The 57,671-nt window shown below is 31.9% G+C and carries 45 protein-coding genes and 1 pseudogene (2 of these 46 cut by a window edge); 21 read left to right on the top strand and 25 right to left on the bottom strand.

The features are described from left to right. The 15 genes from EOD40_RS11220 to EOD40_RS11150 form a co-directional block, all read right to left on the bottom strand. Positions 1–73 carry the beginning of a trypsin-like serine peptidase gene (locus EOD40_RS11220; protein ID WP_128195553.1) on the bottom strand. The gene continues 695 nt to the left of window position 1, outside the view, so the window shows 73 of its 768 coding nt (coding positions 1–73); it begins with the start codon at positions 71–73; its stop codon lies beyond the left edge, outside the window. A gap of 311 nt (positions 74–384) precedes the next feature. Further along, positions 385–1,077, bottom strand: a complete 693-nt coding sequence (locus tag EOD40_RS11215; protein ID WP_128195551.1) for a M48 family metallopeptidase — start codon at positions 1,075–1,077, stop codon at positions 385–387. 1 nt (position 1,078) lies between these two features. Beyond that, entirely contained in the window at positions 1,079–4,207 is a 3,129-nt protein-coding gene (locus tag EOD40_RS11210; RefSeq protein WP_196781435.1) for a type I restriction endonuclease subunit R, read from the bottom strand. A gap of 7 nt (positions 4,208–4,214) precedes the next feature. Beyond that, positions 4,215–4,568: a hypothetical protein gene (locus EOD40_RS11205; RefSeq protein ID WP_128195549.1), complete on the bottom strand. Its 354-nt coding sequence runs from the start codon at positions 4,566–4,568 to the stop codon at positions 4,215–4,217. Between the two features lie 2 nt (positions 4,569–4,570). Next, a complete protein-coding gene (locus EOD40_RS11200) occupies positions 4,571–5,338 on the bottom strand; it encodes a GGDEF domain-containing protein (RefSeq protein ID WP_164905471.1) in 768 nt (255 codons plus the stop codon). Positions 5,339–5,401: 63 nt separating this feature from the next. Further along, positions 5,402–6,733: a restriction endonuclease subunit S gene (locus tag EOD40_RS11195; protein ID WP_128195545.1), complete on the bottom strand. Its 1,332-nt coding sequence runs from the start codon at positions 6,731–6,733 to the stop codon at positions 5,402–5,404. A 3-nt stretch (positions 6,734–6,736) separates the two neighbouring features. Further along, entirely contained in the window at positions 6,737–8,296 is a 1,560-nt protein-coding gene (locus EOD40_RS11190) for a nucleotidyltransferase (RefSeq protein ID WP_128195543.1), read from the bottom strand. Positions 8,297–8,299: 3 nt separating this feature from the next. Continuing rightward, entirely contained in the window at positions 8,300–9,451 is a 1,152-nt protein-coding gene (locus tag EOD40_RS11185; protein WP_128195541.1) for an SAVED domain-containing protein, read from the bottom strand. 3 nt (positions 9,452–9,454) lie between these two features. Next, positions 9,455–10,846: a Fic family protein gene (locus tag EOD40_RS11180; protein WP_128195539.1), complete on the bottom strand. Its 1,392-nt coding sequence runs from the start codon at positions 10,844–10,846 to the stop codon at positions 9,455–9,457. 10 nt (positions 10,847–10,856) lie between these two features. Beyond that, positions 10,857–12,368 carry a type I restriction-modification system subunit M gene (locus tag EOD40_RS11175; RefSeq protein ID WP_128195537.1) on the bottom strand — a complete coding sequence of 504 codons (1,512 nt, stop codon included), beginning with the start codon at positions 12,366–12,368 and terminating at the stop codon, positions 10,857–10,859. Continuing rightward, a complete protein-coding gene (locus EOD40_RS11170) occupies positions 12,361–12,945 on the bottom strand; it encodes a restriction endonuclease subunit S (protein WP_128195536.1) in 585 nt (194 codons plus the stop codon). The genes EOD40_RS11175 and EOD40_RS11170 overlap by 8 nt, the downstream gene beginning before the upstream one ends. Positions 12,946–13,274: 329 nt before the next feature. Beyond that, positions 13,275–13,895, bottom strand: coding sequence for a hypothetical protein (locus EOD40_RS11165; RefSeq protein WP_164905470.1), 621 nt, complete (start codon positions 13,893–13,895; stop codon positions 13,275–13,277). Positions 13,896–13,998: 103 nt separating this feature from the next. Then, positions 13,999–14,622 (bottom strand): P-loop NTPase family protein, encoded by a 624-nt coding sequence (locus EOD40_RS11160; RefSeq protein ID WP_128195534.1) that lies wholly within the window; start codon positions 14,620–14,622, stop codon positions 13,999–14,001. Between the two features lie 103 nt (positions 14,623–14,725). Then, positions 14,726–15,604, bottom strand: coding sequence for a transcriptional regulator (locus EOD40_RS11155; protein WP_128195532.1), 879 nt, complete (start codon positions 15,602–15,604; stop codon positions 14,726–14,728). A gap of 46 nt (positions 15,605–15,650) precedes the next feature. Continuing rightward, positions 15,651–15,956, bottom strand: a complete 306-nt coding sequence (locus EOD40_RS11150) for a helix-turn-helix domain-containing protein (protein WP_128195530.1) — start codon at positions 15,954–15,956, stop codon at positions 15,651–15,653. A 419-nt stretch (positions 15,957–16,375) separates the two neighbouring features. Here EOD40_RS11150 and EOD40_RS11145 point away from each other — a divergent pair, with 419 nt between their 5' ends. Continuing rightward, the gene (locus EOD40_RS11145) at positions 16,376–16,546 is read left to right on the top strand and encodes a hypothetical protein (protein ID WP_164905469.1); all 171 of its coding nucleotides are present in this window, start codon (positions 16,376–16,378) and stop codon (positions 16,544–16,546) included. Here the strand turns inward: EOD40_RS11145 and EOD40_RS11140 are convergent. The 6 genes from EOD40_RS11140 to EOD40_RS11115 form a co-directional block, all read right to left on the bottom strand. Next, positions 16,523–18,013, bottom strand: coding sequence for a hypothetical protein (locus EOD40_RS11140; RefSeq protein WP_128195528.1), 1,491 nt, complete (start codon positions 18,011–18,013; stop codon positions 16,523–16,525). The two genes, EOD40_RS11145 and EOD40_RS11140, sit on opposite strands and share 24 nt — an antisense overlap. A gap of 438 nt (positions 18,014–18,451) precedes the next feature. Then, on the bottom strand, positions 18,452–19,093 hold the full coding sequence (locus EOD40_RS11135) for a sigma-70 family RNA polymerase sigma factor (protein ID WP_128195527.1): 642 nt from the start codon (positions 19,091–19,093) through the stop codon (positions 18,452–18,454). Between the two features lie 83 nt (positions 19,094–19,176). Then, positions 19,177–19,560 carry a hypothetical protein gene (locus EOD40_RS11130; protein ID WP_128195525.1) on the bottom strand — a complete coding sequence of 128 codons (384 nt, stop codon included), beginning with the start codon at positions 19,558–19,560 and terminating at the stop codon, positions 19,177–19,179. A 177-nt stretch (positions 19,561–19,737) separates the two neighbouring features. Beyond that, complete coding sequence (locus tag EOD40_RS11125; protein ID WP_128195523.1) at positions 19,738–21,036, bottom strand: HlyD family secretion protein; 1,299 nt, start codon at positions 21,034–21,036, stop codon at positions 19,738–19,740. Further along, the gene (locus EOD40_RS11120; RefSeq protein WP_128195521.1) at positions 21,029–23,239 is read right to left on the bottom strand and encodes a peptidase domain-containing ABC transporter; all 2,211 of its coding nucleotides are present in this window, start codon (positions 23,237–23,239) and stop codon (positions 21,029–21,031) included. The genes EOD40_RS11125 and EOD40_RS11120 overlap by 8 nt, the downstream gene beginning before the upstream one ends. A 199-nt stretch (positions 23,240–23,438) precedes the next feature. Then, positions 23,439–25,070: a vitamin K epoxide reductase family protein gene (locus tag EOD40_RS11115; RefSeq protein WP_128195519.1), complete on the bottom strand. Its 1,632-nt coding sequence runs from the start codon at positions 25,068–25,070 to the stop codon at positions 23,439–23,441. 712 nt (positions 25,071–25,782) lie between these two features. Here EOD40_RS11115 and EOD40_RS11110 point away from each other — a divergent pair. The 6 genes from EOD40_RS11110 (at position 25,783) to EOD40_RS11085 (ending at position 31,911) form a co-directional block, all read left to right on the top strand. Beyond that, positions 25,783–26,034, top strand: a complete 252-nt coding sequence (locus tag EOD40_RS11110) for a hypothetical protein (RefSeq protein WP_128195517.1) — start codon at positions 25,783–25,785, stop codon at positions 26,032–26,034. A 70-nt stretch (positions 26,035–26,104) separates the two neighbouring features. Beyond that, a complete protein-coding gene (locus tag EOD40_RS11105; RefSeq protein WP_128195515.1) occupies positions 26,105–28,588 on the top strand; it encodes a hypothetical protein in 2,484 nt (827 codons plus the stop codon). An 82-nt stretch (positions 28,589–28,670) separates the two neighbouring features. Further along, entirely contained in the window at positions 28,671–29,324 is a 654-nt protein-coding gene (locus tag EOD40_RS11100; RefSeq protein ID WP_128195513.1) for a glycosyl transferase, read from the top strand. A gap of 5 nt (positions 29,325–29,329) precedes the next feature. Further along, positions 29,330–29,998 (top strand): hypothetical protein, encoded by a 669-nt coding sequence (locus tag EOD40_RS11095; protein ID WP_128195511.1) that lies wholly within the window; start codon positions 29,330–29,332, stop codon positions 29,996–29,998. 95 nt (positions 29,999–30,093) lie between these two features. Continuing rightward, entirely contained in the window at positions 30,094–30,915 is an 822-nt protein-coding gene (locus tag EOD40_RS11090) for a beta-1,6-N-acetylglucosaminyltransferase (RefSeq protein WP_128195509.1), read from the top strand. A gap of 219 nt (positions 30,916–31,134) precedes the next feature. Further along, positions 31,135–31,911, top strand: coding sequence for a DUF3405 domain-containing protein (locus EOD40_RS11085; protein WP_128195507.1), 777 nt, complete (start codon positions 31,135–31,137; stop codon positions 31,909–31,911). Positions 31,912–31,926: 15 nt separating this feature from the next. Here the strand turns inward: EOD40_RS11085 and glf are convergent, their stop codons facing one another. Beyond that, positions 31,927–33,036 carry a UDP-galactopyranose mutase gene (glf, locus tag EOD40_RS11080; RefSeq protein WP_128195505.1) on the bottom strand — a complete coding sequence of 370 codons (1,110 nt, stop codon included), beginning with the start codon at positions 33,034–33,036 and terminating at the stop codon, positions 31,927–31,929. Positions 33,037–33,038: 2 nt separating this feature from the next. After that, the gene (locus tag EOD40_RS11075) at positions 33,039–33,680 is read right to left on the bottom strand and encodes a DUF707 domain-containing protein (protein WP_128195503.1); all 642 of its coding nucleotides are present in this window, start codon (positions 33,678–33,680) and stop codon (positions 33,039–33,041) included. A gap of 520 nt (positions 33,681–34,200) precedes the next feature. Here EOD40_RS11075 and EOD40_RS11070 point away from each other — a divergent pair. The 4 genes and pseudogenes from EOD40_RS11070 (at position 34,201) to EOD40_RS11055 (ending at position 40,082) form a co-directional block, all read left to right on the top strand. Next, positions 34,201–36,168, top strand: coding sequence for an alpha-L-fucosidase (locus EOD40_RS11070; RefSeq protein ID WP_231129614.1), 1,968 nt, complete (start codon positions 34,201–34,203; stop codon positions 36,166–36,168). 137 nt (positions 36,169–36,305) lie between these two features. Beyond that, the gene (gene nagB / locus EOD40_RS11065; protein WP_196781434.1) at positions 36,306–38,219 is read left to right on the top strand and encodes a glucosamine-6-phosphate deaminase; all 1,914 of its coding nucleotides are present in this window, start codon (positions 36,306–36,308) and stop codon (positions 38,217–38,219) included. 478 nt (positions 38,220–38,697) lie between these two features. Then, positions 38,698–38,934, top strand: a pseudogene (locus tag EOD40_RS18335) (IS982 family transposase); the annotation flags it as partial. 44 nt (positions 38,935–38,978) lie between these two features. Then, positions 38,979–40,082, top strand: a complete 1,104-nt coding sequence (locus tag EOD40_RS11055; RefSeq protein WP_128195499.1) for a PAS domain-containing sensor histidine kinase — start codon at positions 38,979–38,981, stop codon at positions 40,080–40,082. A gap of 305 nt (positions 40,083–40,387) precedes the next feature. Here the strand turns inward: EOD40_RS11055 and EOD40_RS11050 are convergent, their stop codons facing one another. Continuing rightward, positions 40,388–41,101: a LytR/AlgR family response regulator transcription factor gene (locus tag EOD40_RS11050; protein ID WP_128195497.1), complete on the bottom strand. Its 714-nt coding sequence runs from the start codon at positions 41,099–41,101 to the stop codon at positions 40,388–40,390. A 66-nt stretch (positions 41,102–41,167) separates the two neighbouring features. Beyond that, positions 41,168–42,226: a sensor histidine kinase gene (locus EOD40_RS11045; protein ID WP_128195495.1), complete on the bottom strand. Its 1,059-nt coding sequence runs from the start codon at positions 42,224–42,226 to the stop codon at positions 41,168–41,170. A gap of 127 nt (positions 42,227–42,353) precedes the next feature. On the opposite strand from EOD40_RS11045, the gene EOD40_RS11040 reads away from it, so the two are divergent. The 10 genes from EOD40_RS11040 to EOD40_RS10995 form a co-directional block, all read left to right on the top strand. After that, complete coding sequence (locus EOD40_RS11040; RefSeq protein WP_128195493.1) at positions 42,354–44,591, top strand: GH92 family glycosyl hydrolase; 2,238 nt, start codon at positions 42,354–42,356, stop codon at positions 44,589–44,591. Between the two features lie 34 nt (positions 44,592–44,625). Continuing rightward, positions 44,626–46,503: a sodium:solute symporter family protein gene (locus EOD40_RS11035; RefSeq protein WP_128195491.1), complete on the top strand. Its 1,878-nt coding sequence runs from the start codon at positions 44,626–44,628 to the stop codon at positions 46,501–46,503. Between the two features lie 80 nt (positions 46,504–46,583). Then, the gene (locus EOD40_RS11030) at positions 46,584–47,549 is read left to right on the top strand and encodes a glycoside hydrolase family 130 protein (RefSeq protein WP_128195489.1); all 966 of its coding nucleotides are present in this window, start codon (positions 46,584–46,586) and stop codon (positions 47,547–47,549) included. A 19-nt stretch (positions 47,550–47,568) separates the two neighbouring features. Beyond that, the gene (locus tag EOD40_RS11025) at positions 47,569–48,621 is read left to right on the top strand and encodes a carbohydrate-binding family 9-like protein (RefSeq protein WP_317127912.1); all 1,053 of its coding nucleotides are present in this window, start codon (positions 47,569–47,571) and stop codon (positions 48,619–48,621) included. Between the two features lie 35 nt (positions 48,622–48,656). Next, entirely contained in the window at positions 48,657–49,811 is a 1,155-nt protein-coding gene (locus EOD40_RS11020) for a glycoside hydrolase family 18 protein (protein WP_128195486.1), read from the top strand. A 114-nt stretch (positions 49,812–49,925) separates the two neighbouring features. Further along, a complete protein-coding gene (locus tag EOD40_RS11015; protein WP_128195484.1) occupies positions 49,926–52,160 on the top strand; it encodes a GH92 family glycosyl hydrolase in 2,235 nt (744 codons plus the stop codon). Positions 52,161–52,173: 13 nt separating this feature from the next. Next, positions 52,174–53,193 (top strand): isoaspartyl peptidase/L-asparaginase family protein, encoded by a 1,020-nt coding sequence (locus EOD40_RS11010; RefSeq protein ID WP_128195482.1) that lies wholly within the window; start codon positions 52,174–52,176, stop codon positions 53,191–53,193. Between the two features lie 52 nt (positions 53,194–53,245). Further along, positions 53,246–55,552: a glycoside hydrolase family 20 protein gene (locus EOD40_RS11005; protein WP_128195480.1), complete on the top strand. Its 2,307-nt coding sequence runs from the start codon at positions 53,246–53,248 to the stop codon at positions 55,550–55,552. Between the two features lie 22 nt (positions 55,553–55,574). Then, complete coding sequence (locus EOD40_RS11000; protein ID WP_128195478.1) at positions 55,575–57,440, top strand: glycoside hydrolase family 35 protein; 1,866 nt, start codon at positions 55,575–55,577, stop codon at positions 57,438–57,440. A gap of 30 nt (positions 57,441–57,470) precedes the next feature. Continuing rightward, positions 57,471–57,671 carry the 5' portion of an alpha-L-fucosidase gene (locus EOD40_RS10995; protein WP_128195476.1) on the top strand. Its footprint extends 1,284 nt past the window's final position, so 201 of the gene's 1,485 nt are visible here — the first part of the coding sequence; the start codon lies at positions 57,471–57,473; its stop codon lies off the right edge, out of view.

Here is a 57,671-nt window from a genome sequence, read left to right as displayed (position 1 = left end):
ATCCATTAAAAATTTTATCACAATTGTTTTGTGAGTAACAAATTACAGAAAAGAACAATAATAATAGTTTCATTACATTCAATTTTATAAATGATATTGAAAATTACGGATTTTTTTTAATAAAAAAACAAAATATTAGAAATAGCTTTGGGTAGATAATAAAAAAGAATCGAACATACTTTTAAGATTTGGAGTAGTGGGAAGGAATAGCAAATGAAACCTAAAAGATTAATCTACAACTAAATGAAAAAACGTTCTCACAATTGTTTTAATAACAATTTAGATTAATGAAAGACAACACACTTCAGTTTTTATCTAAAGGTTTACATAGTATTTAAAAATCTATTTTCTACAATTCAATGGAATTCTAATTTTTTTCATGATTTAAATTTTCTCTAATTTTAATTTCCAATGCTTCCAATCAGGAGCTATGTTTTCTAATAGATTATAGAACTTTTTTGAGTGGTTTCTTTCGATTAGATGGCATAATTCATGTATTATCACATATTCAATACAAGCTGAAGAGACTTTTATTAATTCGGGATTGATTACTATTTTACCTGAAGAAGTATAGCTGCCCCAGCGCTTTTTCATGCGTTTAATTTGCAATTCCGGTTTTTGAATTTTGTACTGAATGAATTTTCTATATGCTTCTTCATACATTTTTTCAAAGATTTTAGAAGCTCTCTTATAATACCACTCTGTCATTAAATGTTTCACTTCTTCAGCAGTACTTTTGGTCGTAAATACAACTAAGTAACTACCTTGAATTTTTACTTTGTTTTCTTGAGAATTGATGATTTTTAAAAGATAATTTCTCCCTAAGTATTTATGAGTTTCTCCAATTACATATTCTCTTTTTGGAGTTTCTGGCAGGAATTGTTCAAAGTATTTTTGTTGTGTTATTATCCATCTTGAACGTTTTGACACTACTTTCTTGATTGTATCAATAGAACAATCTAAAGGTGCTTTTATTTGTACAGAAGTATCAGGGTGTACCTCAACGGCAATACTTTTCCTTTTCTTTTCTGCTACTGAAAATGTGATTTGTTTTGTACCGTACTGAATGTGATGCATCTTAAAAATTGTTTTTTGCTACTTTTAAACATTTGTCTAGTATGACATCTAAATCATCAAATGTGATATCAATACCTAATGATTTGCGATGTGCCATTAGATAATCTTCCACCTCGTTTTCCATTTCTTTGATTACATCGATATTTTTTTTCCAATCTCTAATGACTAGTTTTTCAATAATTTTTGAAATGTCAATTCCAATATTGGCCAAAACATCTTTTTGTTGGATTGCTATTTCTTTACCAAAACTGTTCTCAAATACTTCACTCAATACACCGAAGAATGCTCTCGCCTCAGGTTTGTTTAGCAATGTTTGCGGAATGTCTTCGAGATATCCTTTTTCAAACTGGTCTCGTATATTTAATATTGCCTTTAAATATTCTGCTTCGGATATTCTGTTTTCTTGAAATGATTTTATAACATCTTCTAATAACTGAGAAAATTTTTTGTAAAAAGCTTCGTCTTTTTCCATGTTTTCCGTTATTACCTTTTTCATTTTGTGTGCAATGAAATCGGCTTTCGAAGCAGGTGTTTTGCCATATTCTTCAATAGCTTCGTTTACCATTTGCTTGTCGAAAATGTTCAATTCTTTTGTAATTACTATTACGTCATCAGCTTGTACATAGGTGTCCAATAGCTTTTTAACTCTAGGTTCGTATTCTTTGTATGAAACGATTTCTGCATATCTGTTTTGTAATGAAACACGAAGTTTTACAAACATTTTTAATTCTTGTTTGTAGAAATCAATTTGTTCTTCAGAAAACTCAATATAAAATTCATTAGAAGCCAAAGCTGTTTGTAATGTTCTGGCAAATTGGCTCAAAGTTTCATAAAAATCATCTCTTAGGTCTTTGTAAGCTAAGTGTCTTTCAAGAGCTTCGATGTCTTTTTTGTTGTAGACTTCTTTAAAGCAGTCCCAAACATTTGCATGATGAACAGGCACTTTTCTTATTTCATCACTAACATCAACAATTGTATTGGTCAAATCTTCTTCATCAAAATCTTCGAATGCTGCATAAGACGTTAAGGCTTCATCCAATTTTCCTAAAATACCCACATAATCAATAATATGACCGTGTTCTTTGCCGCTAAATAATCTATTTACTCTGGCAATGGCTTGTAGTAAATTATGAGAATGTAATGGCTTTGCTAAGTACAGAATTGTATTTCTAGGTGCATCAAAGCCAGTAAGTAACTTACTTACTACGATTATTAATTCGACTTCAGTTCCTTCGTCCTGGAACTTACTAATGATGAATCTTTCGTATTCTTCCTGTCCATTGTATTTTTCCATTAATGAAGCCCAGTATTTTTTTGCTTCGTTTGAGGTTTCTTTCCAAACATCTTCATAATCCTGACGGCTATCTGGTGGTGTGAATACTACAGCTGTGTTGATTTTTAATTCCGGATCTGTTTGCTCTTCAAAATATTTTTGGTAGCGGATCGCTGTTTCAATTCGAGGTACTGCTAATTGTGCTTTGAAGACACCGCCTTGCCAGTTTTGCGAGTAGTGTCTTGAAATGTCATAAGCTATTTCGTTGACTACTTGTTCGCTTTCATAAATTCTGCTAATGCTTGCAAATTTCTTCTTTAAATCCTTTTGAGCTTCTTCATTTAGGTTACTTGATAAACGTTGGAAACCTTTGTCGATTTGCTGTTTATTCACACTTAATTGTGCTGAACGACCCTCATATAGCAATGGTAATACTGCACGATCTTTTACGGCTTGATCAATAGTATATTTGTGGATAAAACCACCAAATTTTCTTGCCGTACTTTTTTCGTTTTTCATTAATGGCGTTCCAGTAAAACCAATGTAACAAGCATTTGGTAATACTCGTTTCATGTTGATGTGAGCCGTTCCGTATTGACTACGATGGCTTTCATCCACTAAAACGAATATGTTTTCTGAGTTATCTATAAAGGAAGTATTTTTTGTAGCAGTTTGAAATTTATCAATAATGGTAGTAATTATTTCATTTCCTTTATCTTGTAGTAATTCAATTAAATCACTACCACTTTTTGCTTTTTCAACTGATTTACCACAATTTCTAAAGGTTTTATAGATTTGATTGTCTAGGTCAATTCTGTCAGTAACTACAATAATTCTCGGTGAAGGAATTTCTTTGTCTAATGCTAATGCTTTTGATATCATTACCATAGTTAACGATTTTCCACTTCCTGTTGTATGCCAAATTACACCACCTTTACGTTTATTGGTTTTATCAATTTCTTTTACTCTTTCTATAGTGTTTTGAACGGCAAAATATTGTTGGTAACGAGGTACTTTAATGTTTGGACCATCATATACTAAGTATTTGTAAACAAATTCTAAAATTCTATTAACGCTACAAAGGCTCACTAATGATTGGTCTTGAATTGTAGTTTCTCTGTCTTCTTTTTGTGTTCCGTATTTAGTAGTTTTAAGTGTTTTTTGAGTTTCTTTCTCATTATTTTCTTTCCATACTGCCCAGAATTTTTCTGGAGTTCCTACAGCACCATATTTTACTTCATTAGGTTGTACTGCCAATAATAATTTGGCATAATGATATAGTTTAGGAATTCCTTCTTCGCGTTTTTGATTTCGAATGTGTTGCGAAATTGCTTCGGTTAAGGAGGCATTTTTATCTCTGCGTTTGTTTTCAATAACTATGAAAGGAATACCGTTGATGAAAAGAACAATATCTGGTCTTCTTTTTTCTTTGATCCCTTCTACAACAAATTCATCTGTGATGTGGTAAGCATTGTTTTCAGGGTTTTCCCAATCAATGAATCTCATCGTGTATGCTTTACGGTCGCCTTGAATGGTTTCGTTGAAACTTTTCCCTAGTGTAAGCAAGTCATGAATGTTTTCATTAGTTTTTACCAAACTTTCTTCAGGAATGTTTTTTAAAACGTTGATTGCAGATTGAATGTTGGAGTTAGAAAAAGGATATTCTTTGTCTTTATATTCAAAGCTATTGATAGCGCTCAACCGTTCCGCTAAAATATCTTCCAGTATCACATTAGAAAGTAACCCACCACGTTGTTTGATGGTTTCTTCGGGAGTTATGTATGACCAACCCAATTTGCGAAGCAAATGGATGGCTGGTTTTTGGGAGTCGTTGTTTTCACCGTAATTTAGCATCATATCTTTTTTAACTAAAAATGTTACCTAATTTTCTAAATAGGATTCTATCTCCATTACCTAACTCTAAATACATTTCACCTGGTTCGATTGACCAAATTTTTAGATTTTCATACTCTGGTTTTTCTTCTGTTTTGACAATTTCACTAATAACAATTTCCGAAATATCGTTTTCATGGTTTACAATTTCAACAGCTCCATGCCATTCATAATGAATTTTACTCTCTGGTTCACGCTGATAAATGGTAAACATTGCTCGAGCAACATTTTCACCGTGGTTGACATGTCTTATATTAAAATCAATTAAGATGTTACCGTTTGTATGTCTCCAAGTTCCTAAAATTTGGTGTAATTCTATATTCATAGCTAGTAGTGACTTTTGGTGTTATTTTTACCTAATGTATTCTTTGCTGTAATTAATGCTTGACTGGCTCTATTAAGAAATGTATCTATAGTATCGTCGCCCTTTTTAAACTCTGTTACTCCACATGAAACTGTAAGTTTGTAAAAAACTTCGTCAATATTAAATACATTGTTTTCAATCATTTTTCTTTTTCTTTCAGCTGCTTTCGTTGCTTCTCCAAGACTTGTATCTTTTGTGATTACTACAAACTCATCTCCTCTTAAAAATTGTCTAAAAGTTTCGTCTGTTACTCTTCTGTCATTGTTTAAAAGTTGACCTAAGCTTTTTAATATTTGATCAGATTTAGTATGTCCAAATGCAGAATTAAATGCTTTAAAATTATCTACGTCAATTATAATAACTGAAAATGAATTTATTTTTGTCCCAGTATTTAGTTCTTGAACTGTTCTAATTAGATATTCGTTTATTGCCTTATAGTTTTTTAGTCCTGTTAGTTCATCTGTGAAATTATCTAATTGTAATGCTTTGTATTTTCTTCGGTATATCCGATTATAAATTAAAAAGGCAATAATAAAAACTAATATTGTATAGAGAAAAGAACAATATAATTTGATTAAATATTCTGTTGATATGAATTTTAGAATTGTAAATTCTTTTGGTAATAACGTTGATGTAAAATAGATTACAAGAAAAATACCAAGTGCTTTTAGTATGTCATAAATTCCTTTTGCAAAAAAATCATCTTTAAACTTCTTTACTGAATTTTTCAAATAACCCATCTATTTTCTATTAGAGTTTTTATTTATACTATTAAAATTTGCCATATTCATTATTTATTTAACTCTTATTTTACCTGTTAACAATTGTTGTATTAGTCCTTGTCTTTGTTGTCGTAAAGCAAATAATTCTTTATTTAGATTGGTTATTTCCTTGTCAATAAATGAAAGAAAAGAAGCAGTTTTTTGTTGCTCTACTAATGATGGCAGGGTTATCTTAAATTTTGTCAAATTACCTTTTGAAATGCTATATACTTTACTGCCTGTAGCTATGGTTTTTAAGCGTTTTTTCGCCTCAGGGCTTTTAAACAAATATGCTCGGTAGCCTTGAGCAGTTTGATTGTTTTTATCACGTAAGGCAAAAGTGTGTAAACCTGCTAATACTTTTTTTCCATTCAAATTATATACTTCTAAAGACTCACCAACCCCCTCATAATCCTCTGATGCGTCTGCAATTATTAGATCGCCTTCTTGTAATAAATGAATACTAGGTTTGATGTTTTTGTTTAGAACTGGAATACGAGTTTCCGTATTGAAATCTAACACTGCATTTTTATAAGTCGAGTGAATGTCTCCGTAATGGATATAATAAATACTATTGTCCTCAACTTCATAGTTAAGGTCATTTCTAGAAAAGGAACTGGTTCCAATAAATTCAAAAACTTCATTTATTGGTAGGGAAGACCATTGACTGTTATTGTGATTTTTAAATCTCACTTCCCCTGTAAGTAATTTTTTCATTATTGCTTTTTTGTACTCTTTTTTGTTTCTTATAAGTTGTTGTTGTAAAGTAATGGCTTTGTTCCAAGTCGTAAGTATTTTAGTGATTTTTTGTTGTTCCCATAATGGAGGTAATGTAATTCTGAATTTTGATATATTTCCTTTTGAAATACCATATACTTTACTGCCTGTTGCAATAGTTTTTAAGCGTTTTTTTACATCTGGATTTTTAAAAAGATATGCTCTATAGCCGTGAACTGTTTTGTTGTCTTTATCACGTAAGGCAAAAGTGTGTAGTCCCGCTAATACTTTCTTATCTTTTAAATTGAATACTTCTAATGCTTCTCCAATTCCCTCATAATCTTCGGAAGCATCGGCAATGATTAAATCTCCTTCTTTTAAAAAATGCGTGCTTGGCTTGATTTCTTTCCTTAAAACTGGAATACGTGTTTCTGTGTCAAAATCTAACACTGCATTTTTATAGGTAGCGTGAATGTCTCCGTAATGAATATAATAGATACTATCTTCTCCCGCTTCATAATTGAGGTCATTTCTAGAAAATGAACTTGTTCCTATAAACTCAAAAACTTCGTTTATTGGAAGAGAGGACCATCCTGATGGGATAGTATTCTGTTTGTGTGTTGGTGTATATGTTTCGCTATTGGTCATAATTTATCTAATATTTATAAAAAATTCAGAACTACGTGCTACACACACACCATTTTTAACTATAAAACATTCCATCCAATGTAATCCTGTAAATTCAGAATGTTCTTTTTGAACTAATCCTCCTTTTCCTAATGTTTGCGCTTGGAAAATTCCTCCTCGCAATCCCATAAAAGCATTTTTCGCTTCTTCCCCTGTATTTACCACTTGCCAATACACATCAAAAGGTTTTGGTACATTTGTAGTTGCGGTAAAATAGATGTCACAATTTTTAGGAATAATTGTTTGGTTTGTAATAGACTTTGATTTTTTGTTGTCTGTAATGTCATTGTATCTGCCATAAACATCACAATTATATACCAACGATACTGGCCACAATGGTTGTTGGCGATGGGGAACAGATAACATTTGAGCAGAATAGTTTACCGGTTTTAAATTTTCGGTAATTAATTCATCGTAACCCAAATTCCGAACAGCTTCGTTTACCGACCTAGTACCTAAAATGTTTTTCAAAAGTCTGTAAGCATCAGAAGGATTCATATTTTTAAGTGAACTAAAATCACTTTTTGATTTTTCCAACCATGAGAAGAAATTGTCTTGTTTTTGTTGTTCGAATGGCCATTTATCAGCAAAATTTTCTTCATTATTCACCGGATTTTCAATCCACCAAATTTCTTTATCATGTTTGTCACTGTACACTTTTTTCATATACAAATGCATATTTAAAAGGATACTAACTAAAGCATCGATTACATTATTTTCTTTATTATATGCTCTTGCAGCAAGAGTGGTTATAATAATGGAAATAGGTTTGTCATCATCGCCACCAAACATGATGTCCCTGTGTCGTTTTAAAATTTGAACGGCTCTAATCAATGGTTCCTTTTCTTTTGTATACTTTGGAAGTGGTTGGATACTTTCACTAAGCATCAGGCTTCTAAACATGTTTATAGCTGCTCTATTTTTAAACCAAGCGGCATAACCAAAAGGATTACTTTTTAACCAATAATTAGGATTTATTTCTGAGGGATAATTTGATTCTCTTCTATCTGTAATTCTAATTGATAATTCTTCAACATCAGATTTTCCTAGACTGTCAAAAGATTTTTCACTAAGATTTATATGATTATTATTCCCTATTAATGACGGCAAAATATCTAAATGGAATTTATCACTTTCGTATATTAAAGTCCAACAACGGTTTCCCTCGTCATCCAACATTCTGCGATAATTTTCATTATTGTGAACTATTTGATCTTTGACTGCATGTTTCAAATCTTTTTGTGTCCAGTGTGCTTTTTTGCCAGTAAGCCTGCAAACCAAATCTACATCTAATTCGTCATCTTCAATAATTGGTCTTATCATTGTGCCCAATAGAAAAGAACCCTGAGGTAATATTTCCGGTTTATAAATGCATAAAGGAGAATCATCTTTTGACAATTGGTTTGCTACCGCCGTATAGCGATCTTGAACTAACTCATATTGAGCTTGCGTGATATCTAGAACTTGCCCGATATTTTCGAGTAAGTCGCTAATTTTATTGCTTCTGTTGAATAGTTCGAACATAGTTTATTGGTTTTTAATTTCAATTGCTTTGCTAAAGCCATTATTAGCTGAGTTTTGGTCGTATATTATCAAAGGTAAATCTGCTTTTTCCATCCATATTCTTCCTGTTTCTACTGCACATGAATTAGGCATAACAGGAAAAACATGAATTGGTTCATTTTGATATTGGAGTTTTATTTTGCTGTATGCATTTCTTACTTGGTTTTTAAAGTTGATAAGAGTCTGTCTGTTTTTCAAAATGTTGCGATTCGGATTATCAACCGAAATTTTCCAAATTGAAACATCATCACCTAAAACAGAGTGAATTCTATCGTCCGTAACATCATCGCTCAAACTCAATACCAGAACCGGTATTGATTTTATTTCTGATGGCTCTTGCAATTCTACTACAACAACCTCTTCTTCATTTTGCCATTTCCAAGTCTGTTTTGGTTCTCGGTGAAGCTGGTAAATTTCACTCGTTGACAATTCAGGAATTAATGTTCCCAGTTTAATTAGCAATGGTTGTGGTGCCAATGCGAAAATTGAAAAATGAGTTGTTTTTTCTTGAACTAAAATAGGTTTGATATGCTGTTTTACCATTTCTTCCAATTGATTTGAATGGATACCCCAATAATTTTCAGTTTGATCTTTGATCATAAGATTTGCAGTACCGAGCTGTATTATATTATCACTGACTGGATAATATTCTGGTAATATGGCCTCAACACAATTGTCGAATTTGATAGCCGGTTCAAAGGAGCCTATTTTTGCAGTGAAAGAAACAATATGACTTTTTTTGTCTGGAGTTAAACCGGTTAAGAGTTCAATATTTCTTTCTTGTTTTTTCTTCATTTCCTGAAGTGTGGCAACAGTATGAATTTCCACTTCACTTTTATCAATTCTTCGATGGCATTCATCACATAAAAGCAATAAATTATTAAAATCAATTTCTAATTTTTTAGACAATTTAGCATCACCTCGAGGACCATCTTCTTTTGCAGCAATAATATGAGAGATATAAGACTTATTTAAGTCTTTCTGCATCAAGCTGTCTTTCCAAAGTGGTATATTACAACCATCATATTGACATCTACCACCAGATTTCACCCAAAGTTTTCTTGAAGTACCTTGAGGTATTGCTTTTCTTGCCCGTTCAACTAGTTTATCATTCATAGTTTATTTATTATTGTTTTTAATTGCAATTTTTATGTCCTCCAAAAGTTTTTTAGTGAGTTTGTTTACTATAATTTTGATTTCCTCTTCTGTTATAGGTTCAGAATATAATTTTTTCAATAAATAACCTCCATTATCATTGTAACTATTAGTATCATTAATAATGTAATAGAACGGTTGAAACAGTACCCAAATATTCGTATAACTACCGAATGTGTTTAAACCATCGTGTTTGAAGCCGTTATAGGAGATACTCAATCGTAAGTCATCTATTTTTTTAGCCTTTGGTTCTTCACCATAAAAATCTCCGGTTGAATTAGATTTTTTTTCATATAAATTTTCAAAGAATTCATCAAAATATTCAATTCCTTTATTCCAGGACTGGTTTCCTTCTGCTGAGCTTTGGAATTTTTTCTCCACAAACATTTCATCGAATTTTTTTGTTTTTTCGATAAGTTGTACAAATAATTTTCGATAAGAGTTTGTATAAAGTTCTTTTACGACCTCATTAGATTTAGGTACAACATTATCATCTGTTCCTTTCAATTGTCTTTTGAGCAACTCTAATTCTTTTTCTACATCATCTTCCTCTTCAATATCTTTGCCTTCAATCACATCTAATACTAGTTGTTCTGAACGTTCTATTAAGCCCGAAACATATTGATAAAAAGCTTCTTTATCTCCGCCGTAACTTTGAATGTCGCTAATGAAGTTGTAGTAAATAGATCGTTCTGTTTTTGTAATCCAAAAAGGTGTATAGCCTAATGCTATTAAGATTAGATTGGTTAGAATACGTGCTGTTCTACCATTACCGTCATAGAATGGGTGGATTTCCAGATATTCTAAATGAAATTGTAAAGCCACATCGATAGGGTGGGGAGCATTTTTTTTACCTAAGCTGATAGCATCAATAGCTGCATTGGTCTTATTCAATAGCTCATGCATTCTATCTGGTACTAATTCCCAATCTACAAAGGTGTATTTTTCTCCTTTATGATTAAATATTTCATTATTTTCGGGTTTCCAATTACCTATTTTCTTTTTTCTTTCCGGATCTTCTTCGTGCATAATCCCAGAATGAATTTCTTTTATTCTTTTTTCAGAAAGACGTAATTCTCCTTTTCCAATTTTAAGAATATCAGAAATGACTTCATCGTGACCTTTCATTTCTAAAACATCTTTGATAGGTTTTTGATGCACATCTAAATTACCCACCATTACACTTCGCGTTTCTTCAATGGTTAGAGTATTCCCCTCCATACTATTGGAGTTGAAGTTCCATTCTAAACGAAATTTGTGATTAATTTTGTTTAGTTGTTCTTTGTTTAGTTTTCCTTGTTGCACTATTTTTTCCTTGATAGTGTCAATTTTGTCTTTAATGTCTTTGTACTTCATTGTTTATATTTTATAGCCCTAGTTCTTCCAGGTATTGTTGCATTTCTTTTCTTACTTCGGTCAATTCGCCTTCGAGTGAATTGATTTCTTCTTTTACTTTCGCTAAATCGATAGGTTCTTCTTCTTCGAAAGTATCCACATAGCGTGGAATATTTAAGTTGAAATCATTTTCTTTAATCTCTTTTAAAGTAACCACATTGCTATATTTTTCAATAGTTTCAAAGTTTTGATAGGTTGATACAATTTTTTTGATATCGACTTCTCTTAATCGGTTTTGTTTTTTACCGTCTTGGTATTCTTTACTGGCATCAATAAACAAAACTTCTTTTGATTTTTTTGCTTTGTTAAAAATCATTATAGCTGCTGGAATACCCGTTCCAAAGAATAAATTACTTGGTAAACCAATAACAGCTTCAAGAAGGTTTTCTTCAATTAATTTCTGACGAATTTTACCCTCTGAGCTTCCTCTAAATAAGACACCATGCGGAACGATAACACCAATTCTTCCATCTGGTAAAGTGGTTTCTATCATGTGTAAAATAAAGGCATAATCTCCTTTACTTTTTGGAGGAGTACCTCTTAGAAATCTTTTGAAACGGTCAGTTTCGGCATTTTCTGCTCCCCATTTATCTAGACTAAATGGGGGATTGGCCACAACAATGTTGAACTTCATTAAATGATCCCCTTCAATTAATTGCGGATTGTTAATCGTGTCGCACCATTCAATGCGAGCTCCGTCCATACCATGTAAGAACATGTTTAACTTGCTTAAAGCCCAAGTGTCTCCATTGCTTTCTTGACCGTACAGAGCAAAGTCTTTAGACCTTGAACCATCTTTATCTTTTACTTGTTCACCTACTTTTATTAATAAAGAACCGGAACCACAAGTAGGATCACATATTCTGTCTCCAGGTTTAGGATTTACTAATCTAGCTAATAATTCACTAACTTCATCAGGACTATAAAATTCACCACCTTTTTTTCCCGCACCACTAGCAAACTCACCTATGAGGTACATATATGAATTTCCTAGAACATCTTCGACTTTACCTAATTTAGAAGGTCTAAAATCTAAAATAGGACTAGCAAAATCATCTAACAGGTTTTTTAATCTTCTGTTACGGTCTTTAGTTTGACCGAGTTTATCGGAGTTAAAAGATATGTTTCTAAAAACTCCTTCTAATTTAGCAAGGTTTTTATCTTCAATTTTTGCCAGAACTTTATCAATTATTTCCCCAATATTAGAATCGTTTCTGTTTTCATATAAATAATCAAACGAACAATTCTCAGGTAACACAAAACGTTCTCTTTGTAGTTTTCTTTGGATTAGTTCGTCATCATTGCCGTATTGCATTTTATATTCTTCATAATGATCTTTCCAAACATCACTCATGTATTTTAAAAACATAAATACTAAAATGTAATTCTTATATTCTGAGGAATCGAAAGCGCCTCTAAAAGTATCACATGCACCCCAAAGTGCTTTATTAATTTGGTCTTGTGTTGGGTTTGTATTAGTCATTTTTAATTAATTTTAATAATTGATTTTGGATTAATTCTTTTCTGTTATTCTTGATTTTGTCGAGGATTTCAATCTCCCTGTTTAATAAAACAGCTGTTTTAGCAATTGCTTTTTGTGTTTTGAGTGTAGGTACTTTAATAGGCATCTCCATAATATCTTGTTTATTTAAATTAGGCACATAAGTACCTGCTTTTTTTTCACTCAAATAATTTTGAGCTTCTCTTTGGTTGATATACCAAACTAAATATTGGGGTACTATTTTTTTTTCATCTACTCTGATTACAAAAAATGTTGCTGATGGCACTATTTTAAAGTTAATGTCTTCAATTGCTATGGCATAGTTATTCACCCCTTTAGAAACAAAAAGAATATCGTTTTTTTGCAAGTAGAATTTATCTTTAAAAATAATATCACTAACTTTATCAATATTTTGATAATCAAAGCTTAGATAGTTGTTGTTGATATCTTTCATTTGAATAATACCAATAGCACCATCAGGGATGTGTTCTATTTTTTCTCTGAATGAATATCCAGAAAATAGACCCTCTGATTTTATTAGATTTTTTAATAAATACATTATACATAATTTTTATACTGCAAATATATGTAATTAAAATTACATAATCACTATACTGTATTTATAATTGTTTAAATGTCTTTTTTAACGATGAAATGCATTGTTTACATCAAAAAAAGGTTTTGTAAACTAATAAATTAGTTTATTGGAGTGCATTATAGTTGTTTAACTTGTTGTTTTTGTTCCAAATTTGTCTTGCAATTGTTTATTACTGTTTTTATGTTATATAGTTGGATTGCTAGGTTTAAACTCACAAGTCCGATATGAAACATAATTTTTTAGTTAAGCTTTGGCAGTAAATGATGTTTATTGCCAAAACTTAATCGTGTTTATAAGGAGTCAATGAAGAATTTTAGATTGTATAATTCAAGTACACCATCGTCTTCTAAGTCTTCCTTTGTTAGTTGGTCTATTTCTATGAAGGATAGGTCATTTGCAAAGGATTTTTCGCCGATTAAATGTTCAATTTGAACATATATGGCTTCTCTAAGTTTCGGATTGTCTTTGTGTACAATATAGTTTTTAAGTAACACTTTGATGCCTAACTTGTGTGGTTTTCCGGGAATTTCTAATGGAAGAAAATATATTTCACTAATTCGTAAACTGATATTGTAGAATTTTAATGGTTTATCGGTGCCATTCTCGTAGACATCAATATCTATTTCGGGTTGTAAAAAGGCTGTTGTTTTCCAACGTTCTATAACTGGGGCGTAATGGACTAGTAATTCAACTTCTTTGAATAGGTAGGGATTTCCATTGGCTGTGATGATTAGCTCAGCACCATTTGTTTTGTTTTTGATGATGAGGCCTAGATCTTTGTTGTATTGATGAAGTATCTCGATTAGTTGGTCGAAATGGATTTTTAGTTCTTCTTTTGAGATTTCGTTTAGGAGTAGGAAAACGAAGTTGTTTTGTTGGAAGTGATTCCAGAAATTGGTTATTGTGTTCATTTTGTTCTTTTTTTAACCGCAAAGAGCACAAAGTCCTTCGACAAGCTCAGGATGACAGCACAAAGTTCGCAAAGCACTTCGACTACGCTCAGTGTGACAATTTTTATCTCTTGTCTGGTGTTGATTTATCATAAGCTATCAAATTGACCATTTCCCTTAATCGTGAGCGAACTCTATTGCCATAATGTTTTTCTATTTCTGTGGCTGATAGATTTGTGGTTATATGTGTTTGGATTTTTCTGGAAATAAAAATATCATAACGACTCAATAGAATTTCAGCCATTACATTGCATTCGTTACCATAGTATTTTAGGTTATTTTCTATTCCCAGATCGTCGAAGCATATTGTTTTTGGTTGTGATTCATATAATTTTCCGATACTGTACTTGTGAATGATTTGGTAGCCGTCCTGAATAAATTCAAAGCTGATATCCCGGCATGGTTTTACTAAAAATTTATGTTCGGTAGGAGTGAGGTGTTTCATTAAATTCATTAAGGATGTTTTGCCACAACCTACAGGTCCAGAGAGTAAAATCCCTTTGTTGAGGTTGATACCGTATTGGAAGCATGTAGGCTCGTCTTTGAGAAAATAGGCGATGAGTTTGTACACTATTGGGTAATCGGTTTCCACTATTTTGAAATGATTGCCGTAAAGTTCAGTGCCTTTTTTTTCGAGCCAGAGTATTACTTCTGAGTAGTTGTAGTGGGATTTTATTTCATTTTCCATAATTTTAAAATTTAACCGCAAAGGGCACAAAGCACTTCGGCTATGTTTAGTGTGACAACGCAAGGTTCGCAAAGTGAGATTGCTTCGTCCCTCGCAATGACAGCTACAAGGGTTCTGCATAATCTTTGTCTGTTCCGGTGTTGAGGTGTTTGGCACGGTGTGCTGGTGTTGTATCGGTGTTGTGATTGAAGTTGACACTGTTTAATATCCAGTTTTGTGCTGCAGCCTGCCAATCGACCATGGGTGTTTTTCCGCCTACTAACCAACCTACACTGGAGAAATAATTGAAAAACTTTTGGGCTTCGAGTTCCGGGAAGTTGTTTTCCTGGAAATAGGTTTTTATTTCATCGATTGTGGGCTTCTCGTCCTTCGACTGCGCTCTGAATGACACGCTCGAAGTGACAAGAAGCTTTTCTTCTTTTTTCGCGGAACTTTTTTCTTCTTTTTTAGCAGTTTCAATTTTTAAAAAATTGTCATCATTTTTAATTTTTTTTGCTTGCTCGTCCAAGTTTACAATCTTTAAATCGTTTGAATTGTTTGGTATGTTTGTATTGTTTATATAAGATACTAAAGCTTGTTCAGTACTAGTTTCATCACTAGTGCAAGACTTGTTTAGAGCTTGTTCACCGACTTGTTTAAAAAGAAGTTCATTATTTGGTTTTCTCTCACTTCTTGGAACTGGTTTTAAATCTTCTGAAAAATTGAATAAGACAACATGGCTTCCTTTGAATGGATTGTACGATGGTTCGTAATTAATGTAGCCCAAATTATGTAGGTTCTTCAAACATTTGTGATAGGTTGCTTTGGAACTGATTTTACTAATTCGCATCACTTCATCACGGGAAATGCTGATTGGATTTTTGAAGCGATTGCAGTTCCAGAATTGGAATAATGCTATGTATAAACTTATGTGGGTTGGGTTGAGTGTTTTGTCTATTGCTACTTTTTCGAAGAAGCCAGTGAGGTGTTTAATGTAGTTCATTTTTACAGTTATGAGTTATAGGTTGTGAGTTATGTGTTTTCTGATCTTATCTCACTAACCATTTTGGATTGAATAAGGTAACTGTAGCATCAACTTTATTAGCTTCCAGTAATTTATCTAAATCAGCACTAGAGTAGTATAGAATTCCTCCAATTTTAGTGTAGGTAATGGTTCCGTTAATTCGGAGGTTTTGTAAAGTGCCCGGAGAAATGTTTAATAGTTTACGGACTTCATTGGATTTGAGCCATTGTTTTGTTTGCTCCGGTTTGGATTGCAGGATTTCTTTTAAATCGTTTAGTAAAAGAGTTCTGAATTCGTTTAAATCTTCGCGGGTAATAACTTCGATTGCCATAATGTTTTATTTTAAATTGATTACAAATAGAATTTAATATTTATTACGACGCCAGTTGTGGGGGTTGTACAACCCCTAGCAAATAGCAGTAAAACTGCCTATTTGTATCAAAAAAGTTTTTTAATACTAGCTCAATAAATTGTATTTAAATTGATTTATGACTAGATTTGCTTTGTAAATAAATACAGAGGATTTTCCTCTTATCATATATTAGCGAAAGTTATTTCGAGCATCAGAAAACCGCCAAAAATTCTAAACAAGCTCTACAAATAAACTGTCGCCTACGCAATGCGTGGGCTCGGTTTATCGGAGCTGTGGGTGCTTGGCGGTACCTCTGATGCTGGTGATCGATGTCCCACGCAGTTTGTTTATAGCAATTCTACTGGTGACAATGATTTTAAATTTTATACTTTAAAATTATGAATGTAAAGCAGCAGGCTATTTCGTCAGAACTCCAAGAATTTATGAACGCACAACAAATCCCAAGTGTAGCAGCTTTATTACTTATTGATAACGAGAGCTTACTTGGGATGGAAGGATTTGGGTGGCGATTGTTAAAAGAGGTATTAAAACTTCGAGAGGTTCAATAATTCGATTATTTTTTCACGTACAGCATTCTTCGTGGTTGTTTCTACATTGTAGTATTTTGAATTCAAGCTATCTATTGAAATGGTATCTGTCATTTTAGTTTTAAAATGCTTAGCAATGAATCTAAAAATAGCTCTTTGCGTTTTAGGTTGAATGATTCCGGTTTGAATTAATAATCCAAAGAAATAACTTAATTGTGGTACTGAGAAACCAGTTAATAATTTACCTTCGTTTTTTTTATTTTCAGTATGGGGAGCTGTATAAGGGAGCAGCATTCTTTTCTGGTTTAAATAGTATATTTCTTCTTCAATCCATGTTGTAATTTGTTTTTTTGCACTAGGTAGTTTATTATGGTATTTGTTATCTATTACTAAGTATTTCTGATTGGTGTTTTTAAGGAATTTATATAATAATTTTATTTTTTCAATTTCGGTTTCTTCTTTATCAAGCTCTTTGTTGATTCTATCGGTATAATAATCAAAGAAGTCTAAGCTATTGAAATTGAGCATTAGCAAATAGTCTTTTAATTCGATTTTTAATTTTTGTTCTTTTTTGTTTTTAATGAAATCATGAAGCTTAGTCGTAAATGCTATACTATAAAAAACTTCATTATAAGTAATGGCTTGGGATAGTTGTAATTGTATGATTTTTGAAAGGCTTTCGTCAATTAGAGTTATTAATTTAGGTTCTAACTGTAAATCGGTAGAGCCTGATTTTATTTCTTTGTATTTATCATATATTTTGTCTCTTGTTTCAATAAGTGTTATTAATGGTACTGAACAATTTTTATTTAGGTATTTAGAATAGTCTTTTTCGATATAACACATCAACTTTTCGAGATAAATGTAGCTCAGTTTAAAACAATCTTTTTCGAGGTCATTAGTTGAAAATTCATAAAGGCTTTCTACTGTTTCGGGATTAATTTTTCGAATTAATTTATTTAGAAAACATTCAATATTTGATTGTTTTTTATGAATAAAATCATGAATTAGTTCTTTTGTATTCAGCTTCGAAATAATTTCTTTGATTCTTCTTTTAGTTAACTCCAATTCATTTTTTAAACTCCAATTGCAATAAAAGAAAAAGAGATTTTCTCTGGAAAGTTCTTCCAATTTACAACTGACTATAATGTATTGATTTGGGTTGTCTTTCTCCCATACATAGCTTTTATTCTTATACTGAATACCTAATTGTTTTTCAATTTTTGGGAGCCATTTGAGTAATTCTTTAGAAGGTTCTGATTGTATTTTTTTAAAAGCAGGAGCATGAGGATGCAGGTTGTGAATTGCCGTTGTTGTTTTAAACTGAAATTTATTGTTGATTTTTACGAAGTCAATTTGATAAATAAAATAACTTTGAGGAACTATGTTGTAAAGTAGTGTCGTAATTTGCTCCGTAGCGTACATTTTAGGACTTTGTATTTCACTGATTAGGGTGTCATACATTTCTAACAGGTATTTGTAATTCATAAATGTAATAAACTATTTGGTTGTAGATCTATAAATTATTATCTAAAGACTAGCTTTAGAATTTTACAATCGAATAGTTTTAATTGGAATTCTTTTGTTTATACAAATTATAATTTGGAGTTAGTTGAAACTCAATTATAAAAAACTTTAGAAAACCTAAAACAGCAATCAATTGTAAATTAGGATTATTTTACATCTTGAACAACTGTAATTTAACATTAAGTGAAATGGTAAACCCGTGGTATTTAGTTGAGTGTTTTTTTTCTTTTGAAGATATAAAAAAAACTACATTTTTTGAAGATTAATAGTGAAAAAATAATTGTCACTAAGAAAGTAATTCCAGCATAGTTTTTTATTAATACGAGCTGCTTAGTATATAATGTCCGTTTGTAATCAAAATAGTTATTTGAATTTTTTATTTGCTTCGTTGCATTTTGTTTATCTAAGTTTAATTGTATTCATAACTTTAAGAACCATTGCGTCACAATAAATTAAATTGAATTCATATAATTCGGTTGCTACATATGATTTTTCAATTTGTTTTCTCAGCATTGCTTTTGCGCGATTAAAACGTACTTTTACATTAGATTCGCTGATGTCTAAGGATTGGGCTGTTTCAGCAATATTTAATCCTGCAATTTCTCTCAAAGAAAAAACCATTCGATAATCTAAGGGAATTTGAGTTAAAGCATTTTCAACTATAAAATTCAATTCTTTGTTCATCATTATTTTATTGGTGTCTGTTTGTGAATTATCAGAAAACATAGGGATTGCTTTTTCATTAATTTCAGTTGAAACTTCATTTTTATAGCTGAATTTTTGAAGCTTTTTATAACAATTATTAATCATTATTCTAATGATCCAAGTTTTAAAAGAAGAACGATTTTCAAATTTGGATAAATTAAGATAAGCATCAATAAAAGTATCCTGCATCAAATCTTGTGTATCTTCATGGTTGTAGTTATAACTTCGTCCTATCTTGTATAAAAAAGGATTGTTTCGCCTGATAAGTATTTCGTATAAAGCCAATTCTCCATCAAGAATTTTATTTATTAATTGGGTATCGGTATACTGATTCATAGTTATTGTTTTTCAAACGTATTCAAAGTTAATTTATCTAAAATAAAATATGGTTTCTATCGTATAAATAGAAACCATATTTGTTACGCTACTATTTTTGCAAGTTTAGCAGTCGAAAAGGCCGCAATAGCCATGACTAAATCACGTACGGCTACATCTAAAAAATTACCGCTAGTAATTAAAGTAAGAGCAATTAAGGTGAGCCAGGCTGCAACAATGTAAGCTCCGATTTCTGTTTTTTTCAAAACAATGATTCCAGCAATGATTTCAATTATCCCAACAATCATCATAAAAGTAGTACTATCAAAAGGAATAATAGCCGCCATGGAAGGATTGATGTAATTTTCCCAATGAGTTAAAATATTAGTAAACTTATCTAATCCGGCAACAATGGGTACTATTCCAAAAGTGAATTTTAATAAATGATACGTTGGTTTAATAATTTGAATTGTGTTAGTGCTTTCCATTTTTTTTTCTTTTTAAAGTTTATAATACAAATCGGTTTATATTACTTTAGAGGAAATGAAAAACAAAAAGGTTACAAAAAATAGAATATTTTTAGAGATAGGTTACAATAGTTAAAAAAACTATCGATATAAACATAAAAAAGGCAACTTAGTTAAAAAGATAGAAATTTATGTATATTAATATTTAAATATATCCTTAAACTTATAAAATAATCTCTGAGCTACGCTTAGATCTTCAGTTATAATTTCCGCATTTCCTATAAGCTCCTGTTTAAAGGGCAGTTCTCGCTTATATGAAGTCTTAGTGCCATTAGGGAGTGAAACATAAACAAAGTATTTTCCTTCTTTATCAGGTGACACAGATATGCTCTCTACTTTACCAATCAACATCCCATACTGTTGGTATGAGTAGTTATCTAGTTTTATGAAAACTTTTTGTCCTATAACAACTTTTCCAGAATTCTGAGCAGGAAGTACTAACTTACCTACTAAATTAGACGTATTTATAGGTAAAATAGAAAATACGATACTGCCTGTAGAAACAAATTGATTTGCTCCCCAGTATTCTTGAAAACTAATAGTCCCTTGGATAGATGATTTTAGCACATAGGTATATTCCCAATTTCGAATAGCTTCTTTAAGCAAATCATAAGATTGAGTCATATTTCGTAAGAATCTAGTGTTATCTTCCTGTTCATTTATATGAGTTTTGTTAACCGTTTGATTAGCAGATGTAATAGCCTCTCGCATTTGAGAAATAGAAATAGCCATTATGCTGATGTTTTTCTGTATTTGTATGTATCCTAGTTCTTTTAACTCATAATCTTGTTGGGATATTATACCTTTTTCAAATAAATGCTCATACCTTTTGAATTCATTCTTTTTTAATAAAAGTTCTTGCTCTAAGAGTCCTTTTTGAATAATTTGATTTTTAAGACGTATTTTAATCTCTTCAAGGGAAGTTTTATTTCCTGTCAACTGATTTGAATAAGGATCAAGATTTTTTAGCAAATAATAATCGGTATAACTTTTTTCAAAATTTATGTAAGCTGAGCTAATATCTCCTAAAACTAGATGCGATGTCTTATCAAAAGGAAACTTGAAATATTTAAAGTTAAGAGGGTGTGCATTTATAATGTCTTTTAAAAGATATACATCTTTATAGTTTGCAGTATTTTTGAATATAGCTAACTTTTGATTTATTTGTACCGTATCTCTATTCTTTATAAAAATTTTATCTAGTTGGGCAGAATATCTAGATATTATCTTTTCTGTTGGTTTTTTTGTTGTAACTAGTACTTTTGATTCAACAAAATCTGGATATCTAATCAAGAAAGATAAAATAAGAATAACACAAATAAACATAAAAATAAGTGTTATGCCCCAACGCACAATCCATATTGGTGGATTTGATAATATCTCCTGTACTTCCTCTGACCTTAAATCTAAATTATCTTGTTTTATTTTTTTAGACATTTGCAACACTACTTAATTTTTCTAACTCTAACTGGTTTCTAACTAAATTATAATATGCGCCATTAAGTTCTAGCAATTCATGATGTTTTCCAGATTCAATAACTTTGCCATCATCTAGAACTACAATTTGGTCTGCATTTTTAACTGTACTTAAACGATGTGCAATAATAACAACAGTCTTATCTTTAAAAAAACTGTTTAAATTTTCCATAATAATACGTTCGTTTTTTGCATCTAAAGCAGAAGTTGCCTCATCAAAAAACAAAATATCTGGATTTTTATAGATTGCTCTAGCCATAAATAATCGCTGTTTTTGCCCTGTACTGACACCAATACCTTCATTCCCAATTTTTGTATTAAAGCCAAGAGGTAATGATTGAATAAAATCATAAATATTTGCAGTTTTGGTAGCCTTGATTAATCGTTCTTGATCTATGGTATCTTCACCAATCGCAATATTAAACGCAATGGTATCATTAAATACATAACCTTCTTGCATCACTACACCACAATTAGAACGCCATGCTTTATGAGATATAGCATTTAGATAGTGTTCACCATACAAAATATTTCCTTTCTCAATATCATAAAACTTCAATAGTATTTTCATTAATGTTGTTTTTCCACTTCCACTAGCCCCCACAATAGCTGTAATTTTGTTAGCAGGAATATGTATACTTAAGCCTTTTATAACATTTTCATCATTTCCTAAATATCTAAATGTAATATCTTTAATGTCTATATTTTGGTTTGGTTTGATGTTTGATAATAATTGCTTCTCTTCGTTTTCTTCATCTTTTTTGTCATGAATCTCACCTAACCGTTCTAAACTTATTTTAGCATCTTGTGTGGCTTGTATGAAACCTACTAATTGTTCTATAGGACTATTTAGCTGACCAATAATGTATTGGATAGATAGCATCATCCCTAATGTAATAGAACCTTCAATAACTAAGAGTGCTGATGTAAATGTTATAAAAATATTCTTTAATTGATTAATGAAAGAAGAGCCAACCTCTTGAGTTTGATTAAGGACTAAACTTTCCATAGATACTTTAAACATGCGGGCTTGTAAATATTCCCATTTCCAACGCTTTTGCTTTTCAGCATTATTCATTTTTATTTCTTGCATTCCATTAATAAGCTCAATAACGACACTTTGCTCTTGACTTGACACAGAGAAACGTTTATAATCTAACTCTTTACGTCTTTTTAAGAAAAACAAAATCCAGATAACATATACAATACTTCCTAAAGAAAAAATAAAAAATATTTTAAGACTGTAGTGAATGAGCACTAGACCTAACACCAATAAATTCACTAAAGAAAAAAGTGTATTTAATGCAGAACCTGTTAATAGGTTTTTAATACGACCATGGTCATTTATACGTTGCATAATATCACCTGTCATGCGGGTATCAAAATAAGCAATGGGAAGATTCATAAGTTTAATAAAAAAATCAGAAACCAGCGAGATATCAATTCGAGTGCTTAAATGGAGCATAATCCAGCTTCTAAAGATACGGACACTTGTTTGCCCAATAAACAACATAACTTGTGCTATTAAAACCATATAAATAAAATCGATGTCCTGATTTTGTATTCCTACATCAACAATACTTTGAGTTAAAAACGGAAAGATTAGTTGTAACATACTTCCAACTACTAAACCTATCACCAATTGCAGAAGTAATTTTTTGTATTTAAACAAGTACTGAAATAAAAATCGAAATGATTTTTTATCGATTTCATTCCAATCGAGCTGTTTAAATTTTGGCGTAAGTTCTAATAGTAATGTGATGCCTTCTTTTGTGTTTTCTGTAGCATTACTACCAATCCATCGTTGAATAAACTCGTCTTTTGTATAGGAGATTAAACCATAAGAAGGGTCTGAGATATATACAATATCTTTCTTAATGTTATACACTACCACAAAATGATTTTTATTCCAATGTACAATTAGTGGAAATGGTGCCTCTTTTAATTTTTGATAATCAATTTTAATCCCTAATGATTTAAACCCAATAGACTCAGCAGCATCACTTAATTTTAATAAATTACTGCCTGCTCTAGTGGTTTCCGAAAGGTCTCGTATTTCTTGTAAAGAAATTAATTTGCCATAATGTTTTGCTATTATGCGTAAACAAGTAGGGCCACAATCTTTGGAGTCTGGTTGCTTATAAAAGGGGAATGTTTTTTTCAAATTAAATGTATCTCATTTTTAATTTATATAAAAGGTCTTATATCTAACAGATATTTAGTCTTTTTCTAAGCTCATATAATTATTTTATTATACTTCACAATACTACAGGAGTGAATCTATTAAGAGTAAGGTTAGCCTAGTTTTAGACAAAAAAAGATATTGTTATCTCCTAAACATTGTATACTTTTAGATTTTGTTATTATAATACTTCTTTTAAATCTTCTATACTATATTCCTTAGGTAACTCATATCCATTAATAAAAATAGTCGGTGTGGCAATTATATTTTCAGAATCACACCAAACACGCATAGCTTCAATTTTATCGTCTTGTTGTTTTAATTCATCTTCAATAGGATATCTACTAGCAAACTTCTCATAATCTTTTTGTTCTACCATATACCAATCATCTAATGCTTTTTGTGTTTTACTTTTATCTCCTTGAGCATCAATGGCTAAAAAATGACTTACTGGTCTAGTTTTTATATCTTTACCATCAGTACTAGCTGTAAAGAGTATTTGTAAATTTATCTTTCCTGCATTTAACAAATTATCCAAAATGGGATGAGCTTTAGCACAGGGGCCACAAAAGGGGTTACACACTTTTATTACATTGTATTTTGCAGTTTCATTATACATAGAAATCCCTAAGCCTTGTGAACTAGTCTCTATCTTTCTAGATTTCTTTAATAATCCTTCTAATACGTCTGGGTTATTCTTTATTTTTTTGAAACTTCGCTTATGTATATTTACTTCTTTTTCCCGCTGTAAGAGTGGTTTAATTATTTTCCAAGCCAGTATGGACATCAAAACCAGTGCTAATAATAAAGGAAGCGTTTCTATACTTAAATTATTTGCTTTGTAAAATTTTGCAAAAAAAACAATAACAATTTCTGAAACTAAAGCACCCTGTATAACTATACAAAATTTACACCATTGTTTAATAACAAATGCTTGGTAATAAGCAGAAATAACTATTACAGGTAAAGTAATAAAACTAAACAGACCTAAAACAGATAATGATATAACAGAAAAACTACAAATTATTAAATAGATGAATGTCCCGAAAAAATAGGAAAAACCTAAGATACTTAAACTTAGAGTACCATTAAGCAGTTTTGCGTATTTGGAGGTTAAAACAGAGTTACAGTTAATTTTTTCACTACCACCTGAGCAAAAATTTTGTAATGTGGGATTGTATTGATCTACTTCAAACCATAAAAGTAAGACTCCTACAGTAAGCCCAATTAATTTTAAAATGATATAAGCAATTATATACAATTTTGAAGAAATAGTAACCGCTACATTTGCATTTAAAAAAGATAATATTATCCAATTAAGTAAAAACAAGATGACACTCCCTTTTAGGATATTTAATAGTTTTTTTTCTACTAGTTTTTTTTCAATATCTACTTCTTTTGAATCTTCTGATGTTTCAACTAATAAACAAACACCTGTCCACTTTTTAAAGAAATCTTCTTTTGGTGTTTTAACCAATTTATTTTGATCATCATAATAGATAATTTTATCGACAAGTATATCTTGTAATACGAAAAACAAAGGAACTCCATGTTCATTTACCTGGACAACGCAAGGCAAAGGCATTTTATTTAGTTTTTCAGCATCAATTTTTACTGCTAGAGTTTCTATATTATATTTCTCTAATGTATCTGAAACTGCTAATAAACTAGGATGCTCGGGGTGAGAAAAAATCTTATCCTCTAAATATGTCTTAGTATTTTTAACGTTAAGTAATCTTAATAGCTGTTTTGTGACATTTACACAATTATCCATATAAAAAAATAAATAGATTAATAATTGATTTATTTTCAAATGTAGGAATTGGTTTTAATATATCATAGTCTTAAAGTGTTAAATCATCATAAAAATCTGATTTTTTTAATAAATACCCAGTATATCTGTATTTAAATTGAGCTCATTTTTAAAAATTAAAAAAATAATCAATTCTTAACAAATAAGAAAACTGTCTAAAAGCTATTATAATCAGGCAATCATCTGAAATTTAATACCGTAGTATTTTACTATAATTCCTTTATTAAGGAAAATTACTAGGTTTATTAAAAATAAAATTTATATTTGTAATAAAACACTTTCATTGGATTGATCGATGATTCAGCAAAAAAACTATAATATTTATCATCCCGTTGTAAAAAAACGAAATGAAACAGAAGAAGTATATCAACAATATTTTTTAAGGATTTCTATTCCTTATAAATCAACATTTTTGTTATTAGTTATCGACAAGATATATACAATCATAGATTTAAATCATTTTTTTTAACATTAATAAGGAAAGGAGGTAAACGGGGAAATAATACAAATAACAAAAAATGTTTATCCTGCCAGGCAGAAGACAACAACAAATACCTTTTTTCGAAAACGTTTGGGAGAGGTTAAGAAAAATGAAATAGTAGAAGTATTTAACTTTAAGTTGGTTATTTCGTAATTAAATTAATTAAAAAAAATCATGAAAAAAATTAAATTAAATTTAATCAAGGTAGATGAAATCTTATCTCGAGATCAGTTGAAACTTGTTGTGGGTAGCGGTGGTAGTTTCGGTCAACCATGTACAAATGATATGCAATGTTGGCAAACTTCAGGCGGTAGTGCTTATTGCTATTCAGGTGTTTGTGTACCCTATGATGGAGAGGGCAGCAGTACAGCAGGGTGTTGGGACAGACCAATAACTCAGCAATGTCATGGAAGTACTTTTGGATGCTGTCCAACAGATTTCTATACATGTACCAACACAGTAGGTGGATATATTTGCTTATAATATTGATTATTTAAAAAAGACACTAAATATATTCATATTTAGTGTCTTACAATTATAGTGGTAAACTTTCATGAAATATTTCTTTAACATTCCTTTCTTATTAATCTATCTACTGAGCATCACATGTGTGGGGATGTATGGTCAGATTATTCATGAAGATTCCCTACGGACAAAAATTGCACGTTATACTGCAGCAAATCCTGGAGATGTACTTTACATTGCTACAGACAAAAGTATTTATCTACCTACAGAAACGATTTGGTTTGCAGGTTACTTAATAGAAATGTCTCAAAAGGCAGATACGTTAAGCCCCAACTTATTGTCAGTAGCCCTGCAAAGGAACGATACCACAGCTGTATCCCTACAGAAAAACTATTTGATAAATAACGGTTTTTGCCCTGGTAGCCTAACTTTGCCCAATACTTTAACTCCCGGTAACTATCTGCTGACGGCTTGTACCAATGTAATCAATAAACAAGGAAAACCCATTCACGTTTTCCGTAAAGAAATAACCATTAAAACCGGAACGTCACCCTCTATATTGGTTGATTTTAAAATTCGAGATAAAACCGTTATGGATTCTATTTTTATAGATACTAAAGTGTATTTCCCTCCTAATACATCAGTATCTGACAGAAGCAAAAGTTACATAAGCTATAACTTGAAAAATAGTGGTTCTAAAAAGATAAAAATTGGTATGACTGAACAAGTAACGATTGCATTACCCATTTCAGAAGTAGAAACCTCTAATCATATACTTTATACTACCACAACCATTGGTAAGAGTAATCTAAATTTTAACGTCAAACTACCAATTATAAGACAACCCAAATTTGACATTCGTTTTTATCCAGAGGGAGGAGATTTGGTAACGGGATTGCAGAGTAAAGTTGCCTGGGAGTCACGACTAACTAATGGGGGAGCTGTACAGCTAAAAGCACTACTGTTAGAAAACGAAAAGGCAATAGATACGATAGAAACTGATGAACATGGCTTGGGCTGGTTTAATATCTTACCAAAAAACGGAAGTGAATATACGTTGAAGGTTATGGATAATAAAGCATTAGTAGCACCAAATGTATACCCATTACCAAAGCCATCACCAACAGGTATTGTGCTGGAAATACCCACAGCTGTAGTGGGAGATATCTTATCCATTCGTGTTGGTACACAGCAGGACAAACAAATTAGGCTTGCTATCACTAACGCCTACACTAAAGAAACAAAGATAGCTCCACCCATTGCGGTGAAAGGGGAAAAACGCATGAATCTATTACTTAATGATGTAAGTAAAGGCATGAATACGTTAACGCTTTTGGATGATGACGGTCAGCCCTTGGCAGAACGCCAATTCTTTGCACACTACAAGAACAACAATGAGGCAGTAATAACTATAGAAAAAGATTCTTATAATGTTAGAGAAAAAGTATCAGCAAAACTAAGAATAACAGATGCTGGTGGTCAGCCTCTAGGAGGAATATTTACCGTGTCTTGCGTGCAGAATAGTAGGTTAGATACGATTCGAAAAAACGACATTGTCTCTCATTTCTATACAATTCCATTGATGAGCCAAGATACCAACGAGAATAGCAACATTACTGAGCTATATCATAACCAGAAATACTTAGAAAACATGCTGTTTCTCAAGGGCGGGCAACGCTCTCTTTGGCAGCAGCTTACTCTTCCTAATTCTGCAGCTTCTATTTCTAAACTAGAACGATTGAAATTAAAAGGACAAATAGAATACAAAGACAAAAGTAAAATAAAAAAAACTTTCACATTACTGATTAGGCAGGATAGTCTGTGGAATTTTATACCAACGGATAAAACGGGAATTTTTTTACCAGACCCAAAGAGTATCGTTATTGTGGAGAATGGATATCTAGAAGCAAAAGTAATGGAAGGAAATCGTAGTATTGACTACACTACTATGAGTATAGATGACCCTATGCAAAAGCTGATGCAGTCTATCAAAATGACAACCCATGATACACAATTACAAAACACGAGCTCACAAAGTAGTAAAAAAAACTTACTAGATATAGGTAATGACAAATCTCAAATACAGCTTAAAGAAGTAGTTGTAAAAGGAACAAGGAAAAATAAACCGTACTCATACGGAGCTAATAAATGCGGAGATTATGTTTGTTCAAGTGGTTATTTGAACTGTCCTGTTCACTCTGCGTATTCTTATGACAACAATCCTCCTCCCATTAAAGGAGAGACGTACTTGTTTATGAGATCTTTTGGAGCTGGATATGATGTAATAAATAGAATTTATCAAGGATGTCTTTGGGAAGGAGATAAACTAGGTGTTTATACTGCGAGGGAATTTTATGGCATGGATGAGAACAAACTAAAAGAGACCTTTGAAAAATATTATATGTCCACTATTTTTTGGAAGCCTTTTATAACAGCAGTCAAAAATAAAGAAACGAGTATTGATTTTTATACCAGTGATCAAGCCGGAACCTACAAAATAAAAATAGAAGGCATCGCGGAAAATGGCGATTTCATATATGAAGAAAAAACTATTACAATAAATAAAGAATAAAGTGAACAGGGAACAACTATAAATAATCAGTTGATCGTAATCAAATTATATAACATTAAAACAGGAACATTTACCTGATATTATGAAAAAATTAAACAAAGTACCCTCTTATGCTATCAATCTCGAAAAACGAACGGATCGCAAAATCAATATTCTTTCTGAATTTGAAAACAGGAAAGAATTTATATTGACTATTATTCCAGCTATAGAGGACGAGGTGGGATCATATGGACTTTGGCAGACTATTCACAGTATTGTGAATCTAGCTAATGAAGAATGTCTTGAATATGTACTTATCTGTGAAGATGACCACCAGTTTACTACAAGTTATAGTGCTTCGATGCTATATAGTGCTATTGACGAATCCTTACATCGAGATGCTGATGTCTTACTCGGTAGCGTAAGCTGGTTTGATCAAGTATTACAGGTAGATAAAAACTTATTTTGGGTTGACCGTTTCAATGGAACTCAATTTATGATTATATTCCAAAAATTCTATCAAAAAATTTTAAATATAGATTTTTACAAAACTGACATCGCTGATATGAAGATATCTTCGCTCACCGATGCTATTTTTGTTATGTATCCATTTATATCTGTTCAGAAAGAATTTGGATACTCAGACGTTACTCAAAAGAATAATGAGGAAGGAAGGATTACCGAATTGTATCGACTAAGGAACGAAAAACTTATGCACTTAGATAAAGTGGCCACTTTTTATGGATTATTTAGTTAAAAAAAATGAATAAACCCGAAGCAAACATAGATTTCACTATATCTACATATGTAATAAACTTATTTAAACACCCAGACAGTTTATCTCATATAAAAAAACAATTCGATAATAGAAACGAGTTTACTGTCAATTATTTAGAGTGTTTTGAGGATGAGCAAGAAGCCATACATCTATGGCGAAATATCACCAAGATTGTTCAGTTGGCAATGGAAGCTGATGAGAATGTTATTATTATTTGTAAAAACACTCATGAATTCACACCGTTTTATTCGAAACAAATTCTCTTAAACTCAATTATTGGTGCTGCAGAACAAGGTGTAAATATTTTGTTTGGAGGCATAGGTGTTTTCGGCCAAGCTATTCCCGTAACAAAAAATCGTTTTTGGATAGATACATTTCAACAAACCCCTTTTATTATTTTGTTTCGTCCAATATTTGAACTAATATTAAGAGAACCTTTCACTGAAAAAGATACTGTCGATTTAAAACTATCTGAAATGACCAGTCACAAAATGGTTATGTATCCGTACATTTCTGTTCGAAAGAAAATTGAAGATTCGATATCCTCTTCTCTCAAAAATGATGAAGTTAATAATATAGATATGTTTGACATAGCCCAAAAGAGATTAAGCAAAATTGACACAATAGCTCAAATGTATCAAGAAATAAAATAAAAACAATAGAAATTAACATACTGTGTTAATACAACCAAAATTATTACAAAGTGCATCATTATGATGCGTACATGAAATATTGAAAATTTAACACGATGAATATAGTTTATTTAATCTTGGTACACAAAGACCCTGCTCAACTTTTCAGATTGATAGAGGTATTAAATGACAAACAGGTAGCTTTTGTTATCCACGTTGATAAACAGGTTTCAATAAATCAATTTAAAGTTTATAACGAAAAAACGTACCAGAATGTACATTTTATATCTAATCGTTGTGTATCTTCTTGGGGTAGTTTCGGGTTAGTACAAGCCACCTTGAACGGACTGAAATTTATTGAACACAATCATAAGACTACACAAAGAATAATTTTACTTAGTGGACAAGACTACCCAATTAAATCAAATGTATATATAAAAGCCTATCTTAAAAGTCACATTAATACAATATTTATAGAACATTTTAAGATCCCTTATAAAAAATGGCACCGTAACGGATTGCCAAGATTCCCAGCATTTGAGGAAATAAATCAAGTGATGAATATTTATGGAGGATCACAATGGCTTTCTCTTCCTATGTATGCAATAAAGATTATTTTTGATTTCTTGAAATTAAATCCAGACTTTTTAACATACTTCAAGAATTATGTAAGGATTCCTGATGAAAGTTTTTTTCAAACTCTGCTATTGAATTGTGATAACCCAAAGATAACAGATAATATAATCAATCATAATCTGCACTTAATCAAATGGAATAAACCATACTTGAATCCAAGGGTCTTAACTACTGAAAGCAAAAACATCGTGAATAAGAGTAAAAGTCTATTTACAAGGAAAATAGACCCTATAACATCAAGCGAACTAATTTGTTATATAGATGAAAAAATATTAGGCAGGGAGAACTTTAATACAATTTAACTTTGAATCATATCAAAAAAAAATCACATAATAAATTAAGGTAGAGGTATTTAGTTTATCTACAAAGGCATTGCATCAATGGTTTGATAAAGTTTTTTCTTCTACCGTTTTGACTCAACGTTATGATAAGAAATGGTTATTGGAGTTTAAAAAAATATTTTGAAAACGCTTTGTGCCATAGATTCTTATATTTTTGTATATTATAATAACATATTCTTAATGAAACAAGCGTTTTTATTTCTATCCTGTCAATTGTCTAATTCTGTAATAAGTACTTTTAATGAAATTGTGACAGCAACTAATTCTGAGAAAAATATAACACGCCTTTTATACCATCAAAAAGGGGCTAACTATCAAAAGGAGATAAGTGATAAAAACGTTTTTTATTTTTCGGATGAAATTTTAATTGGCCTTGAATACAAACCTTTAGGGGAGAAATTAATACCAGGAAATAATCATTTTCCATTATTAAAATTCTATAAAGAGCATCCTCATTATGATTATTACTGGTGTATAGAAGATGATGTTCGTTATACGGGAAATTGGGCTCATTTTTTTAACCATTTTGAAAACTCAGATAAATCTTTTATAAGCTCTCATATACAAAGATATGCCGATGATCCACAATGGCCATGGTGGGGGACATTAGCATACAATGATCAGACTCTAAAATCAGAATATTTAGTACGATCTTTTAATCCAATATATCGAATATCGAAAGAAGCACTGAGTTTTATTGATCAAGAATTATTAGATGGATGGCAAGGACATCATGAGGTATTATTTCCATCACTCTTGAGTGCAGCGGGATTTGATCTAATGGATTTTGGAGGTAGAGGAGAATTTGTTTCTCAGGGGAATGAAAATAAATTTTATTTTGGAAATTATACCCAAAATAGTGAAATAGCAAATATAGAATCCACTTTTAGGTGGAGACCTATTCATCAAAAGATTGGAGAAATACCTAATATGTTATATCATCCTGTAAAAGAATAAAAAATAACAACAACATTAAAAAGTCTCTTTTAATGCCTTTGTTTTTGTGAGTGCTGATGCAATAACTTGATGCATGTCATAGTATTTGTATTCTGCTAATCTTCCCCCGAAGATTACATTAGGTTCATTCTTTACTAATTCATTGTATTGTTTAAGTTTCTTGGAGTTAGCAGCGTCGTTTATTGGATAGTAAGCTTCCATGCCCGGTTTCCATTCCTGAGGGTATTCTTTGGTTATAACAGTCCCGGGTTGTTTGCCAAATTCAAAGTGTTTGTGTTCTATGATACGGGTGTAAGGAATTGTTTTTTCGGTAAAATTAATAACTGAAACACCTTGGTAGTTTGGGTGATTCATATACTCATGTTCAAATCGTAAACTTCTGTATTGTAAATGTCCAAATCTATAATTATAAAACTCATCCAATTTACCTGTATAAACTATACAATCTGCTAATCTAGAAAGTTCAGCACGATTCTCCAAAAAATCAATTCCGGTGCGTACTTCGATACCCGCTAAAAGGCCGTCAATTAATTTGTTGTATCCGCCAACAGGTATACCCTGGTATTTATCATTAAAATAGTTGTTGTCAAAAGTAAGTCTTACAGGTAATCGTTTAATAATAAAAGAAGGGAGATCTATGGCTTTTCGGCCCCATTGTTTTTCGGTATATCCTTTTATTAATATTTCATAAATATCTTTGCCCACCATATTGATGGCTTGTTCTTCTAAATTTGATGGTTGAATAAATCCTGCTGTCTCAACCTGATTCTTGATTTTTTCTAATACTTCCACAGGACTTTTTATATTCCATAATTGATAAAAAGTATTCATATTGAAAGGTAAATTATATAGATTTCCTTTGTAATTAGCCAAGGGTGAATAAATAAAATTATTAAACTCTACATAAGAATTTACATAATCCCAAATCTTTTTATCATTTGTATGAAATATATGAGGGCCGTACTTATGGACATTTATCCCTTCTTTATTTTCGCAATAAATATTACCACCAGTATGGCTCCTTTTATCTATAACGAGACATTTTTTTCCTAGGTTTGACATTTCACGTGCAAATACAGCACCGTATAGCCCAGATCCAACAATTAAAAAATCGTATTCTTTCATCTTTAAGAACTATATATATCAAAACTTAAATTATATTTTTTCATATACTCAGATAATTCTTGATGATGATTAGATTGCACTGGTCTTGTATGTATGGAATCAATATCGTCTATAATTGCCATATTGTATTCAGTGTAGTTTAAGATTATCCCCCAGTGAAAATCTATACCCCAACCGCTTATTGTTTCGTCAAAAGTAAATAACACTTTTTTTAATGCATCTCTAGAAAAGCAAGGCTGCATAATTTCGACAAAATTAGTATGACGGAGGATCGAATCTTTATATTTTGTAGTATGTTGGTAAGAGTAAAATGAATTAGCTATAGCGGGTTGCGCAACTGCCAATTGATACTTTTTCATATATCTGAACAACTTTTGTATATTAGTAGTTGTTATTGAAATATCATCATCCGGCATGTAAAAATAGTCGTATTGTTCAATCAACTCTGGATTATTACATAAATAATTATATATCAATTTAAATTTATAACCTTTGGATGCTGTGACATAAGGACTGTCATTTTTGAATAATTCATAGGAATCATCATAGACGATTAAATGCAAATCAAAGGAGGATTTTTTTTTAATCCATTGGCGATGTAAACTTGAAGCTCCGATTGTAGTCAATACACAGTTTTTCTTCATTGCTAGATTTATAATTGAACAATTTTTGTTATTTATTTTGATAACCAAAAATACGATTTTTTTTACACTATTGTTTGTTGGATAGTATTTTTTTGTACGTTTTCTTCCCGTATACACTTTTCGTTTTCCATAAAACTTTATAATGGATTTTAATGGGAAGTTATGAGGCTAACATTTTTATCAAAATTTGTCTATATCATTTTCAACTATTTTACGATACCTGTTTATTGTTTTATAAAACCCGTTTATTATGTTTATCTTCTTTATTTGACGATATGTTTTCCCAATACTCTTTTAAAATTGTTATTCGTCGAAATAGTGTTTACTACAATACAGTTTTACTTTAAATTTATATTTTAAACACTTATTTTATAAAATATAAATTACGATTTTGATCAAAAATATTTTTTTTTCGCTCTGTTTTTTTTGCTTAATATCAACTATTACGGCTCAAGAACTGATAAAATCTCCTAAGCCTTTTGGCCCAATTCCTTCGCAAAAACAAATCAAATGGCAGGAAATGGAATCCTATGCTTTTATTCATTTTTCTTTAAATACTTTTACTAATAAAGAATGGGGGTATGGAAACGAATCATCTCAATTATTTAATCCAACTGCTTTAGATACCCGTCAATGGGCTCGTGTTGTTAAAGAAGCAGGTATGAAAGGAATTATTTTGGTAGCAAAGCATCATGATGGTTTTTGTTTATGGCCATCTGCTTATACTGAGCGCTCTGTGAAAAAATCCCCTTGGAAAAACGGAAAAGGAGATGTGGTAAAAGAATTAGCAGATGCCTGTAGGGAATACCATTTAAAGTTAGGATTGTATTTGTCTCCTTGGGATAGGAATCATCTGGAGTATGGTAAACCGGCTTACATTACTTATTTTAGAAATCAACTAAAAGAATTACTAACTAATTATGGTGATGTTTTCGAAATGTGGTTTGATGGAGCTAATGGAGGAGATGGTTATTATGGAGGAGCCAATGAAACCAGAAAAATAAATACTTTAGAATATTACAATTGGGACGAAACCTATAAAATGATTTATAGTATTTCGCCTAATACACTAGTATGGGGAATTGGGCCTTCGGAAGCAAGATGGATAGGGAATGAGGAAGGTTATGCCAACAAAACCAATTGGAGTCTTTTACGTCAAAAAGATGAGTTAGCAGGAAAAGTACCATACACTGATTTTATGTCTGGTCATGAAAATGGAGAGAAATGGGTGCCAGGAGAAGTTGATGTTTCTATTAGACCGGGCTGGTTTTATCATACCGCAGAGGATGATAAGGTACATACACTAGATGAAATGGTTGATTTTTATTATCAATCGGTTGGTCGTAATTCTACTTTTTTACTAAATATTCCACCAGATAAAAGAGGTTTGATTTATGAAAATGATATAGAGCGATTAAAAGAGTTTTCGGCGGTTATTAAAGCAGATTTTAAAACAGATGTACTAGTAAAAACAAAGGCCACGGCTAATAATTACAGAGGGAATAACATTAAATATGCTGCAAAAAATGTAATTGATGGAAATAAAGAAAGCTATTGGGCAACGGATGATAATGTAAATAAGGCTTCGATACTGTTCATATTTAATAAACCGACGGTTTTTAATCGAATTTTACTTCAAGAATATATAAAACTAGGACAACGTGTTAAAGCTTTTACAGTTGAAGCTAAAGTTAACGGAAAATGGGAAACTATTGCAAGTGAAACAACTATTGGTTACAAAAGAATATTGAGGACAAAAAGAGTTACGGCTTTGGCTCTTAGAATCAATATTACAGACTCAAAAGCAAGTATTGTAATTTCTAATATCCAAGCTTTTAATGCGCCAACTTTTGTCCGAATGCCAACCGTACAAAGAGATCGAGATGGAATGATAACTATGGGGACTGAAACAGAAAATAGTATTTTTTATACTCTTGACGGTACAAAACCTACTTCAGCGAGTATTAAATATACCGGTTCATTTAAGTGTGACAAAGCTATTGTGATACATGCTGTTTCAATAAATGATGAGGAGAAAATAAGTAGTGCTATAAGAGTTGCTAAATATGGAGTTTCGAAAGAAAAATGGAATATTGTTTCAGTATCCAGTGGGGACTTTAAAACAGCTAATAAAATTATAGACGGTAATCCTAATACAAATTGGAGTTTTGAAGCCGATGTGAATCAACATCCGCAAGAAGTAATAGTGGATTTAGGAAATGTAATAACAATTAGAGGATTTAGCTATACACCACAACAAATGGGCGATAAGCTAAATTTAATATCAAACTATGAATTGTATAGCAGCATAGATGGTGAAAATTGGATAAAACAATCAGAAGGTGAGTTTTCAAACATTAAGAATAATCCAATAGAACAAGTTAAAATATTTGATCCGGCAAAAGTAAAGTACTTACGTTTTGTTGCTAAATCGGTAGTAGATAAATATAGTATAGCAACTATTGGAGAGATTAGTATTGTAGAATAATTTTTTCTGATTTTTTTGAAATTATTGAAAAAGTATGAAAAAATGTCTTTTGCCGAAGTAGGCTTGTCATTAGTCGAATTTATAATTTAAGGAATATATTAAGTAGTAATTTTATGTTGTAAATTAAAAATTGGTATATGATTAAAGAAGGTATAAGTTATAGAGAAGCTGGGAAGTTTGAAGAAACGCGTTTCGAAAAAATTCATAATGTTATTTTCGAATCATCAAAAGAAGCTTCAGTATTAGTGGCTCATGAAATAGCCAATTTAATTCAGCGAAAAGAAGAATTAAATGAACCTTGTATTTTGGGATTGGCAACAGGATCTTCGCCTATAAAAGTATATGAGGAATTGGTTAGATTGCATAAAGAAGAAGGTTTAAGTTTTGCCAATGTGATAACTTTTAATTTAGATGAATATTATCCAATGGATAAAAATAATATTCAGAGTTATCATCATTTCATGAACGAATATCTTTTCAATCATGTAAATATTCTTCCTGAAAACATCAATATTCCTGACGGTACTGTAAGTGCTGAAGAACTACAACAATATTGCATTGATTATGAAATGAAGATTAAATCTTATGGAGGATTGGATTTTCAATTGTTAGGAATTGGTAGAACGGGACACATTGGATTTAACGAGCCGGGATCACATATTAACTCAGGAACCAGAAGTATTACATTGGATCATCTTACTCGTGTGGATGCTGCACCAGCATTTTTAGGAATTGATAATGTTCCTAGAAAAGCCATTACAATGGGTATTGGTACGGTACGCAATGCTAAAAGAATAGTGCTTTTGGGTTGGGGAATTAGCAAGGCAGATATTTTGAAAAGTACAATTGAAGGTGAAATGTCTTCTCAAGTTCCTGCAACTTATTTACAAGAACATGACAATACTACTTTTGTTTTAGACAGTGAAGCCTCCTCAGAATTAACCAGAGTAAAAACACCATGGTTGGTTAAATCATGTATTTGGACAGACGAATTAAAATTAAAAGCGGTAGTATGGTTGAGCGAATTGACTACAAAACCAATTCTTAAGTTAACTGATAAAGATTATAATGATAATGGAATGTCAGGTTTACTGGCAGAAGAAGGAACGGCTTATAATTTAAACATTAAAATGTTTAATCAATTACAACATACGATTACGGGTTGGCCAGGAGGAAAACCCGATGCGCATGATACCTACAGACCGGAACGCTCTAATCCTTCAAAAAAGAGAGTTATTATATTTAGCCCACATCCTGATGATGATGTAATTTCTATGGGAGGAACTTTTGATAGATTGGTTGAGCAAGGGCATGAGGTACATATTGCTTACCAAACTTCAGGAAATATTGCTGTTTCTAATGAGGAAGCCTTGAAGTTTGCTGAAGTTTCTACGGTTTTAAATTCTTCATCAAGCGAATCAGATAGTATTATTAATTTTTTGAAGAATAAAGGTAAAAATGATATTGATTCTATTGAAGTTAGAAAATTAAAAGGGCTGATCAGAAGAAGTGAGTCTTTGGGAGCGACACGATATTTAGGTGTGGCAGATGCTAATGTACATTTTTTAGATCTTCCTTTTTACGAAACAGGCACGGTAAAAAAAGGAAATCTTTCGGATGCTGATATAAAAATCATGTGTGATCTTATTGAAGATATCAAGCCACATCAAATTTATGCTGCTGGAGATTTAGCTGATCCACACGGAACTCATAAAGTTTGTTTAGATAGTTTATTTGAAGCCTTAAAACGATTGAAACACAATAGTTATATGGATGATTGTTGGGTATGGTTGTATCGAGGTGCCTGGCATGAATGGGAATCCTATCAAATTGAGATGGCAGTACCTATGAGTCCAGATCAAGTGCTTAAAAAACGTCATGCTATTTTTTATCACCAATCTCAAAAAGACGGTGTTATGTTTCAAGGAGATGACAGTAGAGAGTTTTGGGTACGTGCTGAAGATAGAAATAGAGAAACAGCAAAAAAATATAATGATTTAGGGTTAGCTGAATATGCTGCTATTGAGGCGTTTAAGCGTTATTGTTTTTAGATTAAGTTTGGTGGTAGTGTATTAGTTTATTTTTGGTTGTTTAATCCCTTGGGTGAAATTATTAAAATGTCAGTTTTGAGCGGTTTTTGTGTTGTAAAATGGTATAAAAAATGTATCTAGAACTGTTTTTCAATGAAATTTTTCTTGTTCTGCATACTATTTTCTATCGAAATCACTTGAATTGATGAAAAATTATCATCAAAGACTAATTTCATCCAATGGGTTTTAAGATTTTATAAGTTATAAGTTCCCTGAATTCGATTCAGTATTTAAATTAAGAGTTAGAAGAAGTAGTGAGGTATCTGATTTAGAGGTTATAGCACTTAGTTTGACTACTGAATTTATGTCTATTGATAGTGATGGGGTAGTTTTCAAACTAATTAGTTCGGGTTTGATTTCTAACTTAATTGAATGTAGTTAGTTCAATAAAAAGGAGAAGATTCAGTTAGACTTTTTCAAACAGTAAAAATCCAATTAAAAAGACTATAAATTACAGCCGTATATTTTTAGAAAATCCAGAAAAAGAATTGAAGAAACTCAGTTTTCACAATTATGCAGCCTGTTAGTTTATAATTTGAAGAAATTATGCTAAATCTTTTGCTGGTGTTTTAAAACAAGAATTTTAGCTGAAATAACAGCAATGACTTTGATTCAGTATGTCAATAAATTCATATTTGATAGATCTACAAACGTTATTAAAAATCAACTTATTTAATTTCACCCTATGGGGTTATACGTATATTATTTTAATAAATGTCTATGACAAAAAATAAAGAAAATGACATCGTTCAAGACTTTGAATTTTTCAGCAACTTTGAAAAGTTTTTTGACTTATCTGGTGATTTGTTTTGTATTGCCGGATTTGATGGTTATTTTAAAAGGATTAATCCTATGGTCTCTAAACTTCTAGAGTATTCAAATGAAGAATTATTGGCAAAACCCATAAATGATTTTATTTACAATGCGGACAAAGAAAAGACAAATTTAGCTCGAAAGGAACTCAAAAACAGAGTTCCTTTATTTAGTTTTGAAAATAGATACATAACAAAAAGCGGCCGAATAGTTTGGCTTTTATGGACTTCAATTCCGGTTGAAGAAGAAAAATTAATCTATGCAGTTGCTAAAAACATTACCGATAAAAAAGAATTAGAACTGGAGCGAAAATTACACATCAAAAAACTTACCGAAATTAATAACGAATTTAGACAGCTTAGTTATTCAACTGCACACGATTTAAGATCGCCTGTCAACAATATGCTTGCTGTTTTTGAACTTATGAATGATTTGCAAAGTATCAAAAATGAGGAAACCTTAGAATGTATCAATATTCTAAAAAGCACTACAGACATCTTAAAAGAAAATTTAAATCAATACATTCGACTTTTAAATACTAAAAATCAACAGGATTCTCAGTTAGAAGAAATTGATTTAAGAAGCTCTTTAGATGAAGTTTTGATTTCTATCAATTCATTAATACTAAATTCAAGAGCCACTATAAATATTGATTTTTCTAAAACAGACAAGATTAGTTTTAACAAATTATACTTAAAAAGCATTTTTTTAAATTTGATTATCAATGCCATAAAATACTCAAAACCAGATACATTTCCCTATATGTCAATCCGTTCAGTGAAACGAAATAATAAAACCCAATTAATTATTACTGACAACGGAATAGGATTTGATTTAGACAAAGTGAAAGATAAAGTTTTTGGATTATATCAAACATTTAATGAGCATATCGACAGTAACGGTATAGGACTCTATTTAGTCTACAACCATGTAACAAGCCTTGGCGGGCAAATTTTCCTTGAAAGCGAAGTTAACAAAGGAGCAAAATTTATAATTACATTCAATGATTAGAAATTTTCAGTACTAAGTTTATTTAAGTAAAAATAAAAAATGACTGATTTTGATTTTCAAGGTTTCTTTAGGATATTTTGATAGTAAAAATAGAAATTTGATATTGAAATTTATTAACACTATTTTGAAATAAATAGTACAAAAGAAAACCCCGGAATTGACTCATTTGAGACAATTTGGGGTTTGTTTTTATATTACAGTTGGGTGAAATTATTAAAAACTAATTAACCACATGGATTAAAAAAAAATTAATCTATTGCAGAAGTAATGGTTTAGGTATTAAAAACGGAGATTTATATATTTAATTAAATAGCCGAATTTAATATTCTTTGTTTTACATCATCAATATAGGACCTTCCTATCACGTATCGCAAACCTTCAATTTCTATACTGTTTCCTTCAACGGCATCAATCTTATCTATGGCTATAGTGTATGAACGATGTATTCTAATAAAATCTCTTTCCGGAAGTAAGTTGGTGAAATCGGATAGGGTGCTGTGTATGATGTATTTACTTGTTGTGGTGTTTATTTTTAAATAGTCTTTTAGACTTTCAATAACCAAAATCTCATCCAGAAAAATCTTTTTCATTTTCTTTTTATCAATCTTGACAAAAATAAACGGATGTTCTTTACTGTTTTCCTGAGGAGTTTTGTTTGCTACATCTAGTCTTTTGTAGACTTTATTTAGCGCCTTCATAAGTCTGGGAAATTCAATAGGTTTTACTAAGTAATCCAAGACGTCTAATTCATAGGTTTCTATTGCAAATTCATCATAGGCACTGGTGATGATGAGTAGGGGTGGATTTTCTAAACTTTTAATGAAATTGATGCCGTCAAGAACCGGCATATTGATGTCTAGAAAAATTACATCAACCTTATTGCTTTTTAAGAAATTTAGCCCCTCAATAGAATTACTGAAAGAGTTTACTAATTCTAAATCTTCAATTTGTTCAAGATAATTTTTAATAACATTAATCGCTAATGGCTCGTCATCTATAATAAGACACTTAATTTTCATTTTTATCTGTTATTTAGAAGTCAAAATAATTTGAAGAATATCATTTAAAAAAACAGGTAGTATATATTAGCATACCTTAATTTTAAGTTTAACAACAAAAATATTCTTTTTATTTTTAATAGATAGTTTATAGTCATTTTTGTTGTACCCTAATTCAAGTCTTTTTTTTACATTTTCAATTCCTATACCACTTGACTTGTTAAAATTGTCTACATGCTTGGTTATTGTAGGCATTGGGTTTGAAACCGAAAAATAGAGAAAATTTTCTTTGAATTTAAAATTAATATCAATTTTAACATTCCCTACATTTTTATTGACACCATGCTTGAAAGAATTTTCAATAAATGTTAGTAGCAACATAGGTGAAATTTCTTTATCCTGAATATCGCCAGAAATATACATATTGACTTCCAGTCTTTCATCATGTCTAATGCGTTCTAAATCCAAGTAGTTTTGAATGCAAAGAATTTCATTTTCTAAAGTTTGTTTTTTACTCTGCGTTTCATAAAGCATATAGCGCATTAACTCGGATAATTTTAAAATTATTTTAGGTGTTTTATTTGACTTTTCAACCGATAACGAATAAATATTATTCAACGTATTAAAGAAAAAGTGCGGAGATATTTGTGATTTTAAAAAAAGCAATTCCGTTTCAAGATTCGATTTTTCAAGATCAGTTACTCTTTTGTGTTCTTTTATAAAGTCTAAAGTGATTTTGATAGCTGTTACAAAAGTGATAACATAAAGTTCACCTATCATCATATCAATGGTATAGTTTAGCGATAATTTTTCTACATGTTCAGGGCCTTCTGGCCAAACATTATGACTTATTAGAAAATAGGTAAGATTAAACTTTACAAGGACCATACTAAACAAGGCAGCTAATAAAACTATTATATAAGTAAAATACCTTTTTTTATAGATTAGATTAGGCATAAGTACCAGAATGTTCAAATAACATAACGTCATGTGAATGGGGAATCCTAGTAAATTTGATTTTAAGGAGTACAAATAATCATTAAAATAACTTCCCCATCTGAAAGTATTAAATACAAAGTAGATTGACCAAAAGATAATATGGTAATGCAAAGGAATTTTATGAAACTTGTTTGAATTGAAAATCATTGTAGGGATTTTAGGTTTCTTACACCTTTTTTGGGTGTTTAGCTTTGTTTTTTTGTTGTCCGTCTAAAATTATTTTGACTGCGGTCAAATTTATATAAATTTAATGTTAAATATAAGAATATCGTTTATGAAGAATATTGCTTTAGTTGTTTTAACTGCGGTTTTTCTCTCGAATTGTAAATCAAACAGTGATAAAATTAACAGTAACAATAAAGATTTGATAAATTTTGTCGATCCATTTATAGGAACGGGCGGACACGGGCATACGTATCCGGGAGCAACAGTTCCTTTTGGAATGCTTCAGCCGAGTCCGGACAACGGTATCTCCAGTTGGGATTGGTGTTCGGGTTATCATTATTCAGATTCTATTGTTGCCGGTTTTAGCCATTTGCATTTGAGTGGAACCGGTATTGGTGATTTGGCTGATATTTTATTCATGCCAATCAATAAAAAAGTGAACTTAACTACAAAAGTAACTTCTCGTGATTTGCTTCCTTATAAATCAGGGTACAGCCATAATAACGAAACTTCAAAACCAGGATATTATCAAGTATTTCTTAATGATCCTAAAATTAATGTAGAATTAACTTCGTCTGAACGTACGGCTTTTCATAAATATACTTTTACTAAAAATGACAGGCAAGCTGTGGTGGTTGATCTTGGTTTTGCTATTAATTGGGACAAGACTACAAAGTCAGGGATTATTATTGAAAATGAGACGACTATAAGTGGGTATCGTTACAGCACAGGATGGGCAAGAAATCAGAAAGTGTTTTTTGTGGCTCAGTTCTCAAAGCCTATTTCAGAATATACACTAACAGCTGATGGGAAATTAATAAAAATGGACGCTGCAATTGGAGAACGAACCGCAGCACAATTATTTTTTGACGAAAAAAACAGTAACGAGTTAGCCGTAAAAGTAGCCTTGTCATCAGTTAGTGTGGCTAATGCCAAAGATAATTTAGATAAAGGTGATTTTAATTTTGAAAAAGTAAAATCAACTGCTGCAAAAGTCTGGAATACTGCTTTATCTACAATAGAAGTAGAAACTCCGGTAGATTCGCTTAAGACTATGTTTTACACCGCAATGTATCACGCACAATTAGCACCTGTAACTTATAGTGATAAAAACGGTCAGTTTAGAAAAGAAGATGATCAAATTGTAACGGCTAAAAATTATACGGCTTATTCTACTTTATCGTTTTGGGATACTTTTAGAGCCGAAAATCCCTTGTTGACTTTATTGGCTCCTGATAGGGTTTCAGGCATGGTGAATGCTATGTTGGCTTATTATGAGACCAAAAAAGTATTACCTGTTTGGACATTGTACGCCAACGAAACCAATACTATGACTGGTTATCATTCGATTCCGGTGATTCTTAATGCTTATAAAAATGGGATTAGAGGGTTTGATGCCGAAAATGCATATGAGGCTATGAAAACAACCATGATGCAAGACGAACGCGGTTTGAATTTCTACAAAAAGTACGGTTACATTCCTTATAATTTATTGGACGAATCGGTTACCATTACTTTAGAATATGCTTATGATGATTGGTGTGTAGCTCAAATGGCGAAAGCTTTAGGAAAAGAAGCGGATTATCAGTTTTTTTTAAATCGTTCCAAAGCGTACCAACATTTATTTGACCCAGCAACAGGATTTATGCGAGGAAAATCAGAAGACGGAAAATCTTGGAATGAACCATTTGATCCTAAACATTCTAATCATAGAGAACATACCGATTATACCGAAGGAAATGCCTGGCAACACAGTTGGTTTGTGCCTCATAATGTAAATGAGTTTATTAGTTTACATGGAGGAAATGAAAAATTCTCAAAACGATTAGAACAACTGTTTACTGAAAGTTCTGAGATTACTGGTAATAACGTATCTGCAGATATTTCAGGATTAATTGGTCAATATGCGCATGGAAACGAGCCAAGTCATCATATTGCCTATATGTTTAACCATGCTGGTCAGCCATGGAAAACGCAATATTGGGTTCATCATATTTTAGATACACAATACAATACTACACCAAACGGATTAAGTGGAAATGAAGATTGCGGACAAATGTCGGCTTGGTATGTTTTCAGTTCAATGGGATTATATCCGATGAATCCGGCTTCTGGCGAATATGAAATTGGAAGCCCAGTTTTCGAAAAAGCGAAAATTAATCTTCAAGACGGGAAATCTTTTATAATTGAAGCAGAAAATGTTTCAGATAAAAACTTTTATATCCAATCAGCAACGCTTAATGGTGCTGCATTTAATAAAACAACAATTACACATCAACAAATAGTACAAGGCGGAATTTTACATTTTGTGATGGGAGCTGAACCCAATAAAAACTGGGGATTATAAAATTAACTAATCACGTAACTAACAAATAAAATCAATGGACATTATTGACGTATCAATCATCGTAGCTTATATCCTGCTTTCAGTAGGTATAGGAATTTGGATTTCAAGAAAGGCATCAAAGGGATTAGATGACTATTTCCTTGGTGGAAAAACAATCAAATGGTATTTTTTAGGTTTGAGCAATGGATCAGGAATGTTTGATGTTTCAGGGACTTCCTGGATGATTGGGGTACTGTTTTTATATGGAGTAAAAAGCTTTATGTTTATGTGGCTTTGGCCTATTTGGAATCAGATTTTTGTTATGATGTTCCTTGCCGTATGGATAAGAAGGTCAAAAGTAATGACAGGTTCTGAATGGATTTTAACCCGTTTTGGAAGTGACAGAGCAGGAAAAGCATCACATATTATTGTGGCAATTTTTGCCATCATTTCTACAATTGGTTTCATTGCTTACTTTTTTGAAGGAATCGGAAAATTTGTAACCATCATTCTTCCCTGGGATTTAACGCTTCATTATGGAGATTTAATTTTATTGACTTCAGAGCGATCTTATGCTTTGCTGATTATATTTTTAACTACAATTTATACCGTAAAAGGAGGAATGTTTTCGGTGGTAGCAACAGAAGTTGTGCAATATTTAATCATGATTATTGCCGGTGTTTTGATTGCCAGTTACGCTTTTATTAATTATTCAGATATTCAGATAAATTCAGTTATTACCGAGGAATGGAAAAATGTTTTCTTTGGATGGCGGTTTGAAACACAGTGGAGTGACAAATTTCAGAATTTCAATAGATTAATTGATTCTGAAGGATACAAAATGTTTGGTGCTTTTATCGGGATGACATTATTTAAAGGTTTTTTTGCAAGTGTAGCAGGCCCAACACCGAGTTACGATTTACAACGAATTCTTTCTACCAAATCGGTAAAAGAAGCCGCATATATGAGTGGTTTTACCAATTTAATTCTTTTTATTCCAAGGTATTTATTAATTACAGGAATTGTGGTAATTGCTTTGGTAAACCTGGCACCGGAGTTAAATGCCAATACAGGTTTAACCGGAGCCGATTTAGAATTATTAATGCCCAAAGTGGTTAATTTATATATCCCTGTAGGAATAAAAGGAATTCTGCTTGCAGGTTTATTGGCTGCATTTATGTCTGGATTTTCGGCATTCGTAAATGCAGGACCAGCTTATATTGTAAATGATATTTATAAAAAATATTTCAAACCGGTTGCAACAAATGCACATTATATAAAAGTTAGTCAGCTTTCTTCTTTCTTAGTGGTTGGTTTAGGCGTTTTTATGGGATTCTTTGCCGATTCTATTAATTCTTTAACACTTTGGATTACGAGTGCTTTGTACGGAGGTTACGTAGCAGCCAATTTCTTAAAATGGATTTGGTGGCGTTTTAACGGCTGGGGATATTTCTGGGGAATGTTCGCTGGATTGGTTGTAGCTTCTTTACAATTTGCTTTAGGTCAGGCCAAAGGAAGTTTCTCCGAAGGTTCATTTTTATACGATTTAGCACAAGTACAAGCCATTTATTTATTTCCGGTAATATTTGGTTTCTCAATTTTGGGTTGTCTTTTAGGAACTTTTTTAAGTAAGCCAACAGATATGGAAGTGCTGAAATCTTTTTACACAAACGTTAGACCATGGGGGTGGTGGAATCCGGTTTATAAAACATTACAAGTAGAAGATCAGACTTTCGAAAAAAATAATGATTTTTTTAAAGATATGTTGAACTGCGTCATTGGAATTGTATGGCAATCAAGTATGATTTTACTTCCTATATTTTTCATTATCAGAGATTATCCAAAGGCTGTTACAGTATTAGTAGTGTTTTTAGTAACGACAACAATCTTAAAATTCACATGGTTAGATAAAGTTCGAAAAATTGCTGATTAAAAAAACAGAGCAGTCGTAGTTTGTCAGGATGACAAAATGGAGAGCATAAAACAAAAAATAATAAACAAAAAACAAATAAAATGAGCAGTATTCCTTGGCAAGATAAACCCGAAAACAATAACGATGTAATGTGGAGATATTCTGAAAATCCAATTATTGACAGATACGCTATACCATCATCAAATAGTATTTTTAATAGTGCAGTTGTTCCTTTTGAAGACGGATTTGCAGGTGTTTTTAGATGCGATAACAAAGCAGTTCAAATGAATATTTTTGCTGGTTTTAGTAAAGATGGAATCAATTGGGAGATTAATCACGAACCCATTGTAATGCAATCTGGAAATACTGAAATGATTGAATCAGCTTATAAATATGATCCTCGTGTGGTTTTTATTGAAGATCGCTATTGGATAACCTGGTGTAATGGATATAACGGACCAACAATTGGTATTGGATATACTTTCGATTTTGTAGAATTTTTCCAATGCGAAAATGCTTTTTTACCTTTCAATAGAAATGGTGTTTTGTTTCCACAAAAAATAAACGGCAAATATGCGATGTTAAGTCGCCCGAGTGATAACGGACATACACCATTTGGAGATATCTGGATCAGCTATAGCCCGGACATGAAATATTGGGGAGAGCATCGTTTAGTAATGAAACCAACTCCTTTTGAAGATAGTGCCTGGCAGTGTACCAAAATTGGAGCAGGTCCTATTCCTATTCTTACTGATGAAGGTTGGCTGATGTTGTACCACGGAGTAATTAATACTTGTAACGGTTTCCGTTATGCAATGGGGGCGGCGCTTTTAGAAGTTGATTCACCGGATAAGGTAAAATACCGAACACAACCTTATCTATTAGGCCCAGCAGTAAATTATGAACAAGTAGGCGATGTGCCCAATGTGGTTTTCCCTTGTGCCGCTTTGCATGATACAAAAGAAGATAAATTAGCCGTATATTACGGTGCAGCAGATACTGTGGTAGCAATGGCATTTGGTAAATTAAGTGAGGTAATTCAATTTACAAAAGATAATAGTTTATAGAAAAAGTATGGTTGTAAAAATGAAATGCATATCAGTTGTGTTGGGTCTAATTTCTGTCATTGGTTTTTCTCAATCCCCAAAAGGAATTATACCTAAAAGTTATGTTGCTTATAAAACAGCAGATAAAATGGTGATTGATGGGGACGATTCTGATGCATCTTGGTCAAAAGTGGACTGGTCTGATCCTTTTATTGATATTGAAGGTATCGAAAAACCAAAGTATAACACTAAAGTGAAAATGCTTTGGGACGAAACCCATTTTTATATTCTTGCCAAGCTGGAAGAGCCTCATGTTTGGGCCAACTTAAAACAACGTGATACCATTATTTTTTACAACAATGATTTTGAAGTATTCATCGACCCAGATGGAGATACTTTTAATTATTACGAATTAGAAATCAACGCATTAGATACCGCCTGGGATTTGTTTTTATCCAAACCTTACAGAGAAAATGATCTTGTGGTTTTAAACGATTGGAATATTACAGGATTACAATCGGCGGTTAAGATAAAAGGAACTTTAAATAATCCAAACGATACCGATGAAGGCTGGATGCTGGAAATAGCGATTCCGTGGGCTGCCTATCAAAAATCGTACGGAGAGGACAATGTACCAAGAGATAATTTTTGGAGAGTGAATTTCTCGAGAGTCAATTGGCAACATGATATTATAAACGGAAAATACGAAAGAAAGAAAGATGCCGCTGGAAAATTTTTGCCCGAATACAATTGGGTTTGGTCTCCGCAAGGGGTAATCAATATGCACGAACCTGAAAAATGGGGTTATGTTTATTTTTCTTCGAAAGAAGGAAAAGATAGTTTTACAATTCCCCAAGATGAAAAATTAAAATGGGAGTTGTACACTCTTTATCGTGCACAAAAAAGATATTATCAAAAAAACAATGTTTGGGCTAAGTCATTAGAATTATTAAATAAATCCTCGATTGTTGTTGACGGAAAAATGATGAAACCCGTTTTAGAAAATTATAAAGAAGGATATACTATTTCTGTAAAGAGTCCTTTTTCTAATAAAATATTGACTATTAAAGAAGATGGTCAGTTTTTAAAGTAATACAATTAGACAAATTATAATACCAATTCATACTAATGATTCAATTGAAACAGAACAATACAGCAACGAAATCCGTTTTTTTAATCCTAATCGCTAGCTTATTTCTGGCTTGTGCTTCATTGGAAAAAAAACAAAATCCACCCAAAGCCGATTTTAAAATAATAGGATATGTTGCTGGTTACGAAAAATTTGATCCAGCAAAAGTCGATGCCACTAAATTAACACACATTAATTACGCATTTGCCAACATTGTGGATGGGAATGTACAATTTGAGTTGGCTACTGATAAAGCAAAAATCGAAAGTGTGATAGGATTGAAAAAGCAAAATCCTAGTTTAAAAGTATTGTATTCTATTGGTGGTTGGGTTTGGTCAGACCAATTTTCGAATATTGCTGCTTATGCTGAATCCAGAGAAAAATTTGCTAAAAGTGCTGTGAAACTAATGAAAACGTATGGTTTTGACGGAATTGATATTGACTGGGAATTTCCTGGACAACGTGCAGAGGATAATGTTTTTAGACCTTCGGATAAAGAAAATTTCACTTTGTTGTTAGCTGAATTACGCAACCAATTAGAAATTCAAACGAAAGCGGATAACAATCATTATTTACTAACGATTGCTGCAGGAGCAGATCAGGAATATCTCAATCACACCGATTTAAAAAAGGCACATCAGTATCTTGATTTTATAAACCTAATGTGTTACGATTTTTATAATGGTTGGTTTTATCAAACTGGACATCACGCTAATTTATACCCATCAAAGGAAGAAAAATTTGGAGGAAACAGTAGTAGTGAATCAGTAGATTTATTTTTAAAAGCAGGCGTTCCTGCAAACAAACTTATTTTAGGAATTCCTTTTTATGGAAGAAAATGGGAAAAAGTTGTACCAACAAATAATGGTTTATACCAATCGGCTCAAACAGGAAGCGCTATTGTGGCATCCTGGGAAATTGCAGCCGATATGAAATCAGGAAAATTTCAGGAATTATATGATGATTCGGCAAAAGCATCTTATTTATGGAATGCGCAGGACAAGATTTTTATTTCTTATGAAACGCCAAAAGAAATTGCTTTAAAAGCAGCATTCATTAAACAAAAAAAATTAGGTGGTGCTATGTTTTGGGAATACAGTTTAGATAATAATCAGGAGTTATTAGATAAACTTTTTGAATGCATGAATTATTAGGAGACATAAAAAAGGAATATTACATATATGAAATATTTCACACTACTGATGATATCTGATGCTTATTTGAAAGTTATTAAGAATATTAAAGAAAGTTTAAAATAAGGAATATTAATGAGGTATGGTTTAATATATATTGTATTCATCGCTCTTTTATATAATTGTGGTTCTAAGGTAACAGACTCTGTTAAATTAACCAATTATGTAAATCCGTTTATAGGTACAGATGGCCCAGGAAATACCTATCCTGGAGCAACTATTCCTTTTGGGATGGTACAGTTAAGTCCAGATATAGGGATACCAGGTTGGGATAGAATTGCAGGTTATTTTTATAAAGATTCTATTATTACTGGTTTTTCACATATGCACTTATCAGGTACTGGTACAGGTGATTTGTATGATATTTTAGTAATGCCTACCAATAGTCGATTTGCTACTAGAATTAAAGATAATAATTTTATGCCCTTTTCAAGTTTTTCTCATGAAAAGGAAAAAGCTTCACCAGGTTATTATTCAGTTGAATTATTGGATTTTGGTATAAAAGCTGAATTGACAACTACCGCCAGAACAGGAATTAATAGATATACATTTCCTAAAGACGATGCTTCGCAAATTCATATTGATTTAGGGTATGCATTAAATTGGGATGCTCCCACAAAAACATTTTTAAAAGTGGTTAATAATACCACCATTGAAGGTTATAGAATGTCAACTGGTTGGGCTAAAGACCAACGGGTTTATTTTGTAATGCAACTTTCAAAAGCTTTTAACTCTTACGAAATTTTTAAAAATGATTCATTGACCACAAGTCCAGTTGAAGCAGTAAAAACTAAAATTATTTTAAATTATAAGACTGTTGACAAGGAAGAAATAATTTTAAAAACCGGACTTTCAACAGCTAGTATTAGAGGAGCTTATATATCTTTAGCTGTTGAAGCACCCGATTTTAATTTTGAAAAGTACAAAGCAGCTGCGAATAATCTTTGGGAAAAAGAATTACAAAAAATTCAGATAACCACCAAAGACGATACTAAAAAGAGGATTTTTTATAGTATGTTGTATCAATCGATGTTGGCACCAACACTTTTAAGTGATTGTAATGGAGATTATAAGGGGGCGAATGGAAAGATTGAAAAAGCAAAAGGTTTCGATAGATACGACACATTTTCTCTATGGGATACTTATCGGGCAGCACACCCATTATATACTATTTTGCATCCTAATCGAGTGTCAAGTATGATCAATTCTTTATTAGCTCATTATAAAGAAACGGGATTGTTACCTGTTTGGTCTTTGCAGGGAAATGAAACCAATATGATGATTGCTAATCATGCTATTCCTGTTATTGTAGATGCTTATTTTAAAGGAATTAAAAATTTTGATATTGAATTAGCCTATAAAGCGTGTAAAGAAAGTTCAATGTTTGATTCAAGACAATTAGATAGTTATAAAACATTGGGATATGTTCCTGTAGATGATAGTGGCGAAAACTGGTCGGTTTCAAAAACATTGGAATATGCTTATGATGATTGGTGTTTGGCTCAGTTTGCCAAAGCTTTAAATAAATTAGATGATTACAACTATTTCTTGAAACGCTCAGAAAACTGGAGAAATCTGTATGATGCAAAGAGTACTTTTATGAGACCTAAATTGAGAGATGGCAGTTTTATAAAAGATTTTATACCTAAAGAATATACGCCGTATTTCTGTGAAAGCAACGCCTGGCAATATTTTTGGTCCGTTCCTCAAAATATAGAAGGATTAATTCAAAAAGTTGGAGGAAATGATGCTTTTGAACAAAAATTGGATTCGATGTTCAGCTTAAAATCATTACCAGAAGATAAATTACCCATTTTTAGTACCGGGATGATTGGTCAATATGCACATGGAAATGAACCTAGTCATCATGTGGCTTATTTATACAACTACATTCATAAACCATGGAAAACGCAAGAATTAGTTAAGGAAATTTTAGAAACTCAGTATAAGAATGAACCTAATGGTCACTGTGGAAATGAAGATTGTGGTCAAATGTCATCTTGGTATGTATTGAGTTCTCTCGGTTTTTATCCAGTAAATCCAGTGCAAAGTATTTATGCTTTTGGTTATCCAATGTTTGATTTAGTTACCATAAACTTAGAAAATAATAAAAAATTTACGATTCGAACTAAAAACAATGTTCCTGAAAACAAATACATCCAAACTGTTGAATTTAATGGTCATAAAATAGATAGAAATTATATTTCGCATAAAGAAATTATGCAAGGGGGAACTTTAGTTTTTACAATGGGTGACATTCCAAAGGGCAAAGAGAATACTATGGCTTTATCTTCAAAAAAATATAAATAAAAATATAGAAATCATGTCAAACAGAAGAGATTTTATAAAAAAGACGACTTTAGGAACACTAGCAGTTAGCTCTATTTTTGGATTAGAAGCTGTGGCTCAAAATACAGAAAATAAAAAGGAAACTTCATTAGCAAAAAAAACTAAAAAACCGGTCGTTATTTCAACCTGGAATCATGGTTTACCTGCTAATGAAGAAACTTGGAAACAATTAAAAGCCGGAAAAAAAGCTTTAGATGCTATCGAAGCAGGAATGAGAATTCCTGAAGCTGACCCAAAAGTGAGAAGTGTAGGTTATGGTGGTTATCCGGATCGTGAAGGAAAGGTAACATTAGACGCTTGCATTATGGATCACAACAGCAATTGTGGTTCGGTATCTTTTTTAGAAGGAATTATGCATCCTATTTCGGTAGCCAAAAGAGTTTTGGAAAATACTCCCCATGTGATGTTATCGGGAGCGGGAGCACTTCAATTTGCCTTGTCAGAAGGTTTTAAAGTAGAAAACTTATTGACTCCTGAAGCTGAAAAAGATTGGAAAAAATGGTTGGAAGAATCAAAATACAAACCCGTTATCAATATCGAAAATCACGATACCATCAGTATGCTCATGATTGATGAAGATGGAAATCTGGCAGGAGGTTGTACTACAAGTGGAGCAGCCTGGAAAATGCACGGACGTGTTGGTGATTCTCCCATTATTGGTGCAGGACTTTTTCTGGATAATGAAGTTGGTGCTGCCGCAGCAACAGGATTAGGTGAAGCTGTGATTCGAACAGCTGGAAGTGCTATGGTGGTGGAATTAATGCGTCAAGGCAAGTCACCATTCGAAGCTTGTAAAGAAATTACCGAACGCATTTACAACAAACATAAAAACCACAAAGACATGGAATATTTACAAGTAGGTTTTATTGCTTTGAATAAAAATGGCGAGCACGCTGGGTATAGTTTGCGCTCTGGTTTCAACTATGCCATTTGCGATGACGAAAAAGGAAATAGAATGGAAGATGCAAAATTTAAAATGTCCTGGAATAAATAAAGAATGCATTCAGTATCAATTTAAAATAACACCTTCTTTAAAATAATAATTTATGAGAATAATTAAAACAAACCTATTAGCGCTTTTCATTCTTGTTTCAAGTGCTGTTTTTGCGCAAAAAGACATTACAATAATTCCAAAACCCGCTAATATTCAGGTTAAAGAAGGCGTTTTTCAGTTTTCAAAGGATACTAAAATTATTGCAAGCAATGCTGCTCAAAAAGAGATTGCAACTGCTTTGATGAGCAAATTTAAAGCCGCAACAGGATGGCAGCCTGAATTTTCGAATAAAAAGCCAAAGAGCAATTACATCGAATTCAAAATAGATAAAAATCTGAATCGTGAGGCGTACCAATTAGAAGTAACTTCTAAAAGTATTGTAATTACTGCCAAAGAAAATGCGGGTTTGATTTACGGACTGGAAACTATTAGACAATTATTACCCACAGCTATCGAAAGTAAAAATCAGGTGGCGAATGTAAATTGGACTATTCCGAATGTTAGTATTAAAGACGAACCTCGTTTTCAATGGAGAGGTTTGATGCTGGATTTGTCGCGTCACTTTTTTGATAAAAATTATGTAATTCAAACAATTGACCGATTGGCAATGCTCAAAATGAATGTGTTGCATTTGCATCTAGTTGACGATCAGGGCTGGAGAATTGAAATTAAAAAATACCCAAAACTAACAGAAATTGGTGCCTGGAGAGTCAATCAGGAGAATGTGATTTGGAATGCGAGATTAACGGTTGATCCAAACGAAAAAGGAACTTATGGTGGATTTTTAACCCAAGAAGAATTAAAAGAAATTGTAAAATACGCCGCAGCTAAAAATATCCAAGTTATTCCAGAAATCGAAATGCCAGCACACGTGAGCAGTGCTATTGCAGCTTATCCCGAATTGGCTTGTTTCAATCAAAAAATAGGTGTGCCATCTGGCGGAGTTTGGCCTATTACAGATATTTATTGTGCGGGAAAAGAGAATACTTTTGAATTTTTACAAGATGTAATTGATGAGGTGATTGCCATTTTCCCTTCGAAATACATTCATATTGGAGGAGATGAAGCAACTAAAACCAATTGGGAAACCTGCCCTCATTGTCAAAAAAGAATGCAGCAGGAAGGTTTGAAAAACGTACATGAATTGCAGAGTTATTTTGTAAAACGAATGGAGAAATACATCAATTCGAAAGGCAAAAAAGTAATTGGCTGGGACGAAATTTTAGAAGGCGGATTAGCTCCTGATGCCACAGTAATGAGCTGGAGAGGAACCGAAGGCGGAATTGAAGCTTCTAAACAAGGTCACGATGTAATTATGACACCAGAGTCACATTGTTATTTTAACATCTATCAAGGATCGCAAAATGAAGAACCTTTGGCTTTTGGAGGATTTATTCCAATGACTAAAGTATATCATTTTGATCCTGTGGTGGACGAAATGACACCAGAACAAGCCAAACATATTTTAGGCGCTCAGGCTAATTTATGGGCAGAATACATTGAGAGTACACAAGAATCGGAATACATGATTTTTCCAAGATTAGGAGCTATGGCAGAGGTTTTATGGAGTCCCAAAGAAGCCCGAAACTGGAATGATTTTACGACACGATTGCCTTCTTTATTAGCACGTTTTGATTATTTGGGAATCAATTATTCTAAAAGTGCTTACTTAGTATCGGCAGCTTCAAAGGCAAATTTGGATAAAAAGCAGATAAAAATAGCTTTGAAAAATGAATTTCCTAATGCAGATATTCGCTATGTTTTGGACAATAAAAATTTAGACAATCAAGCCATAAAATACACTGATTCTATTACAATTCAAGGAACAACTATTTTAAAAGCTTCTTTGTTTAAAGAAGATAAACCGGTAGGTAAAGTTTTTACGGATAGCATTCAATTTCATAAAGCGGTAGGTAATAAATTGACTTTTAAAAATCCGTATCATGAAAACTACAAAGCGGATGGTCCACTGGGTTTAGTTAATATTATTAGAGGAAGCAAAAATTTTCATGACGGACAATGGCAAGCCTGGCTGGTGGATGATATGGAAGTAGTTATTGATTTAGAGAAAAACCAATCCATTCATCAGGTAACTTTAGGGGCTTTAGAAAATCAAGGTTCGGGGATTTATTTTCCAACCGAAATAAAAGCTTTTGTTTCTACCGATGGAAAAACGTATAAAGAAGTTGGGAAAATAATTCGTCCGTTTGCTATTAATTCGAATTCAGAATTGAAAGATTTTAAAATTAGTTTCGAAAAAACCAATGCGAGATTTGTAAAAGTAATTGCCACTAATTTAAAGAAAAGTCCAAAAGGAGAAAGTTCTTTTCTGTTTTTTGACGAAATTTTAGTTGATTAATAAGAATATAATCTGAAAGAAAATGAATAAGATATTATTTAAGCTCGGAGTATTATTGATTTGCCTGATGCCGTTTTTTAATACGGCACAAACCAAAGGATTTTCTATATCTAATGGAGAATTTAAACAAGACGGGAAAATTATTAAAATACATTCGGGAGAAATGCACTATGAGCGTATTCCTAAAGAATATTGGAGACATCGATTGCAAATGCTTAAAGCTATGGGATTGAATACCGTAGCAACCTATGTGTTTTGGAATTATCACGAAATAGAGCCAGGTGTATGGGATTTTAAAACAGGAAATAGAGATTTAGCAGAGTTTTTACGTATTGCTAAAAGTGAAGGATTGTATGTGATTCTTAGACCAGGTCCGTATGCTTGCGGCGAATGGGAATTTGGAGGATATCCTTGGTGGTTGCAAAATAATCCAGATTTAGTAATTCGTACCAATAACAAAGCATTTTTAGAAGCGTGCAAAACGTATCTGCAAAATTTGTATGCAGTGGTAAAAGGAAATTTTGCAAACCAGGGAGGGCCAATTATTATGGTTCAGGCTGAAAATGAATTTGGTTCTTATGTTTCTCAAAGAACCGATATTGGTGCTGAGGATCATAAAGCTTACAAAACTGCAATTTACAATATGCTTAAACAAACGGGGTTCCCAGAGCCTTTTTTTACTTCTGACGGTACTTGGTTGTTTGAAGGTGGTGCTGTGGAAGGCGTTTTACCAACTGCAAATGGAGAATCAAATATAGAAAATTTAAAGAAACAGGTTGATAAATACCATAAAGGACAAGGGCCTTATATGGTAGCTGAGTTTTATTCTGGCTGGCTGGATCATTGGGCAGAACCATTTATTAAAATTGGATCTGAGGAGATTGCAAGTCAGACTAAAAAGTACCTTGATGCAGGTGTTTCTTTTAATTATTATATGGTGCACGGTGGTACTAATTTCGGATTTACCTCTGGAGCAAATTATAATGAAGAAAGTGATATTCAGCCGGATATTACAAGCTATGATTATGATGCGCCTATCAGCGAAGCAGGTTGGGCAACACCAAAATTCATGGCTATTCGTGAAGTAATGCAAAAGTATTCTAAAACAAAACTAGCAGCGATTCCAGAGAAAATACCAGTTACAAAATATCCTAATCAGGGTATCAAATCCAGTATGGATGTTTTAAGCTGGATCAAAAAAGAAAAAGCTGTTGTAAATGACCAGCCATTAACGTTTGAAAAATTAGGTCAGGGAAATGGATATGTTTTGTATCGAAAAAGATTTACGCAGCCAATTTCTTCTGGAAAATTAAAGATTGAGGGATTGAGAGACTTTGCTACAGTTTATGTAAATGGAGTTAAGGTGGGTGAATTGAATAGAGTTTTCAAAAATTACGATTTGACTCTTTCTATTCCTTTTAACGGTATTTTAGAAATTCTGGTTGAAAATATGGGACGTATTAATTACGGAGCCGAAATAGTACATAATACGAAAGGAATTATTTCTCCAGTATTCATTAATGAATATGAAATTAGTGGTGGATGGGAAATGTATAAAATGCCGATGAATGAAGTGCCGGCTATTAAAAATGAATCGATAAAATCGGGACGACCAGTTTTATATGAATCTATAGTAAACATAGAAAAACCAGCAGATACTTTTCTTGATATGACAGCTTGGGGAAAGGGAATTGTATTTGTTAACGGACACAATCTTGGACGCTACTGGAAAGTAGGACCGCAACAAACGCTTTATGTACCAGGCTGTTGGTTGAACGCAGGTGTAAATAAGTTTGTTATACTGGAACAACTTAATGAAAATACCCAGGCAGAATTAACTTTTACAGATCAACCGATACTTGAAAAGTTAAATAGAGATACAAACTAATAACAGATTGAATAATTAAAAAAAGAAAGAATGAAAAAAAGTATAGCAATCATAGCCCTATTATTTTCGGTACACCTATTTTCACAAGCTATTTATGAAGACGAAAGATATGTGCCAGAAACGGATCCATTAGTACTAAAGAATTTGGACGAATGGCAAGGCAAAAAGTTTGGTTTACTGATGCACTGGGGAACTTACAGTGAATGGGGAATAGTGGAATCCTGGTCGATT

The sequence above is a fragment of the Flavobacterium sufflavum genome (genome assembly GCF_004016525.1).
Lineage (GTDB): Bacteria > Bacteroidota > Bacteroidia > Flavobacteriales > Flavobacteriaceae > Flavobacterium > Flavobacterium sufflavum.
The sequence above is the reverse complement of the archived record's forward strand: the minus strand, read 5'-3'. Positions and strand labels throughout refer to the sequence as shown.

Excerpts from the sequence above, each read along its gene's own strand:
- EOD40_RS11215 (WP_128195551.1), bottom strand. The coding sequence starts at position 1,077 with ATGCATCACATTCAGTACGGTACAAAACAAATCACATTTTCAGTAGCA.
- EOD40_RS11210 (WP_196781435.1), bottom strand. The coding sequence starts at position 4,207 with ATGATGCTAAATTACGGTGAAAACAACGACTCCCAAAAACCAGCCATC.
- EOD40_RS11205 (WP_128195549.1), bottom strand. The coding sequence starts at position 4,568 with ATGAATATAGAATTACACCAAATTTTAGGAACTTGGAGACATACAAAC.
- EOD40_RS11195 (WP_128195545.1), bottom strand. The coding sequence starts at position 6,733 with ATGACCAATAGCGAAACATATACACCAACACACAAACAGAATACTATC.
- EOD40_RS11190 (WP_128195543.1), bottom strand. The coding sequence starts at position 8,296 with ATGTTCGAACTATTCAACAGAAGCAATAAAATTAGCGACTTACTCGAA.
- EOD40_RS11185 (WP_128195541.1), bottom strand. The coding sequence starts at position 9,451 with ATGAATGATAAACTAGTTGAACGGGCAAGAAAAGCAATACCTCAAGGT.
- EOD40_RS11180 (WP_128195539.1), bottom strand. The coding sequence starts at position 10,846 with ATGAAGTACAAAGACATTAAAGACAAAATTGACACTATCAAGGAAAAA.
- EOD40_RS11175 (WP_128195537.1), bottom strand. The coding sequence starts at position 12,368 with ATGACTAATACAAACCCAACACAAGACCAAATTAATAAAGCACTTTGG.
- EOD40_RS11170 (WP_128195536.1), bottom strand. The coding sequence starts at position 12,945 with ATGTATTTATTAAAAAATCTAATAAAATCAGAGGGTCTATTTTCTGGA.
- EOD40_RS11165 (WP_164905470.1), bottom strand. The coding sequence starts at position 13,895 with ATGAACACAATAACCAATTTCTGGAATCACTTCCAACAAAACAACTTC.
- EOD40_RS11160 (WP_128195534.1), bottom strand. The coding sequence starts at position 14,622 with ATGGAAAATGAAATAAAATCCCACTACAACTACTCAGAAGTAATACTC.
- EOD40_RS11155 (WP_128195532.1), bottom strand. The coding sequence starts at position 15,604 with ATGAACTACATTAAACACCTCACTGGCTTCTTCGAAAAAGTAGCAATA.
- EOD40_RS11150 (WP_128195530.1), bottom strand. The coding sequence starts at position 15,956 with ATGGCAATCGAAGTTATTACCCGCGAAGATTTAAACGAATTCAGAACT.
- EOD40_RS11145 (WP_164905469.1), top strand. The coding sequence starts at position 16,376 with ATGAATGTAAAGCAGCAGGCTATTTCGTCAGAACTCCAAGAATTTATG.
- EOD40_RS11140 (WP_128195528.1), bottom strand. The coding sequence starts at position 18,013 with ATGAATTACAAATACCTGTTAGAAATGTATGACACCCTAATCAGTGAA.
- EOD40_RS11135 (WP_128195527.1), bottom strand. The coding sequence starts at position 19,093 with ATGAATCAGTATACCGATACCCAATTAATAAATAAAATTCTTGATGGA.
- EOD40_RS11130 (WP_128195525.1), bottom strand. The coding sequence starts at position 19,560 with ATGGAAAGCACTAACACAATTCAAATTATTAAACCAACGTATCATTTA.
- EOD40_RS11125 (WP_128195523.1), bottom strand. The coding sequence starts at position 21,036 with ATGTCTAAAAAAATAAAACAAGATAATTTAGATTTAAGGTCAGAGGAA.
- EOD40_RS11105 (WP_128195515.1), top strand. The coding sequence starts at position 26,105 with ATGAAATATTTCTTTAACATTCCTTTCTTATTAATCTATCTACTGAGC.
- EOD40_RS11100 (WP_128195513.1), top strand. The coding sequence starts at position 28,671 with ATGAAAAAATTAAACAAAGTACCCTCTTATGCTATCAATCTCGAAAAA.
- EOD40_RS11095 (WP_128195511.1), top strand. The coding sequence starts at position 29,330 with ATGAATAAACCCGAAGCAAACATAGATTTCACTATATCTACATATGTA.
- EOD40_RS11090 (WP_128195509.1), top strand. The coding sequence starts at position 30,094 with ATGAATATAGTTTATTTAATCTTGGTACACAAAGACCCTGCTCAACTT.
- EOD40_RS11085 (WP_128195507.1), top strand. The coding sequence starts at position 31,135 with ATGAAACAAGCGTTTTTATTTCTATCCTGTCAATTGTCTAATTCTGTA.
- glf (WP_128195505.1), bottom strand. The coding sequence starts at position 33,036 with ATGAAAGAATACGATTTTTTAATTGTTGGATCTGGGCTATACGGTGCT.
- EOD40_RS11075 (WP_128195503.1), bottom strand. The coding sequence starts at position 33,680 with ATGAAGAAAAACTGTGTATTGACTACAATCGGAGCTTCAAGTTTACAT.
- EOD40_RS11070 (WP_231129614.1), top strand. The coding sequence starts at position 34,201 with ATGGAATCCTATGCTTTTATTCATTTTTCTTTAAATACTTTTACTAAT.
- nagB (WP_196781434.1), top strand. The coding sequence starts at position 36,306 with ATGATTAAAGAAGGTATAAGTTATAGAGAAGCTGGGAAGTTTGAAGAA.
- EOD40_RS11055 (WP_128195499.1), top strand. The coding sequence starts at position 38,979 with ATGACAAAAAATAAAGAAAATGACATCGTTCAAGACTTTGAATTTTTC.
- EOD40_RS11050 (WP_128195497.1), bottom strand. The coding sequence starts at position 41,101 with ATGAAAATTAAGTGTCTTATTATAGATGACGAGCCATTAGCGATTAAT.
- EOD40_RS11045 (WP_128195495.1), bottom strand. The coding sequence starts at position 42,226 with ATGATTTTCAATTCAAACAAGTTTCATAAAATTCCTTTGCATTACCAT.
- EOD40_RS11040 (WP_128195493.1), top strand. The coding sequence starts at position 42,354 with ATGAAGAATATTGCTTTAGTTGTTTTAACTGCGGTTTTTCTCTCGAAT.
- EOD40_RS11035 (WP_128195491.1), top strand. The coding sequence starts at position 44,626 with ATGGACATTATTGACGTATCAATCATCGTAGCTTATATCCTGCTTTCA.
- EOD40_RS11030 (WP_128195489.1), top strand. The coding sequence starts at position 46,584 with ATGAGCAGTATTCCTTGGCAAGATAAACCCGAAAACAATAACGATGTA.
- EOD40_RS11025 (WP_317127912.1), top strand. The coding sequence starts at position 47,569 with ATGAAATGCATATCAGTTGTGTTGGGTCTAATTTCTGTCATTGGTTTT.
- EOD40_RS11020 (WP_128195486.1), top strand. The coding sequence starts at position 48,657 with ATGATTCAATTGAAACAGAACAATACAGCAACGAAATCCGTTTTTTTA.
- EOD40_RS11015 (WP_128195484.1), top strand. The coding sequence starts at position 49,926 with ATGAGGTATGGTTTAATATATATTGTATTCATCGCTCTTTTATATAAT.
- EOD40_RS11010 (WP_128195482.1), top strand. The coding sequence starts at position 52,174 with ATGTCAAACAGAAGAGATTTTATAAAAAAGACGACTTTAGGAACACTA.
- EOD40_RS11005 (WP_128195480.1), top strand. The coding sequence starts at position 53,246 with ATGAGAATAATTAAAACAAACCTATTAGCGCTTTTCATTCTTGTTTCA.
- EOD40_RS11000 (WP_128195478.1), top strand. The coding sequence starts at position 55,575 with ATGAATAAGATATTATTTAAGCTCGGAGTATTATTGATTTGCCTGATG.